Below are 56,498 nucleotides of genomic sequence, written 5' to 3' on the forward strand. Positions count from 1 at the left end.
CCCGGGACGCCCCGTGTTCCCCCGGAGCCCGCGGGGGCCGAGCTGGTGGGCCTGGGTGCGGGCCAGTCCGACCACGGCGTGCTTGCGCGCCGTGTCGGGCGCGGCGGCCGCCGCGCCGACGATGCCGTTGGTGGAGCTCACGATCACGACCGAGCCGCCGTCGCTCAGGGCCGCAACGGCCGCGCGCACGGTGTGCCACATGCCGGTGAGGTTGATGTCGATGGTGCGTTGCCAGGCCTGGTCCGACAGCTCCCAGGACAGGCCGAGGTCGCTGTAGATGCCCGCGTTGGCCACGATCACATCGAGGCGGCCCAGTGCGGCGACGCCATCGGCGACCGCCGCGTCCATGGATGCTTGATCGCGTACGTCGGCGACGCCGGTGACGCACAGGCGACCTGTCGTCTCGACTTCGCGTGCTGTCTCGGCCAATTCGGCCGCGGCGGCCTCGATGTCGAGTGCGATGATGTCGGCGCCTTCCTCGGCCAGCCGACGGCAATGGGCGCGGCCCATTCCCCCGGCCGCGCCGGTCACCAGCGCGACGGTGTTGTGCATGCGGTTCATCGGGTGCCCCCGGAGAATCTGGTGTCCACGAGCTCGACGCTAGGGTTCGCGCCCAGCGCATCTGCCCTGGTCTTCCCGGTCAGCGGGCAGTGCGCGGCGATGTCCCGGCCACCGGGAGCCATGGGCTCCGCGGCGGCGACGGGCCTGCGACGGTTGTTCCGCAACGCCGGTTCTGTGATCGAGGAGGACACCAGTGACGAGGGCGACTGTCGACGTTCCGCGTGGCTCGCGGGTGGTGACGCTGCGGGTGTCGGCGGTGATCGAGGAGACCGCGGACGCGCGCTCGCTGGTGTTCGATGTGCCCGATGCGGTCGCCGACCGTTTCGCCTACCGGCCGGGCCAGTTCCTCACCGTGCGTATCCCGAGCGAGCGGACCGCCCCGGTGGCGCGCTGCTACTCGCTGGCGAGTTCGCCGTTCACGGGTGATCCGCCGCAGGTCACGGTGAAGCGCACGGCCGGCGGCTATGGCTCGAATTGGTTGTGTGACAACGTCTCCGTCGGCGACACCCTCGACGTGCTGCCGCCGCAAGGAACCTTCACCCCGACCTCCCTCGACGCCGATCTGCTGTTGTGGGCCGCTGGTAGCGGTATCACGCCGGTGATGTCGATTCTGCGGTCCGCCCTGGCGCACGGCACGGGCCGGGTGGTCCTGTTCTACGCCAATCGCGAGCGGGAATCGGTCATCTTCGCCGATGCCCTCCGCGACCTCCTCGCTCGATATCCGGGTCGAATTACCGTGGCGCACTGGCTCGAATCGCTCCAAGGCCTACCCACCACGACCCAGTTGGCCGAGTTCGCCGCACCGTATTCGGCCTTCGAGTCGTTCGTGTGCGGGCCCGGCCCGTTCATGTCGGCGGTGACCGAGACGCTGTCCGGCGCCGGGTGGCCGCGCGAGCGCGTCACCACCGAGGTGTTCGTCTCGCTGTCGGGTGATCCCTTCGCCGAGCCCGAGCCACTCGACCTCGTCGACACCGAGGACGCCGCGCACGTGGAGGTGGAACTCGACGGTGCGGTGCACGCGCTGAGCTGGCCACGCTCGCGCACCCTCGTCGACGTGATGCTCGCCGACGGACTCGATGTCCCCTATTCCTGCCGCGAAGGCGAATGCGGTTCGTGCGCGTGCACCGTCGTCGACGGTGAGGTCACGATGACCAACGCGTCGATCCTCGATCAGGAGGACATCGACGCCGGGTACGCCCTGGCCTGCCAGGCCCGTCCGCGCTCCGATCAGGTCCGTATCCGTTTCTGAGCCGAGAGGTGTGCTGTGGCAACCGATACCGCACGATCCGAGGTCGGATTCGGCTCGGACCGTGGGCCGGTACTCGCCTCGCTGATGCTCGCCACCGGACTCGTCGCGCTCGATTCGACGATCCTGGCGACCGCGGTGCTGTCGATCACCGACAGTCTCGGCGATTTCACCCTGTTCCCGTGGCTGTTCACGAGCTATCTGCTCGCCCAGGCGGTCACCGTGCCGATCTACGGCGCGCTGGCCGACTCGTTCGGTCGCAAGCCGGTGATGCTGTTCGGCATCGCGGTATTCGCGATCGGCTCGCTGCTGTGCGGGCTGGCGAGCAGCATGCTCGCCCTGATCGTGTTCCGCGCTGTCCAGGGCATCGGTGCCGGTGCGATTCAGCCGACGACCATGGTCATCGCCGGTGATCTGTACACGCTGGCCGAACGTGCCACTGTCCAGGGGTATCTGGCCGGCGTGTGGGCGGTGGCGTCGGTGACCGGCCCACTGCTCGGTGGCATCTGCGCCGACTACCTGGGCTGGCGGTGGATCTTCCTGGTCAACCTGCCGCTGGCCGCGCTCGCCGGGTGGATGCTGGTCCGCAATTTCCACGAGTCCGTGCCCCGGCGACACCGCAGCGTCGACTACGCGGGTGCGGCACTGCTCACCCTCGGCGCGGGGGCACTGGTGCTCGGGCTGCTCGAGGGCGGGAACGCCTGGGCGTGGCGATCGCCGGTCGGCCTCGCGGTCTTCGGCTGCGCCGCACTGTCGCTCGCGCTGTTCGTGGTTGTCGAAGCGCGAGCCACGCACCCGATTCTTCCGCTGTGGGTGTTCACCCGGCGGGTGGTGATCGCGAGCTGTGTGGCCGCCATGCTGGGCGGGGCGCTGCTGTTCGGGTTCACGACGTATGCGCCGATGTTCAATCAGGGTGTGCTCGGTACGAGCGCCCTGGTCGCGGGACTCGTCACCGGCGCGCTCACTCTCGGCTGGCCGTTGGCGGCCGCTCAGGCCGGAAAGATATACCTGCGCTTCGGGTTTCGTACGTGCGCCGTCCTCGGCAGTACCGTCGCGGCGATCGGCGCGGCGACGACTCTGATGCTCGACGAGAACTCGGCACTGTGGCAGGTCGCCGCCTCGTGTTTCGTGGTCGGCGCCGGCATGGGGTTGGTGGCCACACCCACGCTCATCGCGGCGCAGACGAGCGCGCAGTGGACCGAACGCGGCGTCGTCACCTCGGCGAATATGTTCGCGCGGTCGCTCGGCAGCGCGGTGGGGGTCGCCGCGTTCGGTGCGGTTGTCAACGCGCGCCTCGGTGATGCGGGTGTGCCGACGCCGCAGTCACTGTCGGCCGCAGTACATCTCGTGTTCGCGACCATCGCGGCGATGACCGTCGTGCTGGTGGCCGCGTGTGCGGCGATCCCCGGCCGGGCCATGCAATTTCCTGTCCATCCAGCGGGAGGGCCCGGCCCCGCGCACGGTCTCGACGACGAGCATGGGGTGGTATCACCAGAAGAGAAGAGGGAGCCAGGATGCTGACAACCGGCATGCGCGCCGAGCTCGCCGCCGAACTGGCGCGGGCGGAGCTGGATCGGGTGGCCGTGTCTCCCATCGTGGACCGGTATCCGGACATCGATGTGGTGGACGCGTACGAGATCCAGCTGCTCAATATCCGGCGCAGGCTCGATGACGGCGGGAAGGTGGTCGGGCACAAGGTGGGGCTGTCGTCGCTGGCGATGCAACAGATGATGGGCGTCGACGAGCCCGACTACGGTCACCTGCTCGCCGACATGGAGGTCTACGAGGACGTCCCCGTCGACACCTCGAAGTTCCTGCTGCCCCGGGTGGAGGTCGAGGTCGGGTTCATCCTCGGCGCCGATCTGCCCGGCGAGGACTGCACCGAAGCCGACGTGTTGGCCGCGACCGTCGCCTATGTGCCGTCGATCGAGTTGATCGACTCCCGGATCACCGACTGGAAGATCGGCCTGGCCGACACCATCTCCGACAACGCCTCCTCGGCCGGGTGGGTGCTCGGCAAGCAACGCGTCGCCCCCGCCGACATCGACATCACCGCCATCGACGCCGTGCTCACCCGTAACGGTGAAGTCATCGCCGAAGGCCGCAGCGACGCGGTCCTGGGCGATCCGGTGATCGCGGTGGCCTGGCTCGCCCGCAAGGTCGCGACCTTCGGGGTGCGGCTCGAAGCCGGTGACATCGTGTTGCCCGGTTCCTGCACCCGGGCTATCGACGCCCGTCCCGGCGACGATTTCCTCGCCGACTTCACCGGACTCGGCTCCGTCCGCTTGTCGTTCACCTGAGCCGACCCCACATCCGCCGGCCTGTTCGGGCCGCTATTCCTCGAGGAGGCCGACCGTGTCCCACGGTACCGTCACCGCCGCGATCGTCGGATCCGGCAATATCAGCACCGACCTGCTCTACAAACTCCTGCGCTCGGAATCCATCGAGCCCCGCTGGATGATCGGCATCGACCCCGACAGCGAAGGCTTGAAACGCGCCCGCGGGCTCGGCCTGGAAACCTCCGCCGAGGGCGTCGACTGGCTCCTCGCCCAGGACACCAAACCCGACATGGTCTTCGAAGCCACCTCGGCCTACGTCCACCGCGCCGCCGCACCCCGATACGCCGAACTCGGCATCCGCGCCATCGACCTCACCCCTGCCGCGGTCGGCCCGGCTGTCGTGCCGCCGGTCAACCTGGCCTCGCTGCTGGAAGCGCCGAACGTCAACATGATCACCTGCGGCGGACAGGCCACCATCCCGATCGTCGCCGCCGTCTCCCGCGTCGTGCCCGTCCCCTATGCCGAAATCGTCGCCTCGGTCTCATCGAACTCCGCAGGCCCGGGTACTCGGGCGAATATCGACGAGTTCACCAAGACCACCAGCCGTGGCGTGGAAACCATCGGTGGTGCTCAGCGCGGCAAGGCGATCATCATCTTGAACCCGGCCGAACCGCCGATGATCATGCGCGACACCATCTTCTGCGCCATTCCCGACGACGCCGACCATGACGCGATCACCGCATCGATCCATCAGATGGTGGCCGACATCCAGCAGTATGTGCCCGGCTATCGCCTGCTCAACGAACCGCAGTTCGACGAGCCCTCGGTCGTTTCCGGCGGGCTGGCGAAAGTTTCGGTATTCGTCGAGGTCGAAGGCGCCGGCGACTTCTTGCCGCCCTACGCGGGCAACCTCGACATCATGACCGCGGCCGCGACTCGCGTCGGTGAGGTCGTGGCCGAACAGATCCTGTCGACGCGAGTGTGACCATGACCGATTCATCAGCCCTCGACACCATCACCCCCGAGGCCCTGCGGCCGCCGCCGCCGAGCCGGGCGTAAGGAGACTCGACCATGCCATTCTCTGCCGAACTCGACATTCGGATCACCGACACCTCCCTGCGTGACGGCTCCCACCACAAACGCCACCAATTCACCGCCACCGAGGTCCGTGACATCGTCGCCGCCCTCGACGGTGCCGGTGTGCCCGTCATCGAAGTCACCCACGGTGACGGCCTGGGTGGATCCTCGTTCAACTACGGGTTCTCCAAAACCCCCGAGCAGGAACTCATCACGATCGCCGCCGAGACAGCCGCGAACGCCAAGATCGCGTTCCTCATGCTGCCCGGCGTCGGCGTGAAAGAAGACATCAAGATCTCCCAGGACAACGGCGCCTCGATCTGCCGGATCGCGACCCACTGCACCGAAGCCGATGTCTCCATCCAGCACTTCGGATTCGCCCGCGACCTCGGCCTGGAAACCGTCGGGTTCTTGATGATGTCGCACACCCAGCCGCCGGAGATCCTGGCACAGCAAGCCCGGATCATGGCCGACGCCGGCTGCCACTGCGTCTACATCGTCGACTCCGCCGGAGCCCTTGTCCTCGAACAGGTCTCCGACCGCGTCGCCGCTGTCGTCGCCGAACTCGGCACCGACGCCCAAGTCGGGTTCCACGGCCACGAAAACCTCGGCCTGGCCGTCGCGAACTCCGTCTACGCCATCCGCGCGGGCGCCACCCAGATCGACGGCTCCACCCGCCGTTTCGGCGCGGGCGCGGGCAACACCCCGGTCGAAGCGTTCGTCGGTGTCGCCGACAAACTCGGCATCACCACCGGTGTCGATTTCTTCGCCATCGCCGACGCCGCCGAGGACGTCGTCCGCCCTGCCATGCCGCAGGAATGCCTCCTCGACCGCCAAGCCCTGATGATGGGCTACGCGGGCGTCTACTCGAGCTTCCTCAAGCACGCCGAACGCCAGGCCGAACGCTACGGTGTCTCCGCCGCGCAGATGCTCGTCCGCGCGGGCGAACGCAAACTCGTCGGCGGCCAAGAAGACCAGCTCATCGACATCGCCCTCGAACTCCAACGCGAAGCCGCTCTCCCCGTCTGACCCAGCCCACGAACCATCGCCCCCTGTGGACCGCACGTGGGGCGATGGTGACTTTCCACGAAGAACCCGGTGCCGATCTGGTGTCACTCGCGAGATCCCCCATCCGGATGGACATTTCGTGGCGGTCGGCTAGCGTCTCTGACACGCCGTTCGGGACAAGATCGACGTGCGAACACCGCACGCCGTGTCGGCGATGAGTGGGGGATCATGGCCCAGCGGAGCAATCGCAGGCGACAGACCGATCGGTTGATAACGCCTGACCCCTCCCCTTCCTCCGGCGTGGACTACGTGCTGGTCAGCGGTGCGGTCGCCCTGCCCGTTCCGCCGGAAAGGCTGTGGGACATCCTGTCCCAGCCGCACGAGATCGCCGCCTGGATGTCCGAACTACACGCCTGGACCGGCCCGCGAACAGATCGAGTCGATGCCGGCGACGAGCTCGCCGCGCAGGTCCAGCTGTTCCACATGCTCCACGACCTGCGTTTGGCCGTCACCGAATTCCACCCGGCCCGAAGTTGGACGATGACATGCAGCGCGGTGGCCGGTATCGCGGTCACCTTCACCGCGGAACTCGAGCACCTGGGAGAAGGATCGCGCGCCACCCTTCGAACCGGTCTGCACGGCACGGTGTTGCGCGATGCCGATGCCGTGGTGCTTCGGCACGCCATCCAGTCGGGGCTGGACTCGAACCTTCGGCAGCTGGCCGAGATCGCGAACCCCGACGGAATCACAACCCGGCTCCCGGCGGCCGTCGGTCACCGCCCGACACGGGAGGAAGCCGCCGGATTCGAATGATCAGTCGTCGCCGGTGGCGTCTCGAACCGATCTAAGCGACGCGCGCGGGCTCCTCGACCGCCGTCGGCGCCGCCACGGTCCGCGCCGACCGACGTCCGGTGACGAGGAACAGCACAACGAGCCCAACAGCCAGCCATACATAGGTGTCGCCGATGATGTGCTGATCCCACGTCCATGAGGTCTCGCGGTGCTCACCATCGGGCAGGAAACTGTGCGGTGCGATCACGAAGACCGCGGCGACGACGACGGCCGTGGCATACCAGCCTCGCGCACTGCTGACGGGCAGAGTGCGGGCGTGGCAGACCATCGCGAGCAACGCGGGCGCGATCCAGACCCAGTGATGCGACCACGAGATCGGCGACAGCAGCAGCGTGAAGACCGCGTTGAGGGACAGCGCGATCACGGGGGCGTCGGCGGCCTTGCGCATCGCGGCGACGACGAGGACCAGCAGCAGGGCACCCAGCACGAGCCACAGGGCGTCGAAGGGGAGCCCGGTGATGTGGAGGCGGGCCATGACGGCCTGGATCGACTGATTGGTGTGGAAGGCCGAGCCGCTCAGGCCCGAGACATTGCCGAGGCCACCGAACCAGTAGCGGGTGGATTCGGTGGGCAGGAAGGCGAAGGACGCGATGGTGGCGATCGCACCGGTGCCCGCGGCGGTCGCGGCGGCCTTGTAGTCCTTGCGGACCAGGAAGTAGAGAACGAAGGCGGCGGGCGTGAGTTTGATGGCGGCGGCCAGGCCGATCAGCATGCCGCGGGGGTAGCGGGTTTTCGGCAGCAGGCAGTCGGTGGCGACCAGCACCATCAGCAGGAGATTGACCTGGCCGAAGTCGATGGTCGAGCGGACCGGCTCCAGCAGCATCGCCAACGGGACCGCGCAGGCGGTGACCAGCAGGGCGGCCTGCTTGCGGTCCGGGTAGTAACGGCGGGCGACCAGATACAGCGTCCAAGCGACGGCGGCGATCGACACCACGACGTAGAGGATCTTCGCCGTGCCCCACGGCAGCAGCGCGAACGGCGCGAGCGCGATGGCCGCGAACGGCGGGTAGATGAAGGGCAGGCCGATACCGGCGGTGGTCTTGGGCAGCTGGCCGTACAGATCGGCGCCGTCGCGCATCGCCTCGATGCCGAGACGGTAGACCTGGAGATCGATGAACCCACCGGAATAGCGTTCGAAGGGCCACAGCGGCGTTCTGACACAGACGACCGAAACAATGGTGAGCAATACCGGCACCAGCCACCATGCTCGATTGATCGGGCGTGGGGAACGCTCTTGCACGGGGTGGGTGGTGTCACTACTCATCCGCGGCGACTATACCGACTCGCGTGCGTCAACGGGGCACCGCCCATCGGCGGGAGTGACGCGCGCAATAGCCAGGTGGATGCCCACCGACAGACCGCCCGCGTTGAATGCCGGGTTGGTCAGTCGCCCCGGTTGTAGCGGGTCAGGTAACCGGCCATGGCCGCGACGTCCTCGTCGGGCCAGTCGGCGAAACGCGCCTGGAAGGCCTCGCGACGGCGGCGTTCGGCCTCTCGGGCGACCGTTCGGCCCGCGGGGGTGGCGTGCAGGAGGTGATTGCGCCGATTGCCGGGATCGACGGCACGTTCGAGGTAGCCGAGCTGCTCTAGCGCGGCGACCTGCCTGCTGACGGTGGACTTGTCGAGCAGGAACTGTTCGGCCAGGTCGGTGGCCAGGCATCCGTCGCGTTCGAGGATTAGGTCGAGAATGCTGTAAGCGACCAAGCTCAGCTCGGGGTGCAGTTCGGCGGCACGGCCCCGGGCCCGCCGGGCGAAGGCGGTGAGTTCCCGCTGGATCGTGTCGACAGCCTGGGTTCTTGTGTCCCGCGCGTTCATGGTTGTATCCTACAACCATATATAGTTGCATTTACCAACTGTTTGGAGATTCTCCTCGATGACTCGCACACAGTTCCGGCATATCGCCGGACACCTGTTGACACCGCTACTGATGTGCCTCGGTATGGCCTTCGCCTACCTGGGCGCGTTCCATCAGCCCGAGCCGAACAATCTGGCGCTCGCTGTCGTCGGCGACTCCCCGCAGACGATGGTGCTGGCGCAGACGATGAAGGACAAGGGCGGCTCCGGCCTCGACATGGTCACCGTGCCCGATCGCGCAGCGGCCGTCAGCGCGCTACAGAACCGCGAACTCATCGGCGCCTACGTGCCCGACGCCGTCAAGCCGGAACTGCTCGTCGCCACCGCGAGCTCCGATACCAGCGCGATGGCCGCGGAGGTGGCCTTCCGGTCGGTGTCCGATCATCAGGGTGTGCCACTGGTGATCACCGATGTGACAACCAAGGCCGATGGTGATCCGACGGGTCAGGGCATCTTCTTCCTGCTGGTCGCGTTGAGCGTCGGCGCGTACGGCAGTGTCGCCGTGATCGGCGCCGCGGGCGCGATGTTGCGGATGCGGGTGCGCGCCGCGGTCGGTGTGGTGACGGCGCTGGCCGTCAGCCTCATCGGCGTTCTCGTGGCAGGTCCGGTCTTCGGCGTGATCGACAGCGACTTCGCGAGCGTGTTCGGCATTGCCTGGCTCTACACCTCGGGCATCATCGGAATCGGCATCGGCCTGCACACCTTCTTGAAGCGCTGGACCACCCTGGCCCTGATCACCCTGTTCGTGATGCTGAACTTCACCACCTCCGGCGGCGTCTACGGGCCCGAACTCCAGAACGGCTTCTTCGGTGCGCTGCACTCGTTCTGGAACGGCGCCGACTTCGTCGAAGGCCTGCGCAACCTGCTCTACTTCGACGGTGGTGCCGGATTCGGCGCCCGCCTGTTCGGCCTGTTCGCCTGGTTGGCGGTCGGCGTTGCGCTCGTCGTGGTGGCGGGCAGGCACGAGGCACGCCACGCGCCGAAGCCGATCGCGGCTGCCACGGTCGAGGAGGAGATCGGCGAGTCGGTCGCCGTCTGACACCCACGCCCGATCAGTCTGGTTACGCCCCGGCGAATTCCCTTGCCCGACATCCGGACACACAGTTCCGGACCCGGTCGACAGGAGTCGCCGGGGCGTTGTTGCAATCAGCGGCGATGTAGCCGAGAATCAGCCACGGCTGCGCGTAGAGGCGAGTACGGTGTAGCGCGCAACCGCGGACCGTCTGGCACCGCGAGGGGGTTCGACAGCGGAAAGTGTGGGTGCCACCGATGAATGATCCCGGCGCGCAACGCCCTGGCGAACCGGTGCCGCTCGATCAGCGCTACCACGGCGCCGATCCGATCGAATGGTGTGGTGCGGCGGTGTATCCGATGTATACCGAGGCGCTACCCGCCGGGACGACGGCGGTGCATCTGCGTGCGCTGTCCGTCATGGCGCCCGAGGACGTGACGGGCCTCGGTCTAGGACTCTCCGTCCATGACGGGCACGTGAATCTGAACGGGAAATCGCTGGCGGGCGTCGACATCTGGTACGAAGCCCTCGCCGGAGGCATCGACATCTCGGTGACAGCGGACGCACCCGACGCGCTGTTCACGCTCACACCCGTCTGGGTGGCCGAGTCGGGCACCCATCAGTCCTGGACGGGCAACTACGGGATGGTCGTCGACCTGCTCCCCGACGGGGCATCGACGCTGTGGTGCAGCACCGGGCCCGGTACACCCGATTTCAACGAACTCGTCGTCGAGCTCAGCACGGGCCCGGCCCAACCGGCCAACCCCATCCCACCCGCCAGGTCAGCCGAGCCGACCGGCCATGCCGAAGCAACTCCCCCGGTGGTTTCCACCGGACCCGAATCCCCCACCGTGAATCCCCCGCCGCCCGTCACCATCGCACCCGCTGACCCACCGACTCTCCCGCAACCAACCAACCAAGGTGTCGGCGGCGCCCTCCACGATCTCGGAACCGCCATGCACGAACGCGGTGAACACGATTCGGCCCGCGCACTGTGGACCCAGGCCGCACAGGCGGGCCACAGCGGGGCCGCCTACGACCTGGGCACCCTGCTCCTGCGGCAGGGCGAGCGCGCCGCCGCCGAACAATGGTGGAAGGCCGCCGCCCACGACGATCCGCGGGCGGCGGCCTCCCTCTCCGCATTGTCCGAACAGCCCTAGGGCACCTGATCCGCCAGTACGGCAACAGTTTCCGACGGGACTTCACGCAGCGGGGTGAAGTCGCGGGCGGCGATGTGTCGCGGGCGGCGATGAGGTGCCGCGAAGGGCTCCGTCAGTGCGTTGTCCACGCTGTTGAACACCAGGAAGATGTTCGAGCGCGGGAACGGGGTGATGTTGTTCGACGAACCGTGCATCATGTTGGAGTCGAACAACAGCGCCGAACCGGCCCGCCCGGTGAACTGGGTGATGCCGTAGCGGGCGGCGAGGAACGTGATGTCGTCCGCCGTCGGGATTCCGATCCGCTGCTCGCGCAACGACTCCCGATAGTGACCGCTCGGCGTCTCGCCCAGGCACGGCACGAAGGTGCGGTGCGAACCGGGCATCAACATCAGGCTGCCGTTGAACGGGTAGTTGTCGGTCAACGCGATCGACAGACTCACCGCGCGCGGGGCGGGCATGCCGTCCTCGGCGTGCCAGGTCTCGAAATCGGAATGCCAGCCGAAACCGCTACCACCGAAACCGGGCATGTAGTTCACCCTGGTCTGATGCAGGTACACCGCCGAACCGAGGATCTGCTCGGCGAGGCAGGCGATCCGCGACTCGGCGACCAGGTCCGCGATCGGTTTACTGAGCTGATGCACCTGGAACACCGAACGCACCTGCCCCGCGACGGGTTCCACGATCACCCGCTCGTCCCCGTAGAGCAGCGGGTCGCCCGCGAGGTGGCCGACCTCGGCGCCGAACGCGGCCACCTCGTCGGGGCTGAGCAGGTCGGGAATCGTCGCGAAGCCGTTCGTGTCGAAACCGGCCAGCTCGGGTGAGCTCAGCGTGCCCCACACTGTCGGATCGGTGCGTTCGATATGCGGGGCAGGTTCGGACAGCCGGGTCGGGTAGCGGTCGAGCTGATCAGGCACTGGCGGCATCCTCCTCGATAATCAGCGGATACACCCCGTTCTCATCGTGTACCTCGCGGCCGGTAACCGGCGGGTTGAAAACACACAGCATTCGCAACTGAGTGCGGGCAGTGACCTGATGGCGTTCGTGGCCGTCGAGCAGGTACATCGAGCCCGGCCCCAGCGGGTAGACCGTCTGATTGTCGAGATCGAGCAAACTGCCCTCACCCTCGACCAACCACACCGCCTCCACGTGATTCTGGTAGTGGAACTCGTGGACGGTGCCTGCCTCGATCGTCGTCTCGTGGAAGGAGAACCCGACCCTGTCGCCGCCGAGCACGATCCGCTTGCTACGCCAGCCCGGCCCTGCCACATCGCGTTCGGTGCCGGTGATCTCTTCGGTGGTGCGCACGATCATGCGGCACCACCACAGACGGTGTCGATCGAGGAGACCAGCACCGACAGGCCCTGATCGAGTTCGTCGGTACCCAGCGTCAACGGCGGCAGCAGCTTCACGACCTCGTCCATCGAACCCGAGGTCTCCACCAGCAGACCCTGTTCGAACGCGGTGCGGCACACCTTGCCCGCCTGCGACGGGTCGTCGAAGACGATGCCGTGCACCATGCCGCGGCCACGGGTGGTCACCCCGGCGTGCCGCTGCGCGACCGCGCTCAGCGTGCGGCCGACGTAGGCGCCGTTCTCGGCGGTGCGCTGGGCGAGCTTGTCGTCGGTCCAGTACTCGCGCAGGGCGGCGGTCGCGGTGACGAAGGCAGGGTTGTTGCCGCGGAAGGTGCCGTTGTGCTCACCGGGCGCCCACTGGTCGTGCTCGGGCTTGAGCAGCACCAGCGCCATCGGCAGTCCGTAGCCGCCGATCGACTTGGACAGCGTCACGATGTCGGGGGTGATACCGGCGATCTCGAAGGAGAAGAACGGGCCGGTGCGACCGCAACCCATCTGCACATCGTCGACGATGAGCAGGATGTCGCGCGCGGCACACAGTCCGGCCAGGTGGCGCAGCCATTCGGCGCGGGCCAGGTTGACGCCGCCCTCGCCCTGCACGGTCTCCACGATCACCGCGGCGGGACGATCGAAACCCGAGGAGCTGTCGTCGAGGACGCGCTGCATCCAGCCGAAGTCCTCGATGGTGTTGTCGAAGTAGCCGTCGTAGGGCATCGGGGTGGAGTGCTCGAGCGGCACACCGGCACCGGCCCGCTTGGCGGCGTTGCCGGTGACCGACAGCGCGCCGAGGGTCATGCCGTGGAAGGCGTTGGTGAAACTCAAGATGGTCTTGCGACCGGTGACCTTGCGGGCCAGCTTGAGCGCGGCCTCGACGGCGTTCGCGCCCGTCGGGCCAGGGAACTGCACCTTGTAGTCGAGCCCACGCGGCGACAGCAGATTGTCGCGGATGGTCTCGAGCAATTCGCGTTTGGCCACGGTCGACATATCCAGACCGTGGGTGATGCCATTGCTGCCGATGTAGTCGAGCAGCGCCTTTTTCAGAATCGGGTTGTTGTGTCCATAGTTCAACGCGCCTGCGCCTGCGAAGAAGTCGAGGTATTCGCGGCCCTGCTCGTCGCGCAACCAGGCGCCTTCGGCGGTACTGAAGATGGCCGGCCAGTCACGGCAGTATCCGCGCACATTCGATTCCATTGCCTCGAAAATGCTGGTGTCGGTGGTCGTGATCATCGTCGTTCCTCCTGGCGCTGAGCCGGTGAAATCACATACAGCAGCTCGGCCTCGTGTGAATCGGGGAAATCGTTTTCTTCGAATAGGTCCTCGGTGCGCAAATCGGCACCGCGTTCCCTGGCCACCGCGGAGAACAGCGCATGTGAGGCCGTGTTTCCGGGTGAGATCGTGGTTTCCAGCGTGGTGATGCCCGCCTGTGCTACCGAATCGAGCAGCGCGTGCAGGATGGCGCCGGCCAGGCCGCGGCCACGGCATTGCGCGTCGACGGCGATCTGCCAGACGAACAGCGTGTCCGGAGCTTCCGGACGCACATATCCGATGACGAACCCGACGGGCTGACCATCAATTTCCGCGACCAGCGAGGTCGCGCTGAAATCGCGGCACCACAGCAGGTACGCGTAGCTGGAATTGACGTCGAGTACCTGCGAATCGCGGGCGATCCGCCACAGCTGGGCACCGTCGCCCAGCCGCGGATGACGCAATCTCGTTTCCGAACCAGGGCCCGCCGCACTGGCGGCCGGCTCGATGGACATGGTGGACGTTGTCATACATCTAACGTGCCCAGCCGACTTTGCGGTCTTTGTGTCGAGCTCTTTGCGGTTGTATGACGAATCGTTTACTGCGACTGCACGTCGAGGCGATACCCGAGACCACGCACGGTCACCACGATGCGCGGGTCGGACGGGTCGCGTTCGATCTTGGTGCGCAGCCGTCGCACGTGGACGTCGACGATCCGCTCGTCACCGAAAAAGCCCTGATCCCAGACTCTTTCGAGCAGCACGGATCGACTCAGCACCCGTCCGGGGGTCTCCGCCAATTCACACAGCAACCGGAATTCGGTGACCGTGAGGTGGATCTCCTCGGTACCGCGGCGCACCGCGCCCGCGTCGGCCGCGAGCACCAGCGGAGCATGCGGATCGGCGTCGAGCACGGCCTCGGGGGTCGTGTCGCGATCGGCGGTGATGCGGGCGCGACGGCGGAGCGCGCGCATCCGGGCGGTGATCTCCTTGATTTCGAACGGCTTGCTCACGAAGTCGTCGGCCCCCGCCTCCAGGGCCGCGACCACGTCGTGGGTGTCGTACCGGGTGCTGATCACGATGATCGGCACGTCGTGGTCACGACGGATCTCCCTGATGCAGTCGAAGCCATCGGCCTCGCCGCGCATCAGGTCGACGATCATCAGATCGGGTGGCCCGTCGTTTCGCAGCCGATCGAGGGCGTCGGAGGGCACGCCTGCCTCGGCTACGGCATACCCTTCGTCTTCCATCGCGCGGCGCAGGTCACCACGCATCTGGACATCGTCGTCCACAATCATCAGGTTCGCGCTCATGTGTGTGCACATCCTTTGCTGACACGCCGGGCGTGTGCCGGTGCACTGGGGGTTTCGCGTCCCCAGACCGACACGACTACCCGCCTTCGAGCTTGTTACCGATCTGTTATGTACCCAGACTGGCCCCGGCGTAAACCCGTTGTAACAATTCGCCCGGTCAACAGGCGGTTGAGCGGTGCCGATCCGATGGCATAGTCGAGGGCGTGACCCCGACTTTTGCTGACATCGAAGCCGCTGCGGCGCGCATCGACGGACTGGTTCGCCCGATCACCGTCGCACCCGCGGGGCCCGGCCCGGATCCGCTCTGGTTCGCACTGGAGTTCTTGCAGTTCACCGGCACTTTCAAAGCGCGTGGTGCGCAGAATTTCGTGCGTGCGCACGCCGCCGCCGCGACGTTGCCGGACGCGGGTGTGACGATCGCCTCGGGTGGCAATGCGGGGCTGGCGTGCGCGTGGGCGGCGCGCGAGGCGGGGGTACCCGCGACGGTGTTTCTGCCCGAGACCGCTCCCCCGGTCAAAATCGGTCGACTTCGTGACTACGGCGCACAGGTGCGACTGATCGGTCCGGAGTACAAACAGGCGCTGGCCGCGTGCCGGGAGTTCGCCGAGACCAGCGGTGCGCTGGCCGCCCATGCCTACGACCATCCGCTCGTCGCGGCGGGCGCGGGCACGCTGATGCGCGAGATCCAGGCGCGGATTCCTGCTCTGGATACGGTGCTCGTCGCCGTCGGTGGCGGCGGGTTGTTCACGGGAACAGCTGTCGCCGCACAGCATTTCGGGATTCGCACGGTGGCCGTCGAACCACAGGGCTGTCGATCGCTGAATGCCGCGCTCGAAGCCGGTCACCCGGTGGATGTCACCGTCGACTCGATCGCTTCGGACTCCCTCGGCGCGCCGAACGTGTCCGCGATGGCCTTGACCGCGGCCCAGCATCCGAGTGTGCGTTCGCTGCTGGTACCCGACGAGACGATCCGCGCGGCCAGGCAGCAGCTGTGGGGCTCGCACCGTATCGTCGTCGAGAACGGCGCGGCCACCGCGATGGCGGCGCTGCTCGACACCGGGTCGGGCCCGGTCTACCGGCCCGAACCCGGCGAACGGGTCTGCGTGATCCTGTGCGGGGCCAATACCGACCCCAGCGACCTCGTCTAACAGGCACAGACGCGCCGGCGTTCCTTTCCGCGCACGGCCGGAGCGAAGGCGGAGGTACGCCTAGCGGACCAGGGCGTTCTTGTCGGCGTAGTTGGTCATCGCGTTGTTCAGGCCGCGCATGGCCAGGGTGTAGCCGTACGGGAAGTAGCGCTGGCCCCAGTGGGCGAACTGGATGTCGCGGGAGGTGTAGACCCAGTAGCGATTGCGCTCGACACCCTTGATCACCGCGGTGGCGGCCTGGTCGGGGGTGACGGCGTGGCGCATGAACAGTCCGATCGCCTTCTGCAGCGCGGCATTGTCACGGTCGACGCCCGCGATGTCGATGGTGTCGGCCATCGGGGTGGCCATCGCGCCGGGGCAGACCAGGCTGACGCCGATCTTGTGGCGGCGCAGGTCGAAACGCAGGACCTCGGAGACCCCGCGCAGGCCGAACTTGGTGGCGCTGTAGGGGGCGTGCCACGGTAGGCCGAAGATGCCCGCCGCCGAGGACACGTTCACCAGGTGTCCGCCGCGACCCGCGGTGATCATCGGGCGCACGAACTCCTCGATGACGTGGATCGGGCCCATCAGGTTGATGTCGACGGTGCGGCGCCACTGCTGGGGAGTGAGTTTGTCGACGGTGCCCCACGTGGCGATGCCTGCCACGTTCATGACGATGTCGACTCCGCTCACCGCTTCGAAGGTGTGGGCGGCGAGGCCGACGACCGCGGAATGGTCGCTGACGTCGGCCGCGTGCGCGAGGTGCACCGTCGCTCCGGTCGCGCGCAGTTCCGCGGCGGTGGTGGCGAGCGCGTCGGCGGTGATGTCGGTCAGGACGAGAGACGCCCCTTTGGCGGCCGCCGCGAACGCCGTGGCGCGGCCGAGGCCACTGGCGGCACCGGTGATCAGGCAGGTCTTCCCGTCGAACTTCGTCATGGCCCCGACCCTACGTTTGGTGAACAGCTGCGTCTACGGTTCCGCGGTGATCGCGATGGTGGTCCAGCCGCCGACGTGGATCCGGCTGCCTTCGCGCACGGCGACCGCCTGCTGCGGAGTGATCGGTGTTTCGGCGCCGTCCAGGCTGGTCCCGTTGGTGGAACCCAGGTCGGTGATGGTGAGCGCGCCGCCCTGATCGACCTGGATCATCGCATGCGCGCGCGAGACTCCGATATCCGCGGGGGCGATGCCGAGGTCGATCTCGGGCACGATTCCCTGCGAGGCCGATCGTTTTCCGATCAGGAACTGGTTGCCACGCAAGATGATCCGGCGCTCCGGATAGAAGTCCGGGAATTCGACACGTTCGGCATCGGGCCCCTTGCGGGCTTGGACGCGCGCGTAGAACTCGCGGTCGGCGAAGATCCGAGCGACCCACATCCTGGGCCGGCCGCTGTCCGGGGTCGCGGCGGTCGCGATCTGAGTGGGGTCGAAACCGCCCCGATGATCGGGTCGGGCACCGGCCCATGTCGGATCGGCCGACGCAGCTGTGCTCGACAGATCGAGTCGCGCGCCCTCCCGTGCGGAACCGGCGGGGTCCGATTGCGCACCAGCCTGCGACGGGTCACCCGGGTCGGGTCGCGCACCGGCCCGGAACGGGTCAGCAGTTGCCGGTCGATCCCCGGCTCGCGACGTGGCCGCAGGTGGTAGTGCTGAATCGTGGCCACAGCCCTCGCAGAAGCGCCCACTCGTCGGCGCGTGGCAGTGGGGGCACAGGCGCAGGTCCGCCGGATCGGGCGCGGGCGCGCCGTCGAGTGCCGATCCGCACACATCGCAGTAGTCGGTCGACCGCGACTGGTGTCCGTCCGCGCACATCGGCATGTCAGCCGCCCTCCGGCCGCACCCGGGCGGTCTTCGTCGAGCGGATGTCGAGGGCCAGTTCGTCGGCCGCGGCGACCTGGCCGCGCAGCTTCACGGTGCCGTCGTGCTCGACTTCGACCACACCGCGCAGCAGTTTGGCGGTGGATTCGTGGCCGGAAGCGGCGGCCAGTTCCACCGCGCGTCGCAGTTTCGCGGTCGCGGTCGTGACATCGCCGTTGCGGCGGGCCGCCAAACCTTCCTGGACGGCCTGGGCCAGTTCGACCTGGCCGGTGTAGTGGGCCACGCGGGTGCTGATGCGGGTCGACAGGGTCGAATCGGTGGTCCAGACGGCGCGCACGAGGCCCTGGCCGAGGATGTCGTCACCGGCCAGCACGCTCAACCGCGCTGCCAGCTTCTCCCGGCCCGGTGCGGCGGGTTCCAGTTCGATCTGCACGTGGTACTCGCGCTCCTCGGCGGCCCACGACGACAGCGGGTACTCCCCCACCTGCGCACCGGCGTCGGTCCGGCGTCCGGTCAGATCCTCGAGCACCGGCGAGACCTGTTTGACCATCCGCACCCGTGCACCAGCGGGGGTCCAGACCTTCAGTGTCAGTTCCGGAATCACCCGGGCGGCCGACGAGCGCATCATCGCGGCGAAGTCGCCTGCCAGGTCCTTCGGATCGGCGACGATATTCGCGTCGCCGGACAGTTTCGAGGCGATCTTGCGCAGTTCCTCGGCAACCCAGTCGTCGCCGACACCGCGGCAGTCGCAGACGAAAAGCCCTTCGGCACGGTCGAGTTCGGTCGCGAGTTCCTGTGGGGTCTCGTGTTCGTTCTTGCCGTCGGTGAGCAGGATCGCGTGGGCCTGCGCGCCGGGGTGCGCGGCGGCGACCTGGCGGGCCAGCGCCAGCCACGAACCCATCGCGGTACCGCCGTCGGGACGCAACCGATCCAGGGCCCGACGGGCCGAGCCGCGGTGCGCGCGGTCGGCGGGCGCGGACATGCTGTTGTTGGTCGGGTAGATCATCCGGGCCGATTCGGTGCCCTCGATGATGGCGAACGCGGTGCCGTCGGGGATCTCGTCGAGGGCCGTGCGGGTGGCATTGCGCGCGTTCTCGAACTTGCGCTTGTTACCCATCGAACCGGAACAGTCGATGATCAGGATCTCGAGCCGCGGCGGCGGTGCCGCGACGGCGGCGAGTTCGGGGCCGGTGGTCACCGTCAGCACCGCGTCCACCACGCTCGCACCTTCGGCGAGGAATTCGTTCTGGTCTACGGCGATCGAGATACCGGCTGTCTCAGGGGAACTCATGACACTCCTGGTTCGTGCGATACGGCGACCGGCACCGGAGCCAGCGCGACCGTGATGTTGTCGCTGCCCCCGCTGTTCAGGGCGAAGTCGGCGAGCGCGCGAGCGGCGGCCTGCGGCGAGGTCTCGACGGTGAAACCGGCGAGCGCGACCGCCTCTGGCAGGTAGTTCCACAGTCCGTCACTGCACAGCAGCAGCGTGCCCGGTTCGGTGGCGAGCATGCGTTGCAGGCAGTTCGCCGACCACGGCGCTTCGCCGCCGTCGGCGCCGAGCCAGCGCAACAGGGTGTGGGCGCGCGGGTCGTTCATGGCGGCGGTCTCGTCGAGTGCGCCCGCGTCGACGAGGGCCTGGGCCCACGAATCGTCGACGCTGAGTCGGCGCGAGGCGGTGGGATCGCCCGCGGCGAGCCAGAAGGCCCTGCTGTCACCGACATTGGCGACGGTGATGTCGGTGCCGAGGCTCGTCTCGCGCACGATCGCGGAGACGTAGGTGCACGACGGCGCGTACTCGGGCGTGCGTGACATGCCGCGCACCGCCGCGGTCGCCGCTGCCAGACCGGCCATCGCGGCGTCGGAATCGGCTCGGCCCTCGGCCAGGGCCGCCAGGGCGGCGTCGACGCCGGTGCGGGCGGCATTGCCGGAGGCCGCTTGCGGATCCTGGGAGGTGGACACGCCGTCGCTGACCACGATCACCCGGATGCCGTCGCCCTCGCGCACCGCGGCCGCGACCGCGTCTTCGTTGCGGGAGTGGCTGATTCCGCGGTCGGTGAGGACATACACCGCGCCGAGATCTTCCTCGAAGCGATCCGGCATGGGCTTGGGACTGCCGCACTTGACGCAGTAGCCGCCCTCGTAGCGGCGTTCACCGCAGGTCGAGCACTGCGGCACCGCGACCGGATCATGGACGGGCAGTGCGACTTTGCGCACGCCGAGCTCGCGACCGCAGCCCTCACAGAAGCGGTGTCCCGACCGCGCCGAGCCGGCGCAATCGGGACAACCCGGCGCCGTCACAGGGTGGTCCTGGGGCGCACCGAGTTCGCCTGGTCCACCAGGACGAATCGGGTCCACATGTCGTCGGCCTCGCGCGCCAGTGTCCGCAAGCATCGTTCCAACCCCGTCCGCACGCCCTGCTCGGTGAATTCCACGTCCAATAGCTTGCCTGGTGTGCTCGGCCGCTGCCCCGACCGGATCCAGTTCAGTGCCGCCTCGAGGACGAACATGCGCACCTGCGCGGTGCGTTTGCGCGAGTCGAGGCGCAGTTGGTCGACGCGCTCGCCGGTCCGGCGCAGCAGCGCTTCGTCGAGGTCGGCCGGATCACGGTGCGCCAGCAGGGTTTCGACGGCGGAGACCCGGGCCTCGGTGAACATCGAGGAGGTGCGGTCGACCTGGTCGAGGACCGCTACCGCGCCCGTGCGGTCGCCGCTGGTGCGGCGCAGTCGCGCGGCACCGAACGCGGCGGACAGGAAGGTGTGGTCGGTGCGCCAGACCACTTCGTAGAGCGCCGGCGCACGGCTGAGCTCGACGGCCCCGGTGTCCGGATTCTCGCCGCGGGCGGCCTCGGCGGCGAGTTCCAGGGTGGCCGCCATGGCGAGTTTCGGGGCGGGTTCACCGGGCAGCGCGTCGTAGACCGACTCGAAATCCGCTGCGGCAGCAGCATAGTCGCCGTTCAGCAGGGCGGCCTGGGCTCGATACCAGACGCGGCGCCAGTCGAATTCGAGCTCGGCGTCCAAGGCGGCGAGACGGGTCAGTGCCGCTGCCGCGTCGCCCGCTTCGAGCTCGGCACGCACCAGCCGCAGCGGGATCTCGACCGATTCGCTGGATCCGGTGACCACCGCGCGCAGTCCGGCGGTGAGTGCCTGCTCGAGTTCGGCCGGGGTCGCGGCGTCGGTGGTCGCGAGCAGGGCGGCGCCGCTGTCGCCGGGGTCGACCAGCGGGGCAGGCAGGCCGGTAAGGAGGGCGGCAGGCTCGGGTGTGACGCTGTCGATGCCGAAAACAGCACGGGCGGGACCGAACTGGCTCGACATGCCGGGGCGAGGGATGCCGTCGCCGGTGGCCAGCACTTCACGCAGGACACCGGTGAGCTGGTCGGCCATCTCACTCATCGACGCGAACCGAGCCAGTGGGTCGGGGTCGGTGGACCGCTGCAGCAATCGGTGCAGCGAATCATGTTCGGCCAGTAGCGGTTCGGCGTCGGGTCCGGGGATCGGGCCGAGTTTGCCGTCCACGGAGGGCACGCGCATCATCAGCACGGCCAGTGTGCGGCCCGCGGTGTAGATCTCGGTAGCGACCGTCGGCCCGGTTTCGGCGATCTCGGGTGCCTGGTAGCCGAGGGTGCCGTAGATGGGGCTGGTGCGGTCGTCCATCGCGATGACCGCGCCGAGGTCGATCAGCTCGAGACGTTCCTCGGTCTGCATCACATTGTCGGGCTTGAAATCGCAGTAGGCCCAGCCACGAGCGTGTAGATAGCCGAGGGCGGGCAACATCTCCAGCACATAGGCGATCGCCTGCGCGGGTGGCAGATAGCGTTGAGTTTCGGCGCGGTAGGCGCGCAGGATCTGCTTGAGCGAGGTGCCGCCGACGTAGGCCATGACGATGTAGCCGACGGGCTCGCCGTCGGCGTCGGCGTGTTCGGTGAAGTTGTGGATCTTGACGATATTGGGGTGGTCGACCTCGGCCAGGAAGCGGCGCTCGGCCAGCGCGGCGGCCAGCGCGTCGGCGTCGCCGGTGTCGATCAGGCCTTTGAGGACCACCCAGCGCTTGTTGACGGCGCGGTCGGTGGCCAGATAGATCCAGCCCAGCCCGCCGTGGGCCAGCGCCCCCGCCACCTCGTACTGGCCGCCGACGAGATCGCCTGCGCGCAACCGTGGCACGAACGAGTAGCGGGTGCCGCAGTGCGGGCAGAACCCGGAGGTGCGACCGGGAACGCCTGCTCGGCCCCGGCCGACGGGCTTGTCGCACCGGCCGCAGAAGCGGTCGGATTCGGGCACCTGGGGGTCGACGAGCACGGCCGTGACCGGGTCGACGCGCGGGACCGGTGGTACTTCGACGAGACCGGCGCCGAGCCTGCCGCGCGCGGCCGAACGGGCCGAGCCCGAACGGGTCCGGACCGAGCGACTCGAGGTGCGTCCGCTCGCACTGACCGTCGAGGCGGACGGGCTGTGCATCGGGCCCGTCACCGTGGCCGGAGCGGTACCGCAGGTGTCGCAGTAACCGTCGACGATCGTGCCGCCGCAATCGAGTTCACCACAGGCACCGGGAACCGGAACGGGCGCCGGTGGCGCCTGACCGTTCCCGCTGCGCGGTTGCGCTGTCGTGCGCCCCGATCGGCCGTTGCCCGCGGCGCGGGCCCGCGGTGCCGGCGGTGCGCTCGCGACGGGCGCGGTACCGCACAGTGCGCAGTAGCCGTCTTCGATCGTGCCGCCGCACCCCGATTCACTACAAGTCATGCTGTCCGCCCCGCTTTCTCCCCGATGATCGAACGATAGTCCGCGACCGCCCGGGTGACCGCGGCCAGATCACACGGTGTGCGGGTGAGTAGACCGGCCGCGATCCGGTCGGCGGCGAGCACATCACGGTCCTCGCTCACGCCGAGCCGAGCGGCCTTGGCACGGTAGGCCGTGAGCCTGCCGCGTAGTTCAGCGCGGCGATCGAGCAGCCCACGCGCCAAGTCATCTCGCTGCGTGGCCTTTTCGGTGGCGCCGTCGGCGCGCACGCGCAGCGCGAGGAGATGTTCCACCGTCGGGCGGTCGGGCGTATCGCCGAGAGTGTCGAGTTCGGCGCGCAACCTGGCGGCCGGTTCGCCGCCGTCGGGCAGCTCGCCGGTCATGATCTTGTGCCGGGCCTGGGTGGTGGTGTCGTCGGCGCGGTGTTGGAGTTCGCCGAGGTCGGCCAGCCGTACGCGCAGGGCGGCGACGGCGCGGGGTAGGTCGGCGGCAACGGCGAGATGTTCGCTCCTGGCGGCGGATTCGGTGTCGATCAGCGCGGTGAGCGAGGCGAGCGCGGTGTCGATCTCCCCCGGTCCGAAGCCGAGCGGGTCGGTGCCTGCGCGCCGCAGGAGGGTGGCCAGTGGCTCGGTGGCCGCGTCCAGCGCGCCGCGGGCTCGTTCGACGCGCTGTTGCAGCGGGGCGAGCGCACCGAGCACCTGCCCGTCGACTGCCGCGATCTCGTCGGCGAACGGGGCGACGAAGGCGAACGCGGCGCGCATCCGGTCCAGACAATCGGCGATACCGACCGTCACGATGGTCTCGCTGGGGCCGGTGAGACCGCGCTGTGCCAAGGGAATCGGGATCCTCGCCACCTCGTGGGGGCGCCCACGCAGCAGCTCGGTGAGCCGCCCGCGTGCGCGGTCGTCGATCTTGCCGCGTCCCCCACGCTCCGTCTCGGCTTCGGTGAGGATGGCACGCACCCGCCCCAGGTCCTCCCAGAGTTCACCCAGCGCCTTCTCCACCGGCGCCCAGCGGCGTGCGGTCTCCCCCGTCGGCGGGTAGCGGCGGACCAGTGCCAGGCCGGGGTGGCGGTCCAGTTCCAGCAGTGTCGTGGTCACTTTCGCCAATTCCGCTGTTCGCCCGGCAAGTTCACGATCGATCTCGAGCACGCCGAGCATCGGCCAGGTCATCCGACATACCGGGGCACCGGCGGGCCTTGCGAGGTACCGAGAGTCGACAGGTGCTTGGCGTGGATCCGCTGCCAGGTGCCGTCGTTGCGGATGCGGTCGAGCACGCCGTTGACGAAACGCACCAACTCGTCACTGCCACGCGGCATGCCGACCGCGTACGCGCCCACGCCGATCGGGTCGCCCACGATCTCGAGATTGTGGTCCTGGGCGACCAGCCCCGCCAGGATCGGTTCGTCACCGCTGATCGCGTCGACGACGCCCTGCTGCAGGGCGACCAGACAGTCGGTCCAGTTGGTCACGCCGAGCACGGCCGGTGGCGTCGGCAAGGTGAACAGCGGTGCGGGGGCGGTAGTACCCTTCGCCACGCACACCCGCTTGCCCGCGAGCCCGGCCCCGTTGACGATGCCCGCGCCGTGTGGAGCCGCAATACGTTGCGCCGCACGGTAATACAGGCTGGAGAAGTCGACCTCGCGGCGGCGTTCACAGGTCGCCGAGAAGGTACGCACGATCATGTCGACCTTCTTCTCCTGCAGTAGCGGGATCCGGTCGGCCGCGGTGACGGAACGCAGTTCGATCTTGTCCGGGTCACCGAACAGGTCGCGCGCGATCTCCCTGGCGAGGTCGATATCGAAACCTTCGAGCCTGCCGGTCGACGGATTGCGGAACCCGAACATGTAGGTGTTCTGATCGACACCCACCCGCAGCCTGCCGTTGGCGACGATCGTGGCCATCGCCGATCCGACCGGCATCGCACCCGGTCGAGGCTGGGTCGTCGGTGCCAGCGTCGCTTCGGCATCGCAAGTTCCGGCGCCGTCGGCGGTCGGTGCCGAGGTGATCGCTTCGGCGCCGGGCAGCGGTGGAGCGACGGCGGTGGCGTCGATGGTCGATGGTTCGGGCGCGTCGGCGCAGCCCGCGATCAGCGCGACGGCCGCGGCGAGCGCGACCAGCAGTGGACGCCTCACAGGAACTCCTTGAGTCGTGGCCACAGTCCGGCGATCACCGCGCCGGCCGCGGCCAGGAGCAGGAGCAGGGTGCCGAAGGGGCTGAGGGTCAACGACGTTGCGGCGGCGGCGACGCCGTCGCGGAGGTCGTCACGAGCCTGGGCGAGGTCGTCGCGCAGTTCCTGGTCGAGGCGGGCGAAGCTGGTGGCCGAACTGTCGGGGCCGGTGCCGATCGCCTGGTTGACCGCGCCGCGATAATCGGCCTTCTCGTAGGCGGTGCGCTGGGCGTTGTGGCCCGCGCTCCAATTCGTCAGCGCGCGTGCGGCATCGGAGTCGCCGCCACCGGCCGCGGTGAGCCGCCCTCGCAGGTCGTCGCTGTGGGTCTGGAAGGCCTTCTCCGTGGCGGTGATGTCGCCGCGGGTGATCAGGGCCAGGGTCTCGTCGGTGCGGGCCTGCTGGGCCAGGATGCGGGCCCCTGCCAGGTTCTCCACACGCGCACCGGCACCGGAACTCCCGTTGTCGAGCAGTTGAGCGGCAGTCAGGGTGGCACCCGCGGTCCACAGCATCGCCACCAGGGCGGCCAGGCCGGCCATGGCCATCCCGGTGTTCACCAGACGGTTCGTCCGGCGCAACAACACGATCGACCCGACCGCGCACACCGCCAGGACGAGCAGCAACAGCACGATGCTCGTCCACGGCAGTGTGCCTATGCGCTGTTGGTCTTCACGCACGGCGGCGAAGCGGGCCTTGCTGAGTTGTTCGGCGTTGGGCAGCAGCGAGATCTGCATCAGATCCGAGGCCTGGCGCAGATACGCCGACCCCACCGGAAACCCCTGCCGATTGTTGGCGCGCGCGGTCTCGACCAAACCCGTGTAGGTCGGCAGGTCGGCGGCGATCCGGGCCACGATCGCCCTGGTCTGCGCGTCGGTGGCACCGGCGGTCGCTTCCGCGAGCGCGGCGGCGGCTTCGGCGAGCGCCTGCTCGTAAGTGTCTCGTACCTGCGGTGATTCGATGCCACCGGACAGGAAGGCCGTCGCCGCGCCCGCGTCGGCCGCCGAGAGCGACACATACAGACTCTGCGCGGCGAAGGCCAGCGGCTCGGTCCGATCCAGCACCTGTTCGGTGCGCACGATCTTGGCGTCGAGCTGTTGCCCCGCAGTCGATCCGGCGACCAGACAGGCCACCGTGGTCACGACGAGGACCACCCCGATCGCACCTGGTGTCGTCGCGGCGAACCGCCGCAGCCACGTCCCCGCGTCACGGATGGTCGCCGGTAGGCGAGATCCCACACCGTCCTCCTTCATCTCCCCGGGCGGTGTCTTCGATCGCGATCGTACGGGAGGAGCTGACAATTCGCCGGGCCGAGTTCAGACCAGTACGTTCGGCGGTCCAATTCTCAGGCCGAACCCAGCGGGGCAGTCCGCCACCAGGTCTCGATCAGGTCGCCGGCCGAGTGACCGACCCATCGGGCGACCACGACGTAAGGCGAGCGCGGGTCGGCGGCGGGGAATGAGGTCACCACGAACGCCGGACTACTCGTGGAGTCGGCGCCGGCTCCGCGACGTGTAGTCACTGTCAGACCTCGCCCAGCCGACGGATGATCCCTTTGCTCCTGTACGGCGTCGACGAGAATCTGCTGGGCGAAGGCCTGACTGCCTTCGCCGCCTGATCGCGTCCCACTCACATCCATAACATCGAACAACATGCCGTTGCCGGTGACCTCGCATCGAATTCTTGTGGCGCCCGCAGTCAACCAGTACGAACTCTCCGACGACTGAGGGTCGCTTTCGATACACGTCGCGCCGCCGAACCCGGTCGGTGCTCCAGCGGAGCCGACCAGTTGGGGAAATGCGGCAGCAATGGCCTTGTGCCGAGCGTCCCACGTGTCCGCGATTGTGCTGGACGGAGGAGGCGAGGTCACCGTCGGGTTCGGCGGCATCGCAGTCGGCGGCTTCACAGTCGGCTTGAAGTCGACAAAGAGTGCGAGGACGGCGACTGCTACGCCGACAATAGCGACGAGGGCGCCGACCATCCCCCAAAACTCTGCGCGGGTATACCCGAGTATTCCTGTGCTGCCAGTGTTCGACGTATCAGTGTTCCCATCGGACATCACGTTCTCCCCCAGCAACTTTCGCACCCACCGATCCGTCGAGCACTCTATCTCGATCGGCAAAGCCATGCACTCGTTCGGAAGGGAAGTCGCCCATTACCTGGCGGACCGCCGCGTGGGCGGCCGGGAACAACAATGGGCCCCGCACGCTTCTCCAGCGTGCGGGGCCCATCGCGATGAACGGCCGAGGTTCAGGCGCCGGCGACCTTCGCGCCGGGCTTGACGGTGGTGCCGGTCTTGCTGAACCGGAGCACGCCGTCCTCGATCGGGGCCTTGTGCATCAGCGTGCGGTCCCGGTAGTAGTTGTTGACCAGCTTCCAGGCGCCACGCGCGCCCTGGCGGGGCATTTCGCCGTTACCGCGCTGAATGTAGCCCGAGGTGAGAGCGCCACCCATGAGGGATTCCTCGGCGAAGTCATCGGGGCCTGCGTTCACCTCGAAGGTGGTGTAGCCACGGTCGCGCATGATGTTGAGCACGCGGCACAGGTAGGCGGCTGCCAGGTCGGCCTTGAGGGTCCAGGAGGCGTTGGTGTAGCCGATGATCATCAGGAAGTTCGGAATGTCGGAGTACAGCACGCTCTTGTAGGCGACCGTCTCGTTCATCTTCACCGGCTCATCGTCGATGCTCATCGTGGCGCCGCCGAGGATCTGCACGTTCAGGCCGGTCGCGGTGACGATGACGTCGGCCTCGAGAACCTGGCCCGACTCGGTCAGAATGCCGTTCTCGGTGAACGTCGCGATGCGGTCGGTGACGATATCGGCCTTGCCGCTCTTGAGCACCTTGAACAGATCGCCGTTGGGCACCACGCACAGGCGCTGATCCCACGGGTTGTAGTTGGGGGTGAAGTGGCTCAGGTCCACCTTCTTGCCGAGCTGCAAGCGCACCTGGGCCAACATCAGCTTCTTGGCCAGCTCGGGGTTGGTGCGCGAGAGCTGGAAACTGGCGCGCTGCAGGGCGATGTTGCGGGCGCGGCCGATCCGGTAGGCGACGGCGTCGGGCACACGCGACTTCTTGAAACCGATGGCGACCGGGTCGTCCGACGGCAGTGCCTGGATCCAGGTGGGCGAACGCTGCAGCATGGTGACGTGCGCGGCGGTATCGGCCATCGACGGGATCAGCGTGATCGCGGTGGCACCGGAGCCGATGACGACGACCTTCTTGCCCGCGTAGTCCAGATCCTCCGGCCAGTGCTGCGGGTGCACGATCCGACCCTTGAAGTCGGCCTGACCGGGGAATTCCGGCTGGTACCCCTTGTCGTAGTTGTAGTAGCCGCTGGCGCCGACGACGAAGTTGGCGGTCCAGGTCTCGGCCTCGCCGGTGGCCTCGATCTGGGCCGTCACGGTCCAGAGCGCGGCGGCACGATCGAAGGCGAGGTGGATGACCTTGCGGCCGAAGGTGATGTGGTCGGTGACGCCGTATTCCTTGGCGGTGTCCTCGACGTAGTCACGGATGCTGGCGCCGTCGGCGAGCACCTTGGTGCCGATCCAGGGGCGGAATCCGAAACCGAAGGTGAGCATGTCCGAGTCCGAGCGGATGCCGGGGTACTTGAACAGATCCCAGGTGCCGCCGATGTTCTCGCGGCGCTCGAGGATCGCGTAGGTGCGTCCGGTCTGCTCGCGAGAGAGGTGACAGGCCGTGCCGATTCCGGACAGGCCCGCGCCGATGATCAGTACGTCGACATGCCGCGTCATTGAGGAAGCTCGTTTCGTAGGGTCGCCGACCCGAGCATCGTCGCCCGAGCCTGCTTCCAGGTTACGTGTTTCGCATAGTTACGTCTAGTTCGGTGTAGTCGCGGCGCGGGTTGCGCGCACGGTGATCGGAATCCGTGACGAGGGCGGGCGCACCGGTCAGCATCGATGGGCCCCATCACTGCAACGAAAAAGGCGGACATGACCGAGCGCGGACTGTCGTTCCACTGGTTCCTACCCACCTACGGCGACTCTCGCGGCCTGATGGCGGGTGGACACGGCAGCTTCATGTCCGGTGATCGTCCCGCCACGCTGCGCTATCTCAATCAGCTGACCGCCGCCGCCGAGGACAACGGCTTCGAGGGCGTGCTCACGCCGACCGGCGCCTGGTGCGAGGACGCCTGGCTGACCACCGCCATGCTGGTGCAGACCAGCGAGACGTTGAAGTTCCTGGTCGCGCTGCGCCCCGGCCTGACCAGCCCCACCCTGGCCGCGCAGATGGCGGCCACCTTCCAGCGTCATTCCGCCGGTCGGCTGCTGCTCAATGTCGTCACCGGCGGTGAGCAGCGCGAGCAGGAGGCCTACGGCGACTTCCTGGACAAGACCCAGCGCTACGCCCGCACCGGCGAGTTCCTGCATATCGTGCGAGAGCTGTGGTCGCGGACCGAACCGTTCAGCTTCACCGGTGCGCACCTGCGGGTGCAGGACGCGATCCTCAGCGCCCGTCCCGACCCGATTCCGCCGGTGTTCTTCGGCGGCTCGTCGGGTCCGGCCGGACCGATCGCGGCCCGCTACGCCGACACCTACCTCACCTGGGGCGAACCGGTGGACGCGGTCGCGAAGAAGCTGGACTGGGTCCGCGGCCTGGCCGCGATCGAGGGCCGCACCGTCGACTTCGGCCTGCGCATCCACGTGATCAGCCGCGACAGCGCCGCCGAGGCGTGGGCGGAGGCCGACCGACTCCTCGACGGCATCTCACCGGGCGAGATCGAGCGGGTGCAGGCGAACCTGGCCAAGAGCGACTCCGAGGGGCAGCGCCGGATGGCACGGCTGCACAACGGGCGGACCGACGGGCTCGAGATCGCGCCGAATCTGTGGGCGGGCGTGGGCCTGGTGCGCGGTGGTGCGGGTACGGCGCTGGTCGGGTCGCACGCCGAGGTGGCCGATCGCCTCCTCGAGTACGCCGCGATCGGGATCGACAGTTTCATCCTGTCCGGGTACCCGCACCTGGAGGAGGCGTACTGGTTCGGCGAGGGTGTGCTGCCGATTCTGGAGCGCAAGGGCGTGTGGACGCATCCATCGCGGCCGGTGCCGGTGCCGTCGATCGCGCCGTTCACCGCCGCTGCGAGTAGCTGATACCGCGGGGCGCGGCCAGGATCTAGGGTCGCGCCCCGCGACGAGTGCCGGTGCCGACCCCGCCACGGTAATCCGGGCAGGGCCATTCGGAGCACCGGTTCGGCAGTCGCTGCACCGTTGCGCTCCCTGTCGTTTGCCGGGGAGCACGGTAGCCCAACATCTTTCGATGCGGCCGTGACCTGCCATTCTTTCGAATACCGACCAGTAGGACCGAAATGCAATGACGCACATCATGCTTCGCGGCACCGCACTCCCCCAACCTTTTTCGGCATCGTGTGCAGCCGGGGTTCCACGTGAATCACTGCAGTTCGGGGCAGGTTCGGACCGCGTTCGACAGAGTCGGGCACGGTCGGCGATAGGCTCGGCGGCGTGACCCTCACCGTCGGCTTCGACCTGGACATGACTCTCATCGACTCACGTCCGGGTGTCGCCCTGGCGATCGACACCCTCGCGCGCGAGTTCGATCTCGCCATGGACGGCTCGCACTTCGCCGAGCACCTCGGACCGCCGCTGGCCACACTGCTGGGCGACGCGGGCGCGCCCGACGACCTGATCCCCCATCTGGTCACTCGCTACCGCGAGCTGTACCCGGACGTCGTCGACCACATCGCCGCGCTACCCGGGGCCGACGACGCCTTGGCCGCCGTGCGCGCCGACGGTGGGCGGACGCTGGTCGTCACCGGGAAATTCGAGCCGCACGCGCGACTGCACGTCGATCACCTCGGCTGGCAGATCGATCGTCTCGCTGGCGACCTGTGGTCGACCGGGAAGGCCGATGTATTGCGCGAGGAATCGGCCCACGTCTTCGTCGGCGATCACGCGGGTGACATGCGCGGCGCCAAGGCCGCCGGTGTGGTGGCCGTCGGTGTCACCACCGGTCCCTACGATGCCGAGGGATTGTGGGCCGCGGGCGCGGACGTGGTCCTCGACGATCTCACCCAGTTCGCCGAGTGGTTGTCCGTCCACGCATCGGGGCGATAGTCCACGAAACAGCCTGTGACGCAACCCAGTTCCGGAACCCATCCGAGACCTGACGCGTTGACGGGTCATGCCGACGGACCCCTACTGGAATCACAACAGCCGCTACCACCCCTGGGTACTCGATCAGGTCCCCTCGAACGCCCGCACAGCGCTCGACATCGGTTGTGGCGACGGTCTGCTCGCCCGAAAGCTCGCCGACCGATGCGATGCAGTTCTCGGCGTCGACATCGACCGACAGGTCATCGACAACGCTCCCGCGGCACCCAATGTCCACCTCGAACAAGCCGACTTCCGAGATCTCGACCAAGCCTTCGATATCGTGACCGCGGTAGCCACCCTCCATCATGTCCCGCTACGTGAGGGCTTGGCCGCATTACGCACCCTGGTCGCGCCGGGCGGCACCCTCGCTGTGGTGGGTCTCTGGAAGATGCATCCCCTCGCCGATATCCACTATCTCCCACTGCTACCCGTGATCTGGGGAATCGACCGCAGGCACCGCGCGGCCGCAGGTGGGCCCGCGGCGACACTGCGCGAACCGCAGGAGACTCTCACCGAAATCCGCTCGGCGGCCACCGATCTGCTGCCCGGCGCCGAGGTGCGCCGGCGGCTCATGTGGCGCTATACCCTCCTGTGGCGCAGGCCCTGACTTATAGCGATCGCCGGATCAGCTCCCGCGCAATCTGCTGAGCCTCCAGCGGTACCGCGATTCCCGTTTTCACGTCGAGGATCAGCTGAGAACTCCACCGTGCTCGGCGAATATTGATCCGATACACCCGAATGCCGCGTGGGCCGAGTTCGGTGGCGAGGATCCGGGCCAGGGTGTGGACGGCGGCCTCGGTCGCGGCGTTGCGACCGACGTGGATCCGTATTGTCCGAATCGATGCGGTATGTCCGCCTACCTGGGTGATACAGTCCGGCAAGATTTTTCGATGGGGAGGGTCAGTCATCAACGCATCACGGACTGTTGTGTGGCGCACCGGGCACGGGGGGTCGAGTCGATGAATCGCACCCGGTGGATCATCGCGAGCCTGCTCGCTGTGGTTGCGGTAGTCGTGGCGGTGGTCGTCGTTGTGGTTGCCACGCGGGACGAGGATCCGCGTGAATTCGTCGCAGAGAAGTATCGGCGAGCCCAACAACTCGATCAGGCGAACAACGGTCTAGCGTTCCTCGCCACCGCCGCACCTGCCGCGGTGGCCGCCGCGATCGCGAAAGCGACCGATCCGCGCGACAAGCGCAATACCGGTGACAACCACTATCTGCGATTCGACCGGGATCTCGTCGCGGTGTCACCGCATGCCGGTGGATCCCTCGTCCTGGTCGACAGCTTGTCCAACGGCACTCGCCGCCATCACAGCCACATCAGCGGCTACGGCTGGACCAGCGGTTCGGCGGCAGGCGACTACCGCGGCGGCGGCAGCGACAACGGCGGCAAGTAGTTCATTCGGGCATCTCGCTCGCACAACACAGGAGGACACTCATGCTCGCCGACCTGGCGGCGGACGCGGGCGCCGCGCTCGCCTATTCCGCGGTGGGAATCGTGTTGATGGCCGTCGGTTTCGGCGTCGTCGACCTGCTCACCCCCGGCGACCTGCGCGCCCAGATCTGGATCGAACGCAACCGCAATGCCGCGATCCTGCTCGCCTCGAACCTGTTCGGGGTCGGGATCATCGTGGCCGTGGCCATCTGGACCTCCGAGGGCAAGATCGCCGAGGCCCTGCTGGCGAGCGCGATCTACGGCGTGATCGGGCTGGCCGCGATGGCGGTGGCGTTCGTGCTGCTCGACGCGCTCACTCCCGGTGACTTCCGGGCCGTCGTCGCCGACGCGGAACCGCATCCGGCGGTGTGGGTCACGGCGTCGGCGCATATCGCGGTCGCGCTGGTGGTGGCCGCGGGCCTGACCTGATGCCGCGGCACCGCCTGGCCAGGGCGGCGCTGCTGGCGACCGTGTTCGTGTGCGCGGCATGCGGTTTGGTGTACGAGCTGTCGCTGGTCACCCTCGGGAGCTATCTGATCGGTGACACCGCCGCCCAGGCCTCGATCACGCTGAGCGTGATGGTGTGTTCGATGGGTGTCGGCGCGCTGGTGGCCAAACCGTTGCGGCCCCGTGCCGCTGCCGCTTTCGTGGCGGTGGAGTTGACGTTGGCCGTGGTCGGCGGGCTGTCGGTAGCCGCTCTGTACGCCAGTTACGCGTGGCTCAATATCTATACGGGCACGCTGGTGCTGGCGGCGGCGGTGATCGGCATGCTCGTCGGTGCGGAGATTCCGCTGCTGATGGAGTTGCTGCAGGACATCCGCGAGCAGGAGGCCAGCAGCGCGGTCGCCGATCTGTTCGCGGCCGACTATGTGGGTGCGCTACTGGGCGGCTTGGCGTTTCCGTTCCTGCTGCTGCCGGTGTTCGGCCAGATCCGCGGCAGTCTGGTGGTGGGGGTCGTTAACGCCGTCGCCGGACTCGCGTTGGCGTTCTTCTTCTTCCGCGACAAGATGACGCGCGGCGCCCGCCACACCCTGATCGCCGCCACCGTCGCGGTCGCCTGCGGCCTCACCGGAAGCTACCTCTACGCCGACCGTTTCGAGGCGACCGCGCAGCAGGCCCTGTTCGCCCACCCGATCGTGTGGCAGACGCGCACGCCCTATCAGCAGATCGTGCTCACCGAATCGTTCTCCCCGTTCGCCACCACCGATACCCGGCTGTATCTCAACGGCGGACTCCAGTTCTCCTCGGTCGACGAATATCGCTACCACGAGGCGCTGGTGCACCCGGTGCTGTCCGGCCCGCACCGGTCGGTGCTGGTCCTCGGTGGCGGCGACGGCCTCGCGCTGCGCGAGATCCTGCGCTATCCCGACATCGCCGAGGTGACACTGGTCGAACTCGATCCGGCGATGATCGACCTCGCCCGCACCGACGACCGCCTGGTCGGCCTGAACGACCATGCGTTCGACGACCCGCGAGTCGAGGTGGTCAACGCCGACGCGTTCACCTGGTTACGCAGCGCCCCAGGCCTTTTCGACGCGGTGATCGTCGACCTGCCCGACCCTGACCAGACCTCGGTGGCCAAGCTGTACTCGCAAGAGTTCTACGCGATGACCGCCAATGTACTGGCGCCCGGCGCCCGCATGGTCGTCCAATCGGGCTCGCCCTTCTTCGCCCCGCGGTCCTTCTGGACCATCGACGCCACCCTGCGTTCCGCGGGTCTGCACACCACCCCCTACCACGTGGACGTCCCGAGCTTCGGCGACTGGGGCTTCGTGCTGGCCTCGGCCACCGTGGCCCCGACCCCGTCCCTGCGCAGCCCCGGCCCGCTGCGCTCCCTGGACGCCGCCACCCTCACCGCGGCCACCGTCTTCCCGCCGGATCGGCGCCCGGTCGACCCCGAGGTCTCGACCTTGATGCACCCGGTGATTCTGGATCTGCAACGCCAAGAATGGCGTTGACTTCAGACCCGAACACGCGATGGCTTCGCGGGCCGGTCGGGGGCGGTGACGATGCCGAAGGCGATCAAGCTGTCGGCGGTGTCACGGATGGTGTCCTCGATCGGGCGCATGGTCCAGCCCAGTTCGCGCCGGGCCTTGTCCGCACTGACATGTTCGGTGCGGCCGAGAACCGGCACGGTCAAGCGGACGCCCTTGTCGAAGACCGCGACGAGGCGGATCGCCCAGTTCGGCAGGATCCGGGTGGGGACACGGAACCCCTCGGCGGCGTAGTCGCGGGCCAGCAGGCGGGCCAACTCGCCCATCCACAGTGGGTCGGTCGCGCAGATGTATCGATTGCCCGCCGCCTCGGGAACTTCCATCGCCAGCCGATGCGCGACAGCGAGGTCGCGCACGTCGACGGGGGTCCAGCCGGTCTTCACCGAACCCGGGACGTCGCGAGCGAGCAGGCGGCGGACCGGTTCGTGAGAGGTGCTGGTCCGGGCTTCGAGCAGCGGGCCGAGGATCATGCCGGGATTGACCACCACCAGTTCGAGACCGGCGGTGGCGGGCAGGGATTCGACGAACTCCCAGGCCGCCCGTTCGGCCAGGGTCTTGCTCTTCTGATAGGCGGGGATGCGGTCGACCACCGACCAGTCGTCCTCGGTGCGCACCGTGTCCACGTCATGGCCATAGGCGACGGCGGCGACCGAGGACGTGAGCACGACGCGGCGTACACCGGCGGCCGCGGCGGCGCGCAGCACGCGCAGGGTGCCCTGGACCGCGGGTTCGATGAGGTCTTTCTCGTTGTCGGGCGGTGTGGCGGGGAACGGTGACGCGACGTGCAGCACGGTGTCGCAATCCGCGACCGCCGCGGCCCAGCCCGCATCGTCGTCGAGGGAGGCCGCGACGAATTCCAGGTCACCACCGGTGCGGCGGGCGAGTTCGGTGAGATGGGCGCGGCGGGCGTGCGCGGCGAGATCGCGCACGGTGGCGCGCACGGCGTAGCCGTGCTCGAGGAGTTCGGCGATGCAGTGGCCGGCGACGAAACCTGTCGCGCCGGTGACGAGTACCCGAGTGGTCATGGTGGTCATCCATTCCGTCGATTCGGTGGAGCACGCATCTAAGCGATGCTCAATTAATCTAAACACTGCATAGATTTCCTGTCCAGTGCCAATTCCGGCCGGAATCTCGCCTACGCTCAGCAGGGTGAAGCGCACCAGTTACCACCACGGCGACCTGCGCGCCACGCTGATGCAGGCTTGCCTGCGCCTGATCGAGAGCGAGGGCCTGGCCGCGGTGAGCCTGCGCCGCGTCGCCAGAGAGGCCGGGGTCAGCAGTGGCGCGCCCTATCACCATTTCGCCGACCGCGCCGCGCTGCTCTCGGCCCTGTCGATCGACGGCTTCCAGCAGCTGGCCGCCTACATGGTCGCCGCCAGGGCGGCGTCGGCCGACCCGCTGGCCGCGCTCACCGAACTCGGTGATGCCTACGTGCGGTTCTCCCGCGATCACCCCGCCCAGTTCCGGCTCATGTTCCGACCTGAGCTGTCCCAGCCGGAAAAGCACCCCGATGCCCACGCCGCCGGTGACGCCGCATTCGACGTGCTGGTCGACACCGTCGCCGAATGTGTCGCCACCGGCGCACTGCCCGCCGACCGCGCCGACACCCTCGCCGTCGCCTGGTGGGGGCTGGCCCACGGGCTGGCGTCGCTGTGGCTCGACGGTCATCTCGAGAAGCGCAGCGAACAAATGGGTACCAACGCGCCCGAGCTGGTCGACACGATCATGCGCACATTCACCGCGCTGATCGCGCCGAGTTCGTCCTGACGCGCCGCCGATATTCCGTCGGCCCGGCGTGTGCACTCACCTACAGTGGGTAGAACCGTGTTTGTCGTTGCGTAGCCGTTTCGAGCAGGAGGCCCGATGTCTGGCACCGCGAAACTCGATCCCGTGGTCGAGGCGTTCGTCGACGCACTCAACGCGCAGGACACCGACCAGTTCTACGGTGTGCTCACCGAAGACGCGACCATGTCCGATGATGGTGTCGAACGCAATCTCGCACAGTGGACAGAGGCCGAGATCTTCAGCAGCAACGGGCATCTCGCCGTAGACACGGTCGACTCCGACGACGGCCTCGCACTCACCGCCGACTACACCAACAGCCGGTGGGGTTCGATGCGAACCACCTGGCAGTTCGTCCTGCGCGACGGGCTGATCAGCCGATTCGAAACAGGACAGGCGTGACCGACGATCTTCTGCTGACACCGCGTTACGGCACCGCCGCACTCTCCGATCTACTCCCGTCGGTACTGACCTGCCTCGGCGTACCCGGCGATACCGACCGACTCGGCCTCGAACTCGATGTCGACCGGGTCTGTGTGCTGCTCGTCGACGGACTCGGCGCGCACGCCCTGGCCGCCGAATCCACTGCGGCGCCGTTCCTGACCAGCCTGCCCGAGGCGACCCTCGATGCCGGTTTTCCGAGCACGACGGCAACGAGCCTGACCACCCTCGGCACCGGACTGCCGTCGGGCGAGCACGGCATCGTCGGTTACACCATGCGTCTGCCCGGCGAAGAACGCCTGTTCAATTCGCTCCGGTGGCAACTCACCGGCGCAGGGCCGAAGGTGGACGCGCTCACCGCGTACCCGCCCGACCGAATTCAGCCGCGCCGCACCATCTTCGAGCGCGCGACCGATGCGGGCATCGCCGCCGTGCAGGTGGCGCCGAGCTACCAGGACGGCTCCGGCCTGACCCTGGCCGGGTGGCGCGGCGGCGGATTCCGCACCGCCTATTCGGTCGGTGATCTCGTCGACGGCGTCCTGACGGCCCTCACCTGCGCACCGAAAACCCTTGTCTACACCTATCATTCAGAACTCGACACCACCGGCCACGCGCGCGGACCCGCCAGCCGGGCGTGGCGATTCGAGCTCGCCAATGTCGACCGGATCGCCGCCGAGATCGCGGCGCGGCTGCCCGCTCGCTCGGCGCTCATCGTCACCGCCGATCACGGCATGGTCGAACTCGTCGAGCGCATCGACTTCGACACCCACCCGCACCTGCCGGAAAACGTCCTGGCACTCGGCGGTGAACCACGCGCCCGCCACGTCTACACCGACGCGAGTGCTTCGGTCGCCGATACCTGGCGAGGCGTTCTCGGGAGCAGGTTCCTGGTACGCACCCGAGACGAAGCGATCGACGCGGGCTGGTTCGGCCCGGCGCCCACCCGGGAGGCCGCCGCACGCATCGGCGATCTCGTCGTGATCGCGAGCGGCGACGGCGGTGTCGTGCGGTCCGGCGCCGAACCGCTGCAATCGTTGATGGTCGGCCACCACGGCTCGCTCACCCCCGCTGAACTGCGGGTTCCCCTGCGGATCCACCGCGCCTGAGCACCACCACCTAAGCTGTCACCGACGCGCAGGTGCGCGTAGCGAACCATTCCAGGAGGAACCATGCACGCCAACACCCGTACCGGCGCTGTCGCGGTGGGCGTCGCGGTGCTGGCGGCACTGGTTACCGGCTGCACCGAGGTCGAGCGAGTGCTCAACCAGGGTGGCGAAACGAGCTGCCGCGACTACGTCAACCAGGACGCGAACACCAAGCGGATCACCATCACCAAGGCGATCAAGCAACAGACCGGCAACGACAACGAACCCGCGGGCACCGTGGTCGACTCGATGATCGTGCAGGTCGACCTGTTGTGCGCGACCCAGCGCAATGTCGACACTCCGATCAAGAACGCCGATATCGCCGGGATCTTCCTCAACAAGTAGTCGACGTCAAGGCGACGCGACAGGCTACCGACCGGCGACCTGGTCGTCCTCGGCACAAACGTTCCCATGGTGGTGGCAGAGCTGATAGACAGTAAGCGCCACACCGATTCTCGTCGCAGGAACGGTGCGTCACCGACGAGCAGGGAGTGAACGTGGCCGAGGACGCAGGAAGGCCCCCATACCCGATCGCCGGACCGCACAGGCCCGAACGGCTCTCCGACTACCGGGTCGAGCTCGAGAAGCAGTGGAACCGCCTGGCAGCACCCTCACGCCCCCTGACGCTGCCCCGTGACACCGGTGCCGTGCGCAACGATGTCGCCAAATCCTGGCAGCGCTCCCTGCACACCGTCGACCCCGCCACCGAAGTCGCTCCCGGATTCAGCGACATCAGCGACCGCTGGTCGGAGTCCCCGCTGCGCAGGCCCGTCACCGAACTCGCGGGCCAGCTGCGCGGAATGGCCGAGGAGTCGGGCTATCTCGCTGTCGTCAGTGACGAATCGGGCACCATCTTGTGGACCGCGGGCGATCGCACGCTGCGCCGCCAGGGGGAAGCGGTGAACTTCGCGCCCGGCGGGGTGTGGGACGAAAGCCATATGGGCACCAACGGCTTATCCCTGGCCCTGCACGACGACAGGGCCGTTACCGTGTTCTCCGCCGAGCATCTCGTCGCCGCGCTGCACGGCTGGGTCTGCTACTCCGCACCCATCCACGGCCCCGACGGCCGAACAGTCGGTGTGCTCGACCTGTCCTCGACCTGGGAACGCTCGCATCCGATGGTGATGACCTCGGTGCGCGCGCTGGTCACCGCTGTGGAGACGATGCTGCGCGCCGAAGCACCGACGCCCGCGCCGGGTGTACGGCTCGAATGCCTCGGCGCGGCAAGACTTTTGCGCGACGGCCGACCGGTGCCGCTGCCGCCACGTCAACTCGAGATCCTGGCGCTGCTGGCGCTCGAGCCCGACGGCTACACCCCCGAACAGCTGCACGCCGCGGTCTACGGTGAACGGTCGGTGTCGCTGAACACGCTCAAAGCCGATGTGTCGCACCTGCGCCGCGCCACCCGCGGCGAGATCGCGAACCGGCGCTACATGCTCACCGGTGCGGTCTCCTGCGACGCGGTGGATCTGCTGGCCGCTATCGAGGGCGGCGACCTCACCTCCGCGCTGTATCTGTATCGCGGACCGCTGCTGCCCGGTTCGGATCTGCCGGGCGTCGAACAGTGGCGCGCCCATCTCGACGTCGGCATCCGCAACGCCGTGCTCGGCAGCGACCGACCCGAGCACGCCGTCGCGTTCGGGCAGCGGTGCCCCGGCGATGTCGCCGTGCACGAGCACGCCCTGCGGCTACTGCCTCGCGACGATGTCCGGCGCGCCGTCGTCACGGCCCGACTTTTCACCGCGCGACAGTCCTGACCTGCACAAACGCCGTCACCAACCTCGTACCAACCTTCTCCGACAATAGTGTGGGACACCACGCAAGGGTCGCGAGGAGCGAGGCGCATGATCTACGGCAAACCCGGATCGGATACCGGCATAGTCAGCTATGCCCCCCGATACGACAACTTCATCGGAGGTGACTGGTCTCCCCCTGTCGAAGGCCGCTATTTCGACAACACGTCACCGGTCGACGGTGAGACCTTCTGCGCGGTGGCCCGTTCCACCGCCGCCGATATCGATATGGCGCTCGAAGCCGCGCACCGCGCCACCGAGCGCTGGGCCGCGACCTCGGTCACCGAGCGGTCCGACATCCTGCTCAAGATCGCCGACCGGATCGAGAACAGCCTCGAACCACTGGCGGTGGCCGAAACCTGGGACAACGGCAAACCGGTTCGCGAAACCCTCGCGGCCGACCTCCCGCTGGCCATCGATCACTTCCGCTACTTCGCGGGTGTGCTGCGCGCCCAAGAGGGATCGCTGTCCCAGATCGACGCCGATACCGTCGCCTATCACTTCCACGAACCGCTCGGGGTGGTCGGGCAGATCATTCCGTGGAACTTCCCGATCCTGATGGCCGCCTGGAAACTCGCGCCCGCGCTGGCGGCGGGCAACTGCGTGGTGATCAAACCGGCCGAACAGACACCGGCCTCACTGCTGCTCGTCGTCGAACTCATCGCGGATCTGCTGCCCGACGGAGTTCTCAACGTGGTCAACGGCTTCGGCGCCGAGGCGGGCAAACCCCTGGCGCAGAGCCCGCGCGTGGCCAAGATCGCCTTCACCGGGGAGACCACCACCGGGCGGCTGATCATGCAGTACGCGAGCGAGAACATCATTCCGGTCACCCTCGAACTCGGCGGCAAGAGCCCCAACATCTTCCTGCCCGATGTGCTGGCCGCCGACGACGACTACCTCGACAAGGCCGTCGAGGGGTTCGTCATGTTCGCCCTGAACCAGGGCGAGGTGTGCACGTGCCCGTCGCGGGCGCTGATCCACTCGTCGATCTACGACGAGTTCCTCGCCCGAGCCATCGCCCGCACCGAGGCCATCGTGTCCGGTCATCCGCTCGACACCGAGACGATGATCGGCGCGCAGGCCGGCAACGACCAGTACGAGAAGATTCTGTCCTATTTCGACATCGGCAGAGCCGAAGGCGCCCGCGTGCTCACTGGAGGGGAAGCACGCAAGGTCGACGGCCTGCCGGGTGGGTACTACATCGAACCCACCGTCTTCTCCGGTGACAACACGATGCGGATCTTCCAGGAGGAGATCTTCGGCCCGGTCGTCGCGGTCACCCGCTTCGATACCGTCGACGAAGCGATCCGCATCGCCAACGACACCCTCTACGGTCTCGGTGCGGGCGTGTGGACCCGCGATATGAACACCGCCCATCGACTCGGGCGCGGCATCAAGGCAGGTCGGGTCTGGACCAACTGCTATCACGCCTACCCCGCCCACGCCGCGTTCGGCGGCTACAAGAAGTCGGGATTCGGCCGGGAGAACCACGCGATGATGCTCGGGCACTACCAGCAGACCAAGAACCTGCTGGTCAGTTATTCGACAACGAAACTCGGGATGTTCTGATGCAGAATCGAATCCACCGTGTGGAGATCACCGAGCGCGCCCAGACCCTGCTCCGCAGGCTTATCGAGGACAACGGCCCCGTCCTGTTCCGCCAGGCGGGCGATTGCTGCGACGACGACAGCGCCCCGCGGTGCCTGTCGGCCAAGCAGTTCCCGATCGAGAAGGCCGACATCCTGCTCGGCCGGCTCAGCTGGCACACCGAATTCTGGATCAGCGCCGAGCAATTCGAATGCTGGAAAGATACCCACCTCACCGTCGATGTGACGCGCGGTGAGGCCGCTGAGGACTCCCTCGAAGCCGGGCAGGGCATGCGATTCGTGTTGCGCGCCAGGCTGCTGACCGAGGCGGAGAACGTGGCACTGGCGGCCGCACCGCCACCACGAACGGGCGCCGACCGCACGCTGTAGCGGCGCCGTCGAAACCTGACCTGGCAGCATCTTTCCCGGGGTTGGCAGGTCACGGCGAGCCCCCGCCGACTGGGCCATCGCGGCTCAGCCGGCGGGGTGAGCTCGCCGTTTTTCGTGTGTGCCCCCCATATAGCAAATGTGTTCCCGCGCAAACCAAATCGCGTCTCGCTCACCGAGACACGCACGACAACACTGCAACGATTCCGTTACGTTATAGCGATGTTCTTAGCGAGACTCGGTGTGCGCACCCGGATTCTGGCGATTGCCCTCATCCCCAGTTTGACTCTGGTGGTGGTCGGCGTCGGTACGGCGGGCTACCTGGTCGAGCAGAGCGACAAGGCCGAATCGTGGGCGGTGCGGCTGCAGGCTGCCGCGGTTCCGGCCCGCGAACTGATCGAGTCGGTCCAATCCGAGCGACACCTCACCCTGGCGCACCTGGCCGGCGATGAGACCGCGGCACTCGGGCTCGCCGCCGCGCGCACGCGCATGGACGGCGCGTTTCGCGGACTGCTCGCCGCCGGCGAGACCTTGCGCGCGATCGATGACACCAATATCGGCGGCGACAAGGCTGGTTTCGCCACGCTCGGCACGCACCTGGACGGTGTACGCAAGGGCGCCGACGCCCGGATGCTGCCGATTTCGGACGCCTACCTGTTCTACAACTCGTTGCTCAACGTGATCATCCAGGGCACCAAAGTCGCCGAGCGTGCGGCGCCCGACGCGATCGTCGCGTCCGGTGTGGCCCAGGGTCTGCGCTTGCTCGGTGCCGCTGAGGCGATGTCACGCAGTAACGCGGTCGCCACCGCGATGGTGGCCTCGGACGGAAACTCGACTATTCCGCTCGACGAGTTCATCAACCAGACCGGCCTCTACCACGGTGAAATCGCCAACCTGGCGGCCGGACTCGACGAACCGGAGCGCAGTGCTGTCGTCGCCTTGACGGCCACCGGGCACTGGCAGCAGCTCACCGCCATGGAATCCGTTCTCGTGCAGCGTTTCGCAGTGTCGGAGGCCGCCCAGTCGGGCACCTCGACCAGCAAGTCCGTCACACCCGCCGCGCTGCCGATGGCGACACCCGACTGGCAGAACGCCGCGGCCGAGGTCAACCGGAGCCTGCTCGACTCCTATGCCGCGTACAACGACCACGTCCAGAACCTCGCCGAGGACTCCGCGCGTAAAGCCGAGACGAACGCCGCACTGGCCGGCGGCGGCGTGCTCGCGCTCAGTGTGCTCGTCTTCGTAGTCGCGGTGATCCTGGCCAACCGGATCATCCGCCGCCTGCGCCGCCTGCGCACCGCCACACTGCAACTCGCCGACGAGAAGCTGCCCGCCACCATGCGCACCCTGCGCGACGGCGGCGAGGTCGACAAGGCCGAGACCGCCCCCACGCTGGACTTCGGGCGCGACGAGATCGGTCAGGTCGCCGAGGCCTTCGAGCACGCCGCCGCGGCGGCGATCGGTGCCGCGGTCGACGAGGCCCGCACGCGTGAGGGTGTGCGCGCGGTATTCCTCAATATCGCCCACCGCAGCCAGATCGTGGTGCACCGCCAGCTCGAGATCCTCGACGAAGCCGAACGCCGCCAAGAGGATCCGGCGCTGCTGGAGACGCTGTTCCGGCTCGACCACCTGGCCACTCGTGAGCGCCGCAACGCCGAGAACCTGATCATCCTCGGCGGCGGCCGGCCGGGGCGGCAGTGGCGTCAGCCGGTGCCCGTGATGGACGTGGTGCGCAGCGCCATCGGCGAGACACTCGACTACGCGCGCGTGCGGGTCACCAAGCTGCCCGAGGTCAGCGTCGTCGGCACCGTCGTGGCCGACCTCGTGCACCTGCTCGCCGAGCTGGTCGACAACGCCACCGCGTTCTCCCCGCCGCAGTCGCGGGTCGAGGCGGGCGGCAATGTCGTCGGCAAGGGTGTGGTCGTCGAGATCACCGACCAGGGCATGGGCATGAGCGCCGACGACCTGGTGCGCTACAACAACATGCTGGCCGATCCGCCGGACTTCGGTGTCGGCACGCTGTCCTCGGACTCGCGCCTCGGCCTGTTCGTCGTCGCCCGGCTTGCCCTCGCACACGGCGTCTCGGTGCGGCTGAGCGAGTCCGATTACGGCGGCATCCGTGCCATCGTGCTGATCCCCCAGCAGTTGCTGGCGGGCGAGGCCGACCTGGCGGGCATGCCGCCCACGATGACCGGCCCGCTGCGCCGTGGCCTGCCCGCGCCGCAGGAATCGGGACCGGTCGCCGCCATCGAATCGGCTCCGGCGCCCGTCGCGACCCTGGTCGCCGACCCGCCGACCCCGCGTCCGATGGCGCCGGCCCCGGACGTGTCCGCCGTGCAGACCCCGCGCTACGACACCGGCTCCGATGAACGCCCCGCACTGCCGCGCCGCAGCAGGCAGACGAATCTGGCCCCCGAGCTCACCGAGCCCGCCGCCGAGGTCCCATCAGTGCCCGAGCGCCCCCGCTCCGCAGAACAGGCGCGCGACATCATGTCCGCGATCGAGAACGGCACCCGTCAGGGTCGCAAACCACAGACCACATCGAACCAGGACGAACAGGAAGGCTGAGGTGAACTCTTCCCCCGGTGATCTCAACTGGCTACTCGACGATCTCGTCGACCGGCTGGCAGGGGTCCGCTACGCGGTTGTGCTGTCCACCGACGGACTGCTGCTCGGACGCTCCTCGCAGATGAAGCGTGAAGATGCCGAACACTTCGCCGCCATGTCCTCGACCCTCTACGGTCTCGCGCGCAGCGCGGGTAGCCGGTTCGACGGCGGCGGCGTGCGCCAAGCGGTGATCGAGCTCGATCGGGCGGTACTCTTCGTCACCTCGGCAGGTGAAAACGCTTGTCTGGCACTGCAAGCCAACGAGTCGGCCAATCTCGGCATGGTCGCCTACGAAATGAATCTCACTGTGCAGCGGGTCGGCAGTTATCTGTCGACGGAGCCGCGGCACGGGCATGCGCAGCTATAGGAAGTTTCGACTATGACTCGACTCGGCGATCCGTGGTTCGACGACGCGGCTGGACCCCTGGTCCGGCCGTACGCGGTGACCCGCGGCCGCACCATGGGCGCGGCGCACGACCTGGACATGCTCACGGTGGTGGTAGCAGTGCATCCCGCCCCCACCCTGCGCAAACCAGAACCCGAGTACACGACGATTGCGCGGTTGTGCAAGCGTCCGCAGTCGGTGGCCGAGGTCTCGGCCGTGCTGAAACTGCCTCTGGCGGTGACCAAGATCCTCGTCGGTGATCTCATCGCCGAGGGCCACCTCATCTTCCGGGCTCCGGTATCGGCCGAGGCCGGTGCCGGTGACCTCAACATATTGCGAGCGGTTCTGGATGGCATCCGAAAACTTTGACCCGATGTCCGCAGGCGACCAGCACATGGCCGCCTCGGTCAAAATCCTCATTGCCGGCGGCTTCGGCGTCGGCAAGACCACCATGGTCGGCGCGATCAGTGAGATCGCGCCACTACGGACCGAAGAGCTGATCACCGAAGTCAGCACCGGTGTCGACGACCTGTCGGGCGTGGAGCAGAAGCACACGACCACCGTCGCGCTGGACTTCGGTCGCATCACCATCGACCGGGATCTGGTGCTGTACCTGTTCGGCACGCCCGGACAGGACCGCTTCTGGTTCCTCTGGGACGAGCTGTGCCGTGGCGCCCTCGGGGCCATCGTGCTGGCCGACACCCGGCGGTTGAGCAATTCGTTCGCGGCGGTCGATTTCTTCGAACGGCGTGGCTTGCCGTTCCTGATCGCGGTGAACTGCTTCGACGGCGCGCCGCGCTACACCATCGACGAGGTGCGTGACGCGCTGGACCTGGATCCCAATACTCCGGTGATCCTGTGCGACGCGCGCGATCGGCCCTCGGCCAAGGCGGTGCTGACCCACCTGGTCGAGTACCTGATCGACCGCGCCGCACGGACTCCGGTCACCACCTGAGCTACGACGCCGAGCCCGGCGCGGCTACTGCCCGCTCCGCGGCTCGGCTGGTCTGCTCCCAGGCCGACCAGGTCGCCGCCTTGGCGCGCGCGAGATGGAAAGCCAAGTCGTACACCATGTCTCCGAGCAGCAGCCGCAGCGGCGGCTCGTCGGAGTTCACGAGCGTGAGCAGCGCAACGGCGGCGAGGGCAGGTTCGCTGTCGACGGATCCCTCGGCCCACTGCGCCTCGAGCTGGGCGCGCAGCGGGGCGTAGGCCTCGATCGGCGTGGTGTTCGCCATGGCCGAATACAGGTCGGTCCAGTAGCCGCCCGGCTGCAGAATGCTCAGCGAGACACCGAATTCCCCGGCTTCCAGTGCCAGCGCCTCACTCATGCCCTCCAGCGCGAATTTGCTCGCCGCGTACATCCCCGACAGTGGGAAACCGGCGAGCCCGCCGATACTGGAGACCTGCACGATGTGCCCGGAGCGCTGGGTGCGCAAGTGCGGAAGCACGGCCTGACTCACCCACAGCGCACCGAAGAAGTTGACCTCCATCTGGGCGCGAGCCTGCGCTTCGGTGAATTCCTCGATCATGCCCATCGACAGGGTGCCCGCGTTGTTGACCACGATGTCGAGGCGGCCGAAGTGGGCGACGGCGGCATCGACCGCCTCGTGCACCGCGCCACGATCGATGACGTCGAGGGTCAGCGGCAGCACCTTTTCCGGGTGGGCCGCGGCGAGTTCGTCGAGTGCGGATCGAGTGCGGGCCGCGACAGCGACCCGGTCCCCCGCCGCCAGTGCGGCTTCGGCGAAGGCACGGCCGAGACCGCGGCTCGCTCCGGTGATGAACCAGACACGAGATGCGGTGGTACCGGCGGTGGTCATAGCAGTCCTCCTCGACTAGACAAGACGTTGCGTCTCGTCTGATGATTCGAGGATTCCACTGATTCATCGCGCTGTCAAGACGCAACGTCTCGTCTCTCTTGATTGCTATGATGGCCGTATGAGCCAGCAGGTGAATCCCGCGCCCCGACCGTCAGCGGACGCGACCCGGCGCAATGAAGGATCCCGGCGCGCGATCCTGTCCGCCGCATTCGAGCTGGCGGGCGAGATCGGCTTCGACAAGCTGACCATCGAGGCGATCGCCGCCACAGCAGGCGTCGGCAAGCAGACGATCTACCGATGGTGGCCGTCCAAGGGCGCGGTCCTGCTGGATGCCTTCCTGATGCTCAGCGAGACCGGCGACGACGAGGCATCGGGCCTGCCCGACACCGGCGACCTGGAAGCCGACCTGAAACTCGTTCTCCACGCCACCGTCGCCGAACTCGCCGACCCCCACTTCGACCTCCCCTTACGCGGCCTGACCAGCGCGATTTTGAACGACACCGCCCTGGCCACCACCTATGTCGAACGCCTCCAGGCGCCCATGGACGACCTGAAACGCCGCAGACTGCACGCCGCGCAGGCCGCGGGACAGATCGCCGCCGACGTCGATCTCGACGTGGCCATCGCGATGATCTGGGGTCCTCTATTGGACCGATGGCTGCTGCGCACCGGCACCCTGACCACCGAATTCGCCGATCGCGTTGTCGAGACCGCCCTCCGCGGCCTGCGCGGCTGAACTCACAGAACAGGCTGTCCGGCAGCGACATTCGGCCGACCACGCCAGGCCGACGAGCAATAGATCGTCCAGAACAAGCCCCGAGCGGCCGTTACCCCCGCAGCGCCGCGGGCAACGGGGAGCGCTCACCGGCGCCGGGGCCGTCCACCGGTTGCAGGTCGCGGCCGTTGACCCGCTCCCCACAGTGCGAGCAGGTCGGCTCGACCGTAGCGACGTGGCCGCAGCTGCGATGCAGCGCCTCGACCGGGGCGCCGTTCGGAGCAGCCCATTCGTCGCCCCACTGGCGCATCGCGGTCACCACCTGCCAGAGGGAGCGACCCTTGGCCGTCAGCCGGTAGTCGTAGCGAACGGGGTTGTCCTGGTAGGGCTCTCGGGTCATGATCTCGTGCTCGACGAGGCCGTCGAGGCGCTGGGCCAGCACGTTGCGGGCGATGCCGAGGCGGTCGCGGAAGTCGTCGAAGCGGGTGACACCGAACAGCGCGTCGCGCACGATCAGCAGCGTCCACCACTCCCCGACCACCTCCAGGCACTGGGCCAGGGAGCAGTTCATGTCTTCGAAGCTGGTGCGTCGCATGAGCCGAGTCTAGTCGGTTGCATGAAAGAACTCACCCACCTATCGTGAGTTGCATGATGAAACTCACTGGGCGTCTCGGCGCACAATTCGCCCTCACTGCCGGGGAATCCGGGCCGTGGCATGCCGTTGTCGACGATTCGTGGCGTGGCTGGACCGGCCCACACGGTGGCGCGCTCGCCGGGCTCCTGATCGAGGTCGCCCAGCGGGCGAGCTCGCGCGAGTTCCCCGTGCGCGCCGCCGAGGTCAGATTCCTCGGCCGACCCGCGACCGGTGCGTTCACCCTGCGCGCCACCGAACACACCGTCGGGCGCAGCACGACGATCCTGGACGTGATCGCCGAACAGGACGGTGCGCCCGTCGCCGCGGCCACCGTCACCCTGGGCGCGCCCGGCGCGACAACGATCCCCGCCCACAGTGCCAGGCCCGCGCCCATCGTCGCGGCTCCACAGGACTGCGCACTGTTCCAGCTGCCCCCGGAAATCGTCCCCGTCGGCACGCATTTCGTCATTCGACCCGCTGCGGGCCCTTTGCCCCTCAGCGGCGCGGACGAGGCGATGATGTGTGCCTGGATCGCGCTCGACCCCGCGCTGCCCATCGACGCGCCGAGTCTGGCCGTGCTCGCCGACGCCCTCCCACCCGGACTGTTCCCGCTGCTCACCGCGCCGGTCGCCGTCCCGACCGTCACCCTGTCGCTGCAACTGCACGCCGACCTCACCGACCTCGGCAACGCACCTGTGCTGGTCCGCGCCGCGAACGTCAGTTCCGGTGACGGCTGGTCGGTCGATGACACCGATCTCTGGGACGACGCGGGCATTCTGCTCGCCACCGCCCGGCAAACCCGCCGCGTCCTCGGCTGAACGGGAGCTTGTCCCATGAAATCCGTTGCCCCGTCACGCGAGACGAATCCGCGGTTGGTACTGGCCATCGTCTCCATCGGCGTGCTGTTGTCGAGCCTTGACCTGTTCATCGTCAATGTCGCCATGCCCGCCATGGCAGGCGACTTCGGCGCCGGACTGACCGAGCTGTCCTGGGTGCTCAACCTCTACGCCATCGTCTTCGCCGCCCTACTCGTGCCGGCCGGTCGGCTCGGCGACCGCAGCGGTAACCGCGGCACCTTCCTCACCGGTCTGGCAATCTTCGTGATCGGGTCGGCGCTGTGCTCAGCGGCCTGGAACGTGGAGTCGCTCATCGCCTTCCGTGTTGTCCAGGCCGTGGGATGCGCGCTCCTCACGCCGTCCTCGCTCGCGCTGGTGCTCGCCGCGACACCGCCGGAGCGACGCGCGAGCGCGGTCCGCCTGTGGGTGGCGTTCGGCGGTCTCGGTGCGGCACTGGGTCCGGTGCTCGGCGGGTTGCTGGTCGAAATCGACTGGCGCTGGGTATTTCTCGTGAATGTGCCGATCGGGTCGGCCGCGCTCGCGATCGGCGTGCGCAAGCTGCCGTGCCCGCCCGCCGCGGGTGGTCCACTGCCCGATCTGCTGGGTGCGGGCGCGCTGATCGGCGCGGTCGGGTCGTTGATCCTGGCCGTCGTCCAAGGTCCGGAGTGGGGCTGGACCGCCACCGGGGTTCTCGCCGCGTTCGGTGTCGCGGTCGTTCTCGGCGCGGTCTTCGCGGTGAGCTCGGCTCGCCACCACAGCCCGATCATCGACCCCGCCCTGCTTCGGGTCCCGAATTTCGTTCTCGCGGGGGCGAATTCGCTGGTATTCCAGATCGCGTTCGCGGGCATGCTGCTCTCGGTCACGCTCTGGGCGCAGAACGTGTGGGGGTGGTCGGCCTTGCAGACCGGGCTGGCGATCGCGCCCGGCCCACTGGTCGTGCCGTTCGTCGCCATCGCCGCGGGCAAGCTCATCGCCCGAATCGGCGCGGGCCCGGTGATCGCGGCGGGCGGGCTCGCCTTCGGCGCTGGACTCCTGTGGTGGGCACGCGCGGCCGAACTGGCACCGGATTATGTGGGCGGGCTACTCGGCGGGATGCTGCTGACCGGTCTCGGCGTGGGACTGACCTTGCCGACCGCGTTCGCCGTCGGCGCGGGAACCCTTCCCCCGCAACGCTTCGCGACAGGATCGGCCGTCCTGAGCATGGCCCGCCAACTCGGTCTCGCCATCGGCGTCGCGGTCCTGGTAGCCATGCTCGGCACCCCTGACACCCCGGCCGCCACGCTCGACGCCTTCCAGCACGCCTGGTACGTGACCGCCGGCGTCGCGGTCCTCGCCGGACTCATCGGCTTCGCCGTGCGGTCCGGATCGCAGACCGCGCCACCGGCCGAATCGCCCAGCGTCACTCCTCCGGCGACCGAGAACACCGGGGGTGCGGCGGTTTCCGCCTGACCCGAGCGGTCGGCGACCACGATGTCGCCGGCCGCGTCCCTCGGTCAGCCCCACGACGCTTGGTCTGGCACCGAGGAATCGAAGATGACGTAGAAGAAGTGACCGGGGGCGAGTTCGTTCATGTCGTGCCAGCGCCCCCACGGATCTCGCTGGTAGTAGTTCTCCATGCCGGTGCCGTCGTCGAAGCAGACGATGTTCGACGTACCGAACGGGCTCCAGTACACATCGGTGCCGGGGCGCGGCAGCTCGAGCGGGGTGCGGAACAGGTGACTGCACGGCGTGATGACCGGGTCGTAATAGGTGGGTTGGGCGGTGGCGGTGGCCGGCCCGGCGATCGCGGCGACCGTGACCGCGGCAGCCGCGAGGCCGAGAAGAACTGTAGAACGCATCGAATCTGCTCCTAGCCTGAGCGGAATGAAGGCCCTTCGTATCGCAAACGATGTTACGCCCGATCGTCAGGCGGCCCGGAAATCCGCCCGTAGACGGATCTGCCGGGCCCTCCGGTCGCGCTACCGTGGCGTGAGCGGGTTCAGCGGGGAGTGGGGGAAAAGCTGTGGACAGCACGACAACTGCACGGCAATGCACACTGTGCGAGGCACACTGTGGAATTCTGGTCACGGTCGAGGATTCGCGGGTAACCCGCATCGCAGGAAATCCCGACGACGTGCTGTCCAAGGGCTATATCTGCCCGAAGGCGACAGCCATGGGCGGTCTGCACCACGATCCGGACCGGCTGCGGACACCGATGCGCCGCGTCGGCGACACCTTCCAACCGGTCGGCTGGGACGAGGCATTTCGCGAGATCGGGCAGCGTTTGCGCGCGGTGCGGTCGGCGCACGGTCCCAGCGCCATCGGGATGTACATCGGTAACCCGGCCGCGCACAGTTCCTCGGTGATGTACGGAGCGCTGCTTCGGGCCGTCCTGCTGACCCGCAATTTCTTCTCCGCGTCCTCGATCGACCAGTTTCCCCAGGAATTCGTCGCGTGGCGGATGTTCGGTTCGAATGTTCTCATGCCGATCACCGATATCGACCGCACCGACCGGCTGGTGGTGCTCGGCGCCAATCCCGCGGTATCCAACGGATCGATCACCACCATGCCCGGCGCGAAATCGCGCATCAGGGCAGTCCGCGCCCGGGGCGGCACCGTCGTCGTGATCGACCCGCGTCGCACCGAAACCGCCCGGCTGGCAGACGAACACGTGGCGGTTCGTCCCGGCGGCGATGAATATCTGCTGCTCGCGATGCTGCATGTGCTGATCACCGAGGAACTGTGCGACGAACGGGCGGTGCGCGCGCTCTGCACCGGCTGGGACGAGCTCGCCGAACTGGTCGCCGCTACCACCGCGGAGCGAATGGCGCCGCTGGCAGGCGTCGATGCCGAGACCATCACACGGCTGGCCCGTGACCACGTGGCGGCGCCGTCGGCGGTGTTGTACGCGCGGATCGGGGTGTGCCAGCAGGTAACAGGCACGCTCACCCACTGGCTGGTCAACACGATCAACGCGGTGACCGGAAATCTCGATCGCGCGGGCGGTCAGATGTTCGCGACACCCGTCGTCGATGCCGCCCGGTACGCGAAGTACCTGCCGATGGGACACGGCGCGTGGACCGACCGATCCGGCGCGCACAAGTCGTTCCGCAGCGAACTGCCCGTCGCGGTGCTCGCCGAGGAGATCCGCACCGCCGGACCGGGCCAGATCAAGGCGATGATCACCTACGCGGGCAATCCGGTGCTCTCGACACCGCAGGCGGACAAGCTCGATGCCGCGCTGGAATCACTGGATTGCTACGTGGCCGTCGACATGTACGTCACCGAGACGACCCGGCACGCCGATTTCATCCTGCCACCGGTCTCGGCGCTGGAGCGCGAGGAACTGAGCCTGCTGTTCCCGATGTTCAGCGTTCGCAACAACGCCCGCTACGACGCCAAGGTATTCGATCCACCGGCCGATGGGCTGGAGGACTGGCAGATCCTGGCACGACTGGTGACCGAAGTGGTGCCGCTGCCGGTCCGACGGTTCACCGGACGCGCGCTCAATGCCGTGTTCGAACAGTTCAGCCCCCTGCGGTTGACCGCGGCAGCCGTCGCGGCGGGCCCCTACGGCGTCCTGCGACGCGGACGAAACGGGCTGACACTCAGCAAGATTCGTGATGCGGCGGGCGGTGTCGACCTCGGGCCCTTGCAGCCGCGGCTGCCCGAACTGATCGGCACCAGCGACCGCAGGACACACTTGACACCCCCGGATTTCCTGGCGGCGATGCGCACGGTTCTCGACGACACGACCGCGGCCGAGCCCGGCTACGACCTGCAGCTCATCGGACGACGTCACCTGCGCAGCAACAACTCCTGGCTACACAACATCCCGTCGCTGGTGAAGGGCCGCGACCGCTGCACCGTGCTCGTCCACCCCGATGACGCCGCCGCCCGAGGCCTCGCCGACGGCGATCCGGCGACGATCGAATCCCCGGTCGGCTCGATCGTGGTTCCGGTGGAGATCAGCGGCGATATTCGCGCCGGAGTGGTCGCGATCCCGCACGGATGGGGACATCGCGAACCCGGGGTCGGCTGGAATGTCGCGGCGGCGCTGCCGGGCGCCAATGTCAACCTGTTGCACGACCCGGCCCGCACCGATTCGCTTTCGGGCGCGTCGGCGGTCAACAGCACGTGGGTGCGGGTGAGCCCGGTCGAGGCCGAAACCCCGCACGCCACAACGCCATCCGAGGTCGCCGCCGCGCCGCGGTGAACCCGATCACTAGTTCGGGTCCACCGCGCCGGGTTCAGCGGAAGCGCAGGTTCGCGGTGGCGAGGCCGAAGATCTTGCGGCCGCCGGACTTGGCCGTGATCGCGATCACAGCCGAGCGGGTCTCGGGATCGAGGGACTTCACGCGGCCGGTGAACTCGACCTCGCCGCCCTCCCGGCTGACGATCGTGGGGCTCGACAGGCGCACGCCGTAGCGGGTGACGGCGCCGGGGTCGCCGGACCAGGTGGACACGAAGCCCGCGCCAAGGCCCATCGTGAGCATGCCATGGGCGATGATGTCGGGCAGACCGGCCAGCTCGGCGATCTTCTCGTCCCAGTGGATGGGGTTGTTGTCGCCGGACACACCGGCGTAGTTGACGAGGTCGCCACGCGAGACGCGGGCATCGCGCAGCGGCAGTTCGGCGCCGACGGTGAGCTCGTCGAAGGACAGCGCGGTGTTCGGGACACGGGCGGCGCCCTCGACAGACAGCGGCACCTCGCCCTCGGGACGCAGGGTCGTCTCCACGGCCGCGCTCTTCTCGGCGCTGAAGATGCTGACCCCGTGGAGCATGATGTTCTCCACCGCGGCGGTGATCTCGGGCGAGACGCCGTCGTCGCCGGTGATGCCGACGACCGTGGTGTGCATGATGTGCACGGTCTCGCCGAGTTCGTCGACGAAGGTGTTGGTGACGGTGATCAGGTCCTTGCCCGCGATCGTGCGCACCGAGGACAGTTCGACGTCGACCACGAGGCGGTCACCGGCCACGATCGGCTTGTGCTGTTCGAAGACCTGCTCGGTCTGCACGAACATGTCGTAGCCGACGACCACCGATTCGAACAGCAGCTTGTTGGCCGCCATCGCCGGAATCGAGACGAACGTCAGAGGCGCGACCAGGCCCGAGTAGCCGAGCGCGGCAGCCGCCTCGTCCTCCCAGTGGGCAGGGTGGAAGTCCTGCACGGCGCGCGCGTACTCGCGGATCTTCTCGCGGCCGACCTCGTAGACGCCCTCGACTCGGTAGTAGTGCCCTACCTTCGACGCGGTGTCAGGGCCATCGACGAGCGGGGCGTCGACTACGGAAGTCACTATGAATCACCTTCGTTCGGGGAACGGACACCCGGCAGGCTAGTCGACGCGCAGGCGGACCGGGCATTCCTTGGCACAGTTCACAGATCTGTGGCCTTTCGCGGCGGTCAGAAGGAGGGTACGTCGCTGGTGCTGGCGTTGCCACCGATCGAGGGCTGCAGCGTGATCTCCCAGTCGGAGTCACCGTCGAACGGGTCGTCGAACTTCTGGAATTCGCGCTCGCGGGTGAAGGCCAGCGCCGCCTCGTCCCAGTCCTTGCCGGTCTTCAGATAGACGTAGTAGGTGCCGTCGATACCGTTGAGCGTGGCGTTGGAATTGCCCTGCACGTAGATCGTGGCCTGTGGCCTCTTGGGATCACCGTTGGTCACCACCACCGCGAAGTCGTCGCTGTTGCCGTTGACGATGTCGAGCTTGCCCGCGCCGACCAGCCCGTCCTGCTGGACCACCGCACCATTCGCACCGCGCCGATTCAGCACCGGCGGCGCGGGGGTGGTGGTGCGCACCGTCGTGGTCGCCTTCGCGGAACCGCTCGTCGGCGCCGCGTCGACGGACTCCCCCGAACTCCCACACCCTGCTACCAGAACGGCCACCGCGATCGCGGACGCGGCATACCATTGGCGATTCGACATCGTTCCCACCCCGGACTCATTGACCGGTCTCCCCGACCGGTCTTCTCGCCCAGTATCGCGCGAAACGCGCAAAATGTCAGCCCGGAAACCTTGCCTCACAATCTGGAATGAGTCATAATCTGGAATGTGTCCACAATATCGGACTTCGAACAGATGCTGCGCGCAGCCTCACTGCGCGTCACCGCGCCACGCCTGGCGGTGCTCACCGCAGTGCACCAGCATCCGCATGCCGACACGGACACCATTCTGAGCCGAGTCAGAGCCACCCTCGGGGCCGTCAGCCAGCAGGCCGTCTACGACGTCCTGCGGGCACTCACCACCGCCGGACTGCTCCGGCGGATCCAGCCGATGGGCACCGTCGCGCGCTATGAGACGCGCGTCGGTGACAACCATCATCACCTGGTGTGCCGGTCCTGTGGGGTGATCGTCGATGTCGAGTGCGCTGTCGGCGACGCGCCCTGTCTGACTCCCTTCGACGACCGCGGTTTCGTCGTCGACGAAGCCGAGGTCATCTACTGGGGCCGGTGCCCCGACTGCACGACATCACCATCACTCTCCTGAAAGGATTCACCGTGCCCGAGGAACACCCACCTATCGCGGAAGCCCAAACGGAACCCGGTGACAGTGGTTGCCCCGTCATGCATCGTCCGTTCGCGTCCACCGACGCGCGTGGTGCCAACAGTGACTGGTGGCCGAACCAGCTCAATCTCACACTGCTGCAGAAGAATCCGCCCGCGGTGAACCCGATGGGCGAAGACTTCGACTACGCGGCCGAATTCGCCACCCTCGACCTGGCCGCGGTGAAGGCCGATATCGAGCAGGTCATGACGACCTCGCAGTCCTGGTGGCCCGCCGACTTCGGCCACTACGGCCCGTTGTTCATCCGGATGGCCTGGCACTCCGCGGGTACCTACCGGGTCGGTGACGGCCGCGGCGGCGCGGGCGCGGGCCTGCAGCGTTTCGCCCCGCTCAACAGCTGGCCCGACAACGCCAGCCTGGACAAGGCGCGCCGCCTGCTGTGGCCGGTGAAGAAGAAGTACGGCCGCAAGCTGTCGTGGGCCGACCTCATCGTCTACACCGGCAATGTCGCGCTCGAGTCGATGGGCTTGCCGACCTTCGGATTCGGTGGCGGTCGCGTGGACGCGTGGGAGCCCGAAGAAGATGTGTTCTGGGGTCCGGAGCGCACCTGGCTCGGCGACGAACGCTACACCGGTGAACGCAACCTCGACCGTCCGCTCGCCGCGGTCCAGATGGGCCTGATCTACGTCAATCCCGAAGGCCCCAACGGCAATCCGGATCCCATCGCCGCCGCCATCGACATCCGCGAGACCTTCGCCCGGATGGCGATGAACGACGAGGAGACCGCCGCGTTGATCGCCGGCGGGCACACCTTCGGCAAGACCCACGGTGCGGGCGACGCCGATCTGGTCGGTGCCGAACCGGAAGCCGCGCCGCTGGAACAGCAAGGGCTGGGCTGGAAGAGCAGCTTCGGCACCGGCGTCGGCGAGGACGCCATCACCAGTGGCCTGGAAGGCATCTGGAACAGCACGCCGATCACCTGGGACAACAACTTCCTCGAGACCCTGTACGGGTACGAGTGGGAGAAGACGTTGAGCCCGGCGGGCGCGCACCAGTGGATCCCGAAGGACGGCGCGGGCGCCGACACCGTGCCCGACCCGTTCATCCCGGGCCGCAAGCGCGCACCGGTCATGCTGACCACCGACCTGTCGCTGCGGCTCGACCCCATCTACGGGCCGATCACCCGCCGCTGGCTGGACAACCCGGCGGAGTTCGCCGACGCGTTCGCCCGCGCCTGGTACAAGCTCACCCACCGCGATATGGGCCCGATCGCGCGCTACCTCGGCCCGCTGGTCCCGTCCGAGGAGCTGCTGTGGCAGGACCCGGTTCCCGCCCAGAACGGCCCGCTCATCGGCGACACCGAGATCGCTACCCTCAAGGGCCAGATCCAGTCCGCGGGACTGTCCATCGCCCAGCTGGTCACGACGGCGTGGGCAGCGGCCTCGTCGTTCCGTGGCAGCGACAAGCGCGGCGGTGCCAACGGTGGCCGGATCCGGCTGCAGCCGCAGGCGGGCTGGGCGGTCAACCAGCCCGATGA

At 67.9% G+C, this 56,498-nt stretch carries 57 protein-coding genes (1 of these 57 running past the window's edge); 32 read left to right on the forward strand and 25 right to left on the reverse strand.

Features of this window, described 5'->3' with window-relative positions:
* Positions 1-561 (reverse strand): SDR family NAD(P)-dependent oxidoreductase (locus ACFWO8_RS17525; RefSeq protein ID WP_378951599.1); only part of this gene is annotated, 561 nt, incomplete at its 3' end.
* Between the two features lie 193 nt (positions 562-754).
* On the opposite strand from ACFWO8_RS17525, the gene ACFWO8_RS17530 reads away from it, so the two are divergent.
* The 6 genes from ACFWO8_RS17530 to ACFWO8_RS17555 all read left to right on the forward strand — a co-directional run bounded on the left by ACFWO8_RS17530 (position 755) and on the right by ACFWO8_RS17555 (position 6,984).
* Positions 755-1,810, forward strand: a complete 1,056-nt coding sequence (locus ACFWO8_RS17530; RefSeq protein ID WP_378951602.1) for a 2Fe-2S iron-sulfur cluster-binding protein — start codon at positions 755-757, stop codon at positions 1,808-1,810.
* A gap of 15 nt (positions 1,811-1,825) precedes the next feature.
* Positions 1,826-3,328, forward strand: a complete 1,503-nt coding sequence (locus tag ACFWO8_RS17535; protein ID WP_378951605.1) for an MDR family MFS transporter — start codon at positions 1,826-1,828, stop codon at positions 3,326-3,328.
* Entirely contained in the window at positions 3,322-4,107 is a 786-nt protein-coding gene (locus ACFWO8_RS17540) for a 2-keto-4-pentenoate hydratase (protein ID WP_378951608.1), read from the forward strand. Before ACFWO8_RS17535 ends, ACFWO8_RS17540 begins: the two co-directional genes overlap by 7 nt.
* Positions 4,108-4,162: 55 nt before the next feature.
* Positions 4,163-5,071: an acetaldehyde dehydrogenase (acetylating) gene (locus tag ACFWO8_RS17545; RefSeq protein WP_378951611.1), complete on the forward strand. Its 909-nt coding sequence runs from the start codon at positions 4,163-4,165 to the stop codon at positions 5,069-5,071.
* Positions 5,072-5,157: 86 nt separating this feature from the next.
* Complete coding sequence (gene dmpG, locus ACFWO8_RS17550; protein ID WP_378951614.1) at positions 5,158-6,192, forward strand: 4-hydroxy-2-oxovalerate aldolase; 1,035 nt, start codon at positions 5,158-5,160, stop codon at positions 6,190-6,192.
* A 279-nt stretch (positions 6,193-6,471) separates the two neighbouring features.
* The gene (locus ACFWO8_RS17555) at positions 6,472-6,984 is read left to right on the forward strand and encodes an SRPBCC family protein (protein WP_378951617.1); all 513 of its coding nucleotides are present in this window, start codon (positions 6,472-6,474) and stop codon (positions 6,982-6,984) included.
* Between the two features lie 31 nt (positions 6,985-7,015).
* On the opposite strand, the gene ACFWO8_RS17560 is transcribed toward ACFWO8_RS17555, so the two are convergent.
* Complete coding sequence (locus tag ACFWO8_RS17560; RefSeq protein WP_378951620.1) at positions 7,016-8,287, reverse strand: glycosyltransferase 87 family protein; 1,272 nt, start codon at positions 8,285-8,287, stop codon at positions 7,016-7,018.
* Between the two features lie 119 nt (positions 8,288-8,406).
* Positions 8,407-8,838 (reverse strand): MarR family winged helix-turn-helix transcriptional regulator, encoded by a 432-nt coding sequence (locus ACFWO8_RS17565; protein WP_378951623.1) that lies wholly within the window; start codon positions 8,836-8,838, stop codon positions 8,407-8,409.
* 58 nt (positions 8,839-8,896) lie between these two features.
* On the opposite strand from ACFWO8_RS17565, the gene ACFWO8_RS17570 reads away from it, so the two are divergent.
* Both ACFWO8_RS17570 and ACFWO8_RS17575 read left to right on the forward strand, forming a co-directional pair.
* A complete protein-coding gene (locus tag ACFWO8_RS17570; protein ID WP_378951626.1) occupies positions 8,897-9,916 on the forward strand; it encodes a hypothetical protein in 1,020 nt (339 codons plus the stop codon).
* A gap of 230 nt (positions 9,917-10,146) precedes the next feature.
* Entirely contained in the window at positions 10,147-11,049 is a 903-nt protein-coding gene (locus ACFWO8_RS17575; RefSeq protein WP_378951629.1) for a hypothetical protein, read from the forward strand.
* Here the strand turns inward: ACFWO8_RS17575 and thpD are convergent.
* From thpD to ACFWO8_RS17600, 5 genes are all read right to left on the reverse strand, one after another.
* Complete coding sequence (gene thpD, locus ACFWO8_RS17580) at positions 11,046-11,972, reverse strand: ectoine hydroxylase (RefSeq protein WP_378951632.1); 927 nt, start codon at positions 11,970-11,972, stop codon at positions 11,046-11,048. The two genes, ACFWO8_RS17575 and thpD, sit on opposite strands and share 4 nt — an antisense overlap.
* Positions 11,956-12,360 carry an ectoine synthase gene (locus ACFWO8_RS17585; protein WP_378951635.1) on the reverse strand — a complete coding sequence of 135 codons (405 nt, stop codon included), beginning with the start codon at positions 12,358-12,360 and terminating at the stop codon, positions 11,956-11,958. The genes thpD and ACFWO8_RS17585 overlap by 17 nt, the downstream gene beginning before the upstream one ends.
* Positions 12,357-13,625 (reverse strand): diaminobutyrate--2-oxoglutarate transaminase, encoded by a 1,269-nt coding sequence (ectB, locus tag ACFWO8_RS17590; protein WP_378952041.1) that lies wholly within the window; start codon positions 13,623-13,625, stop codon positions 12,357-12,359. The genes ACFWO8_RS17585 and ectB overlap by 4 nt, the downstream gene beginning before the upstream one ends.
* Positions 13,625-14,176, reverse strand: a complete 552-nt coding sequence (gene ectA, locus ACFWO8_RS17595) for a diaminobutyrate acetyltransferase (protein ID WP_378951638.1) — start codon at positions 14,174-14,176, stop codon at positions 13,625-13,627. The genes ectB and ectA overlap by 1 nt, the downstream gene beginning before the upstream one ends.
* 68 nt (positions 14,177-14,244) lie before the next feature.
* Positions 14,245-14,958, reverse strand: coding sequence for a response regulator transcription factor (locus tag ACFWO8_RS17600; protein ID WP_378951642.1), 714 nt, complete (start codon positions 14,956-14,958; stop codon positions 14,245-14,247).
* A gap of 203 nt (positions 14,959-15,161) precedes the next feature.
* Here ACFWO8_RS17600 and ACFWO8_RS17605 point away from each other — a divergent pair, with 203 nt between their 5' ends.
* Complete coding sequence (locus ACFWO8_RS17605) at positions 15,162-16,106, forward strand: threonine/serine dehydratase (protein WP_378951645.1); 945 nt, start codon at positions 15,162-15,164, stop codon at positions 16,104-16,106.
* 60 nt (positions 16,107-16,166) lie between these two features.
* Here ACFWO8_RS17605 and ACFWO8_RS17610 read toward each other — a convergent pair whose 3' ends face one another.
* The 10 genes from ACFWO8_RS17610 to ACFWO8_RS17655 all read right to left on the reverse strand — a co-directional run bounded on the left by ACFWO8_RS17610 (position 16,167) and on the right by ACFWO8_RS17655 (position 28,544).
* Positions 16,167-17,021 carry an SDR family oxidoreductase gene (locus ACFWO8_RS17610; RefSeq protein ID WP_378951648.1) on the reverse strand — a complete coding sequence of 285 codons (855 nt, stop codon included), beginning with the start codon at positions 17,019-17,021 and terminating at the stop codon, positions 16,167-16,169.
* A gap of 33 nt (positions 17,022-17,054) precedes the next feature.
* Entirely contained in the window at positions 17,055-17,459 is a 405-nt protein-coding gene (locus ACFWO8_RS17615; RefSeq protein ID WP_378951651.1) for an FHA domain-containing protein, read from the reverse strand.
* A 442-nt stretch (positions 17,460-17,901) separates the two neighbouring features.
* On the reverse strand, positions 17,902-19,191 hold the full coding sequence (locus ACFWO8_RS17620; RefSeq protein ID WP_378951654.1) for a VWA domain-containing protein: 1,290 nt from the start codon (positions 19,189-19,191) through the stop codon (positions 17,902-17,904).
* A complete protein-coding gene (locus tag ACFWO8_RS17625) occupies positions 19,188-20,114 on the reverse strand; it encodes a PP2C family protein-serine/threonine phosphatase (protein ID WP_378951657.1) in 927 nt (308 codons plus the stop codon). Before ACFWO8_RS17625 ends, ACFWO8_RS17620 begins: the two co-directional genes overlap by 4 nt.
* Positions 20,115-20,194: 80 nt before the next feature.
* Positions 20,195-22,633: a tetratricopeptide repeat protein gene (locus ACFWO8_RS17630; RefSeq protein ID WP_378951662.1), complete on the reverse strand. Its 2,439-nt coding sequence runs from the start codon at positions 22,631-22,633 to the stop codon at positions 20,195-20,197.
* On the reverse strand, positions 22,630-23,802 hold the full coding sequence (locus ACFWO8_RS17635; protein WP_378951665.1) for a hypothetical protein: 1,173 nt from the start codon (positions 23,800-23,802) through the stop codon (positions 22,630-22,632). The genes ACFWO8_RS17630 and ACFWO8_RS17635 overlap by 4 nt, the downstream gene beginning before the upstream one ends.
* Positions 23,799-24,764 (reverse strand): glutamate ABC transporter substrate-binding protein, encoded by a 966-nt coding sequence (locus tag ACFWO8_RS17640; protein WP_378951668.1) that lies wholly within the window; start codon positions 24,762-24,764, stop codon positions 23,799-23,801. Before ACFWO8_RS17640 ends, ACFWO8_RS17635 begins: the two co-directional genes overlap by 4 nt.
* Positions 24,761-26,032: a hypothetical protein gene (locus ACFWO8_RS17645; protein ID WP_378951671.1), complete on the reverse strand. Its 1,272-nt coding sequence runs from the start codon at positions 26,030-26,032 to the stop codon at positions 24,761-24,763. Before ACFWO8_RS17645 ends, ACFWO8_RS17640 begins: the two co-directional genes overlap by 4 nt.
* A 107-nt stretch (positions 26,033-26,139) precedes the next feature.
* A complete protein-coding gene (locus ACFWO8_RS17650) occupies positions 26,140-26,922 on the reverse strand; it encodes a hypothetical protein (RefSeq protein WP_378951674.1) in 783 nt (260 codons plus the stop codon).
* Positions 26,923-27,044: 122 nt separating this feature from the next.
* Entirely contained in the window at positions 27,045-28,544 is a 1,500-nt protein-coding gene (locus tag ACFWO8_RS17655) for a flavin-containing monooxygenase (RefSeq protein ID WP_378951677.1), read from the reverse strand.
* 198 nt (positions 28,545-28,742) lie between these two features.
* Between ACFWO8_RS17655 and ACFWO8_RS17660 the strand changes: the two genes are divergently transcribed.
* The 3 genes from ACFWO8_RS17660 to ACFWO8_RS17670 all read left to right on the forward strand — a co-directional run bounded on the left by ACFWO8_RS17660 (position 28,743) and on the right by ACFWO8_RS17670 (position 31,524).
* A complete protein-coding gene (locus ACFWO8_RS17660; RefSeq protein WP_378951680.1) occupies positions 28,743-29,897 on the forward strand; it encodes an LLM class flavin-dependent oxidoreductase in 1,155 nt (384 codons plus the stop codon).
* Between the two features lie 369 nt (positions 29,898-30,266).
* A complete protein-coding gene (locus ACFWO8_RS17665) occupies positions 30,267-30,878 on the forward strand; it encodes an HAD family hydrolase (RefSeq protein WP_378951683.1) in 612 nt (203 codons plus the stop codon).
* Between the two features lie 67 nt (positions 30,879-30,945).
* Positions 30,946-31,524, forward strand: coding sequence for a class I SAM-dependent methyltransferase (locus ACFWO8_RS17670; RefSeq protein ID WP_378951686.1), 579 nt, complete (start codon positions 30,946-30,948; stop codon positions 31,522-31,524).
* A 1-nt stretch (position 31,525) separates the two neighbouring features.
* On the opposite strand, the gene ACFWO8_RS17675 is transcribed toward ACFWO8_RS17670, so the two are convergent.
* Positions 31,526-31,798 (reverse strand): hypothetical protein, encoded by a 273-nt coding sequence (locus tag ACFWO8_RS17675; protein WP_378951690.1) that lies wholly within the window; start codon positions 31,796-31,798, stop codon positions 31,526-31,528.
* 78 nt (positions 31,799-31,876) lie between these two features.
* On the opposite strand from ACFWO8_RS17675, the gene ACFWO8_RS17680 reads away from it, so the two are divergent.
* From ACFWO8_RS17680 to ACFWO8_RS17690, 3 genes are read left to right on the forward strand one after another with little or no spacing between them, the layout of a single operon-like run.
* Positions 31,877-32,314, forward strand: a complete 438-nt coding sequence (locus ACFWO8_RS17680; protein WP_378951693.1) for a DUF4247 domain-containing protein — start codon at positions 31,877-31,879, stop codon at positions 32,312-32,314.
* A 41-nt stretch (positions 32,315-32,355) separates the two neighbouring features.
* Positions 32,356-32,781 carry a DUF350 domain-containing protein gene (locus ACFWO8_RS17685; RefSeq protein WP_378951696.1) on the forward strand — a complete coding sequence of 142 codons (426 nt, stop codon included), beginning with the start codon at positions 32,356-32,358 and terminating at the stop codon, positions 32,779-32,781.
* The gene (locus tag ACFWO8_RS17690) at positions 32,781-34,310 is read left to right on the forward strand and encodes a polyamine aminopropyltransferase (protein ID WP_378951699.1); all 1,530 of its coding nucleotides are present in this window, start codon (positions 32,781-32,783) and stop codon (positions 34,308-34,310) included. Before ACFWO8_RS17685 ends, ACFWO8_RS17690 begins: the two co-directional genes overlap by 1 nt.
* A 2-nt stretch (positions 34,311-34,312) precedes the next feature.
* Here the strand turns inward: ACFWO8_RS17690 and ACFWO8_RS17695 are convergent, their stop codons facing one another.
* Positions 34,313-35,371, reverse strand: coding sequence for an NAD-dependent epimerase/dehydratase family protein (locus tag ACFWO8_RS17695; protein ID WP_378951702.1), 1,059 nt, complete (start codon positions 35,369-35,371; stop codon positions 34,313-34,315).
* 124 nt (positions 35,372-35,495) lie between these two features.
* Here ACFWO8_RS17695 and ACFWO8_RS17700 point away from each other — a divergent pair, with 124 nt between their 5' ends.
* The 11 genes from ACFWO8_RS17700 to ACFWO8_RS17750 all read left to right on the forward strand — a co-directional run bounded on the left by ACFWO8_RS17700 (position 35,496) and on the right by ACFWO8_RS17750 (position 45,427).
* Positions 35,496-36,113 carry a TetR/AcrR family transcriptional regulator gene (locus ACFWO8_RS17700; protein WP_378951714.1) on the forward strand — a complete coding sequence of 206 codons (618 nt, stop codon included), beginning with the start codon at positions 35,496-35,498 and terminating at the stop codon, positions 36,111-36,113.
* A 96-nt stretch (positions 36,114-36,209) separates the two neighbouring features.
* Positions 36,210-36,530 carry a nuclear transport factor 2 family protein gene (locus tag ACFWO8_RS17705; RefSeq protein WP_378951717.1) on the forward strand — a complete coding sequence of 107 codons (321 nt, stop codon included), beginning with the start codon at positions 36,210-36,212 and terminating at the stop codon, positions 36,528-36,530.
* A complete protein-coding gene (locus ACFWO8_RS17710) occupies positions 36,527-37,675 on the forward strand; it encodes an alkaline phosphatase family protein (protein WP_378951720.1) in 1,149 nt (382 codons plus the stop codon). Before ACFWO8_RS17705 ends, ACFWO8_RS17710 begins: the two co-directional genes overlap by 4 nt.
* A 63-nt stretch (positions 37,676-37,738) precedes the next feature.
* Complete coding sequence (locus ACFWO8_RS17715; RefSeq protein WP_378951722.1) at positions 37,739-38,059, forward strand: hypothetical protein; 321 nt, start codon at positions 37,739-37,741, stop codon at positions 38,057-38,059.
* A 152-nt stretch (positions 38,060-38,211) separates the two neighbouring features.
* Complete coding sequence (locus ACFWO8_RS17720; protein ID WP_378951725.1) at positions 38,212-39,471, forward strand: transcriptional regulator; 1,260 nt, start codon at positions 38,212-38,214, stop codon at positions 39,469-39,471.
* A gap of 87 nt (positions 39,472-39,558) precedes the next feature.
* Entirely contained in the window at positions 39,559-41,076 is a 1,518-nt protein-coding gene (locus tag ACFWO8_RS17725) for an aldehyde dehydrogenase family protein (RefSeq protein ID WP_378951728.1), read from the forward strand.
* Complete coding sequence (locus ACFWO8_RS17730) at positions 41,076-41,483, forward strand: DUF779 domain-containing protein (RefSeq protein ID WP_378951733.1); 408 nt, start codon at positions 41,076-41,078, stop codon at positions 41,481-41,483. The genes ACFWO8_RS17725 and ACFWO8_RS17730 overlap by 1 nt, the downstream gene beginning before the upstream one ends.
* 219 nt (positions 41,484-41,702) lie before the next feature.
* Positions 41,703-44,048 carry a nitrate- and nitrite sensing domain-containing protein gene (locus ACFWO8_RS17735; protein ID WP_378951737.1) on the forward strand — a complete coding sequence of 782 codons (2,346 nt, stop codon included), beginning with the start codon at positions 41,703-41,705 and terminating at the stop codon, positions 44,046-44,048.
* Between the two features lies 1 nt (position 44,049).
* Entirely contained in the window at positions 44,050-44,454 is a 405-nt protein-coding gene (locus ACFWO8_RS17740) for a roadblock/LC7 domain-containing protein (RefSeq protein ID WP_056809728.1), read from the forward strand.
* Positions 44,455-44,466: 12 nt separating this feature from the next.
* Complete coding sequence (locus ACFWO8_RS17745) at positions 44,467-44,841, forward strand: DUF742 domain-containing protein (protein WP_378951741.1); 375 nt, start codon at positions 44,467-44,469, stop codon at positions 44,839-44,841.
* The gene (locus tag ACFWO8_RS17750; RefSeq protein ID WP_378951743.1) at positions 44,822-45,427 is read left to right on the forward strand and encodes an ATP/GTP-binding protein; all 606 of its coding nucleotides are present in this window, start codon (positions 44,822-44,824) and stop codon (positions 45,425-45,427) included. The genes ACFWO8_RS17745 and ACFWO8_RS17750 overlap by 20 nt, the downstream gene beginning before the upstream one ends.
* Position 45,428: 1 nt before the next feature.
* On the opposite strand, the gene ACFWO8_RS17755 is transcribed toward ACFWO8_RS17750, so the two are convergent.
* Positions 45,429-46,292 (reverse strand): SDR family NAD(P)-dependent oxidoreductase, encoded by an 864-nt coding sequence (locus ACFWO8_RS17755; protein ID WP_378951746.1) that lies wholly within the window; start codon positions 46,290-46,292, stop codon positions 45,429-45,431.
* Between the two features lie 118 nt (positions 46,293-46,410).
* On the opposite strand from ACFWO8_RS17755, the gene ACFWO8_RS17760 reads away from it, so the two are divergent.
* On the forward strand, positions 46,411-47,028 hold the full coding sequence (locus tag ACFWO8_RS17760; protein ID WP_378951749.1) for a TetR/AcrR family transcriptional regulator: 618 nt from the start codon (positions 46,411-46,413) through the stop codon (positions 47,026-47,028).
* Between the two features lie 91 nt (positions 47,029-47,119).
* Here the strand turns inward: ACFWO8_RS17760 and ACFWO8_RS17765 are convergent, their stop codons facing one another.
* On the reverse strand, positions 47,120-47,602 hold the full coding sequence (locus ACFWO8_RS17765; RefSeq protein ID WP_378951752.1) for a winged helix-turn-helix transcriptional regulator: 483 nt from the start codon (positions 47,600-47,602) through the stop codon (positions 47,120-47,122).
* Between the two features lie 53 nt (positions 47,603-47,655).
* On the opposite strand from ACFWO8_RS17765, the gene ACFWO8_RS17770 reads away from it, so the two are divergent.
* Together ACFWO8_RS17770 and ACFWO8_RS17775 are read left to right on the forward strand one after the other, a co-directional pair.
* The gene (locus tag ACFWO8_RS17770; RefSeq protein WP_378951755.1) at positions 47,656-48,459 is read left to right on the forward strand and encodes an acyl-CoA thioesterase; all 804 of its coding nucleotides are present in this window, start codon (positions 47,656-47,658) and stop codon (positions 48,457-48,459) included.
* Between the two features lie 15 nt (positions 48,460-48,474).
* On the forward strand, positions 48,475-49,926 hold the full coding sequence (locus ACFWO8_RS17775; protein ID WP_378951758.1) for an MFS transporter: 1,452 nt from the start codon (positions 48,475-48,477) through the stop codon (positions 49,924-49,926).
* 44 nt (positions 49,927-49,970) lie between these two features.
* Here the strand turns inward: ACFWO8_RS17775 and ACFWO8_RS17780 are convergent, their stop codons facing one another.
* Positions 49,971-50,315, reverse strand: coding sequence for a hypothetical protein (locus ACFWO8_RS17780; RefSeq protein WP_378951760.1), 345 nt, complete (start codon positions 50,313-50,315; stop codon positions 49,971-49,973).
* A gap of 164 nt (positions 50,316-50,479) precedes the next feature.
* Here ACFWO8_RS17780 and ACFWO8_RS17785 point away from each other — a divergent pair, with 164 nt between their 5' ends.
* Positions 50,480-52,672 carry a molybdopterin oxidoreductase family protein gene (locus tag ACFWO8_RS17785; RefSeq protein WP_378951763.1) on the forward strand — a complete coding sequence of 731 codons (2,193 nt, stop codon included), beginning with the start codon at positions 50,480-50,482 and terminating at the stop codon, positions 52,670-52,672.
* 34 nt (positions 52,673-52,706) lie between these two features.
* Here the strand turns inward: ACFWO8_RS17785 and ACFWO8_RS17790 are convergent, their stop codons facing one another.
* Both ACFWO8_RS17790 and ACFWO8_RS17795 read right to left on the reverse strand, forming a co-directional pair.
* Positions 52,707-53,753 carry a fused (3R)-hydroxyacyl-ACP dehydratase subunits HadA/HadB gene (locus ACFWO8_RS17790; RefSeq protein WP_378951766.1) on the reverse strand — a complete coding sequence of 349 codons (1,047 nt, stop codon included), beginning with the start codon at positions 53,751-53,753 and terminating at the stop codon, positions 52,707-52,709.
* Positions 53,754-53,860: 107 nt separating this feature from the next.
* Entirely contained in the window at positions 53,861-54,382 is a 522-nt protein-coding gene (locus tag ACFWO8_RS17795; RefSeq protein WP_378951769.1) for a hypothetical protein, read from the reverse strand.
* 126 nt (positions 54,383-54,508) lie between these two features.
* On the opposite strand from ACFWO8_RS17795, the gene ACFWO8_RS17800 reads away from it, so the two are divergent.
* Both ACFWO8_RS17800 and katG read left to right on the forward strand, forming a co-directional pair.
* A complete protein-coding gene (locus tag ACFWO8_RS17800; protein WP_378951772.1) occupies positions 54,509-54,943 on the forward strand; it encodes a Fur family transcriptional regulator in 435 nt (144 codons plus the stop codon).
* Between the two features lie 11 nt (positions 54,944-54,954).
* Positions 54,955-56,498 carry the 5' portion of a catalase/peroxidase HPI gene (gene katG, locus ACFWO8_RS17805; protein ID WP_378951776.1) on the forward strand. The gene runs 685 nt beyond the window's last position, so 1,544 of the gene's 2,229 nt are visible here — the first part of the coding sequence; its start codon is at positions 54,955-54,957; the stop codon falls past the right edge of the window.

Source organism: Nocardia sp. NPDC058480, from assembly GCF_042720495.1.
GTDB lineage: Bacteria > Actinomycetota > Actinomycetes > Mycobacteriales > Mycobacteriaceae > Nocardia.

Bases quoted from the DNA above. Each gene is read 5' to 3' on its own strand.
- ACFWO8_RS17540 (WP_378951608.1), top strand. From the start codon at position 3,322: ATGCTGACAACCGGCATGCGCGCCGAGCTCGCCGCCGAACTGGCGCGG.
- dmpG (WP_378951614.1), top strand. From the start codon at position 5,158: ATGCCATTCTCTGCCGAACTCGACATTCGGATCACCGACACCTCCCTG.
- ACFWO8_RS17560 (WP_378951620.1), bottom strand. From the start codon at position 8,287: ATGAGTAGTGACACCACCCACCCCGTGCAAGAGCGTTCCCCACGCCCG.
- ACFWO8_RS17565 (WP_378951623.1), bottom strand. From the start codon at position 8,838: ATGAACGCGCGGGACACAAGAACCCAGGCTGTCGACACGATCCAGCGG.
- ACFWO8_RS17570 (WP_378951626.1), top strand. From the start codon at position 8,897: ATGACTCGCACACAGTTCCGGCATATCGCCGGACACCTGTTGACACCG.
- ACFWO8_RS17575 (WP_378951629.1), top strand. From the start codon at position 10,147: ATGAATGATCCCGGCGCGCAACGCCCTGGCGAACCGGTGCCGCTCGAT.
- thpD (WP_378951632.1), bottom strand. From the start codon at position 11,972: ATGCCGCCAGTGCCTGATCAGCTCGACCGCTACCCGACCCGGCTGTCC.
- ACFWO8_RS17585 (WP_378951635.1), bottom strand. From the start codon at position 12,360: ATGATCGTGCGCACCACCGAAGAGATCACCGGCACCGAACGCGATGTG.
- ectA (WP_378951638.1), bottom strand. From the start codon at position 14,176: ATGACAACGTCCACCATGTCCATCGAGCCGGCCGCCAGTGCGGCGGGC.
- ACFWO8_RS17600 (WP_378951642.1), bottom strand. From the start codon at position 14,958: ATGAGCGCGAACCTGATGATTGTGGACGACGATGTCCAGATGCGTGGT.
- ACFWO8_RS17610 (WP_378951648.1), bottom strand. From the start codon at position 17,021: ATGACGAAGTTCGACGGGAAGACCTGCCTGATCACCGGTGCCGCCAGT.
- ACFWO8_RS17615 (WP_378951651.1), bottom strand. From the start codon at position 17,459: ATGTGGGTCGCTCGGATCTTCGCCGACCGCGAGTTCTACGCGCGCGTC.
- ACFWO8_RS17620 (WP_378951654.1), bottom strand. From the start codon at position 19,191: ATGAGTTCCCCTGAGACAGCCGGTATCTCGATCGCCGTAGACCAGAAC.
- ACFWO8_RS17630 (WP_378951662.1), bottom strand. From the start codon at position 22,633: ATGACTTGTAGTGAATCGGGGTGCGGCGGCACGATCGAAGACGGCTAC.
- ACFWO8_RS17635 (WP_378951665.1), bottom strand. From the start codon at position 23,802: ATGACCTGGCCGATGCTCGGCGTGCTCGAGATCGATCGTGAACTTGCC.
- ACFWO8_RS17650 (WP_378951674.1), bottom strand. From the start codon at position 26,922: ATGGCTTTGCCGATCGAGATAGAGTGCTCGACGGATCGGTGGGTGCGA.
- ACFWO8_RS17655 (WP_378951677.1), bottom strand. From the start codon at position 28,544: ATGACGCGGCATGTCGACGTACTGATCATCGGCGCGGGCCTGTCCGGA.
- ACFWO8_RS17660 (WP_378951680.1), top strand. From the start codon at position 28,743: ATGACCGAGCGCGGACTGTCGTTCCACTGGTTCCTACCCACCTACGGC.
- ACFWO8_RS17670 (WP_378951686.1), top strand. From the start codon at position 30,946: ATGCCGACGGACCCCTACTGGAATCACAACAGCCGCTACCACCCCTGG.
- ACFWO8_RS17680 (WP_378951693.1), top strand. From the start codon at position 31,877: ATGAATCGCACCCGGTGGATCATCGCGAGCCTGCTCGCTGTGGTTGCG.
- ACFWO8_RS17685 (WP_378951696.1), top strand. From the start codon at position 32,356: ATGCTCGCCGACCTGGCGGCGGACGCGGGCGCCGCGCTCGCCTATTCC.
- ACFWO8_RS17690 (WP_378951699.1), top strand. From the start codon at position 32,781: ATGCCGCGGCACCGCCTGGCCAGGGCGGCGCTGCTGGCGACCGTGTTC.
- ACFWO8_RS17695 (WP_378951702.1), bottom strand. From the start codon at position 35,371: ATGACCACTCGGGTACTCGTCACCGGCGCGACAGGTTTCGTCGCCGGC.
- ACFWO8_RS17705 (WP_378951717.1), top strand. From the start codon at position 36,210: ATGTCTGGCACCGCGAAACTCGATCCCGTGGTCGAGGCGTTCGTCGAC.
- ACFWO8_RS17715 (WP_378951722.1), top strand. From the start codon at position 37,739: ATGCACGCCAACACCCGTACCGGCGCTGTCGCGGTGGGCGTCGCGGTG.
- ACFWO8_RS17725 (WP_378951728.1), top strand. From the start codon at position 39,559: ATGATCTACGGCAAACCCGGATCGGATACCGGCATAGTCAGCTATGCC.
- ACFWO8_RS17730 (WP_378951733.1), top strand. From the start codon at position 41,076: ATGCAGAATCGAATCCACCGTGTGGAGATCACCGAGCGCGCCCAGACC.
- ACFWO8_RS17735 (WP_378951737.1), top strand. From the start codon at position 41,703: ATGTTCTTAGCGAGACTCGGTGTGCGCACCCGGATTCTGGCGATTGCC.
- ACFWO8_RS17745 (WP_378951741.1), top strand. From the start codon at position 44,467: ATGACTCGACTCGGCGATCCGTGGTTCGACGACGCGGCTGGACCCCTG.
- ACFWO8_RS17750 (WP_378951743.1), top strand. From the start codon at position 44,822: ATGGCATCCGAAAACTTTGACCCGATGTCCGCAGGCGACCAGCACATG.
- ACFWO8_RS17755 (WP_378951746.1), bottom strand. From the start codon at position 46,292: ATGACCACCGCCGGTACCACCGCATCTCGTGTCTGGTTCATCACCGGA.
- ACFWO8_RS17760 (WP_378951749.1), top strand. From the start codon at position 46,411: ATGAGCCAGCAGGTGAATCCCGCGCCCCGACCGTCAGCGGACGCGACC.
- ACFWO8_RS17765 (WP_378951752.1), bottom strand. From the start codon at position 47,602: ATGCGACGCACCAGCTTCGAAGACATGAACTGCTCCCTGGCCCAGTGC.
- ACFWO8_RS17770 (WP_378951755.1), top strand. From the start codon at position 47,656: ATGATGAAACTCACTGGGCGTCTCGGCGCACAATTCGCCCTCACTGCC.
- ACFWO8_RS17775 (WP_378951758.1), top strand. From the start codon at position 48,475: ATGAAATCCGTTGCCCCGTCACGCGAGACGAATCCGCGGTTGGTACTG.
- ACFWO8_RS17780 (WP_378951760.1), bottom strand. From the start codon at position 50,315: ATGCGTTCTACAGTTCTTCTCGGCCTCGCGGCTGCCGCGGTCACGGTC.
- ACFWO8_RS17795 (WP_378951769.1), bottom strand. From the start codon at position 54,382: ATGTCGAATCGCCAATGGTATGCCGCGTCCGCGATCGCGGTGGCCGTT.